Origin of the sequence: Pseudomonas sp. NPDC087626 (assembly GCF_044743405.1) — a bacterium.
In the GTDB taxonomy this organism is placed as follows: domain Bacteria; phylum Pseudomonadota; class Gammaproteobacteria; order Pseudomonadales; family Pseudomonadaceae; genus Aquipseudomonas.
The window spans coordinates 112010-165028 of record NZ_JBIUWJ010000010.1 but is presented as its reverse complement, the minus strand read 5'-3'; the positions used below and the strand labels follow the sequence as shown (position 1 = coordinate 165028).

General features: G+C 59.0%; 70 protein-coding genes and 2 tRNA genes (2 of these 72 only partly in view). 24 read left to right on the top strand and 48 right to left on the bottom strand.

The window, feature by feature from the left end; translation table 11 throughout:
• From ACIOVD_RS11225 to ACIOVD_RS11210, 4 genes are all read right to left on the bottom strand, one after another.
• Window positions 1-1114, bottom strand: partial view of an efflux transporter outer membrane subunit gene (locus ACIOVD_RS11225; RefSeq protein ID WP_401127691.1) — the 5' portion only. Its footprint begins 338 nt before the window's first position; only the first 1114 of its 1452 coding nucleotides appear in the window; its start codon is at window positions 1112-1114; the stop codon falls past the left edge of the window.
• Window positions 1111-4287 (bottom strand): efflux RND transporter permease subunit, encoded by a 3177-nt coding sequence (locus ACIOVD_RS11220; protein ID WP_401127689.1) that lies wholly within the window; start codon window positions 4285-4287, stop codon window positions 1111-1113. The genes ACIOVD_RS11225 and ACIOVD_RS11220 overlap by 4 nt, the downstream gene beginning before the upstream one ends.
• Complete coding sequence (locus ACIOVD_RS11215; protein ID WP_401127687.1) at window positions 4284-5450, bottom strand: efflux RND transporter periplasmic adaptor subunit; 1167 nt, start codon at window positions 5448-5450, stop codon at window positions 4284-4286. The genes ACIOVD_RS11220 and ACIOVD_RS11215 overlap by 4 nt, the downstream gene beginning before the upstream one ends.
• An 865-nt stretch (window positions 5451-6315) precedes the next feature.
• Entirely contained in the window at window positions 6316-6816 is a 501-nt protein-coding gene (locus ACIOVD_RS11210) for a hypothetical protein (RefSeq protein WP_401127685.1), read from the bottom strand.
• A 168-nt stretch (window positions 6817-6984) separates the two neighbouring features.
• On the opposite strand from ACIOVD_RS11210, the gene ACIOVD_RS11205 reads away from it, so the two are divergent.
• Together ACIOVD_RS11205 and ACIOVD_RS11200 are read left to right on the top strand one after the other, a co-directional pair.
• A complete protein-coding gene (locus ACIOVD_RS11205; RefSeq protein ID WP_027618194.1) occupies window positions 6985-7194 on the top strand; it encodes a hypothetical protein in 210 nt (69 codons plus the stop codon).
• Between the two features lie 85 nt (window positions 7195-7279).
• Window positions 7280-7645 carry a hypothetical protein gene (locus tag ACIOVD_RS11200; RefSeq protein ID WP_401127683.1) on the top strand — a complete coding sequence of 122 codons (366 nt, stop codon included), beginning with the start codon at window positions 7280-7282 and terminating at the stop codon, window positions 7643-7645.
• Here ACIOVD_RS11200 and ACIOVD_RS11195 read toward each other — a convergent pair.
• From ACIOVD_RS11195 to ACIOVD_RS11160, 8 genes are read right to left on the bottom strand one after another with little or no spacing between them, the layout of a single operon-like run.
• Entirely contained in the window at window positions 7614-8102 is a 489-nt protein-coding gene (locus ACIOVD_RS11195) for a DUF1353 domain-containing protein (protein ID WP_401127681.1), read from the bottom strand. The genes ACIOVD_RS11200 and ACIOVD_RS11195 overlap by 32 nt on opposite strands.
• A gap of 10 nt (window positions 8103-8112) precedes the next feature.
• Window positions 8113-8622, bottom strand: coding sequence for a glycoside hydrolase family 104 protein (locus ACIOVD_RS11190; RefSeq protein ID WP_401127679.1), 510 nt, complete (start codon window positions 8620-8622; stop codon window positions 8113-8115).
• A 60-nt stretch (window positions 8623-8682) separates the two neighbouring features.
• Window positions 8683-9426 carry a hypothetical protein gene (locus ACIOVD_RS11185; RefSeq protein ID WP_401127678.1) on the bottom strand — a complete coding sequence of 248 codons (744 nt, stop codon included), beginning with the start codon at window positions 9424-9426 and terminating at the stop codon, window positions 8683-8685.
• A 21-nt stretch (window positions 9427-9447) separates the two neighbouring features.
• On the bottom strand, window positions 9448-11220 hold the full coding sequence (locus ACIOVD_RS11180; RefSeq protein WP_401127676.1) for an SGNH/GDSL hydrolase family protein: 1773 nt from the start codon (window positions 11218-11220) through the stop codon (window positions 9448-9450).
• Between the two features lie 57 nt (window positions 11221-11277).
• Window positions 11278-14331 carry a host specificity factor TipJ family phage tail protein gene (locus tag ACIOVD_RS11175; RefSeq protein WP_401127674.1) on the bottom strand — a complete coding sequence of 1018 codons (3054 nt, stop codon included), beginning with the start codon at window positions 14329-14331 and terminating at the stop codon, window positions 11278-11280.
• Window positions 14300-14704: a hypothetical protein gene (locus ACIOVD_RS11170; protein ID WP_401127672.1), complete on the bottom strand. Its 405-nt coding sequence runs from the start codon at window positions 14702-14704 to the stop codon at window positions 14300-14302. Before ACIOVD_RS11170 ends, ACIOVD_RS11175 begins: the two co-directional genes overlap by 32 nt.
• A gap of 2 nt (window positions 14705-14706) precedes the next feature.
• On the bottom strand, window positions 14707-15186 hold the full coding sequence (locus ACIOVD_RS11165) for a DUF1833 family protein (protein ID WP_401127670.1): 480 nt from the start codon (window positions 15184-15186) through the stop codon (window positions 14707-14709).
• Window positions 15183-15653, bottom strand: a complete 471-nt coding sequence (locus ACIOVD_RS11160) for a transposase (protein ID WP_401127668.1) — start codon at window positions 15651-15653, stop codon at window positions 15183-15185. Before ACIOVD_RS11160 ends, ACIOVD_RS11165 begins: the two co-directional genes overlap by 4 nt.
• Before the next feature lie 148 nt (window positions 15654-15801).
• On the opposite strand from ACIOVD_RS11160, the gene ACIOVD_RS11155 reads away from it, so the two are divergent.
• The gene (locus ACIOVD_RS11155; protein ID WP_401127666.1) at window positions 15802-16008 is read left to right on the top strand and encodes a hypothetical protein; all 207 of its coding nucleotides are present in this window, start codon (window positions 15802-15804) and stop codon (window positions 16006-16008) included.
• Between the two features lie 15 nt (window positions 16009-16023).
• Here ACIOVD_RS11155 and ACIOVD_RS11150 read toward each other — a convergent pair whose 3' ends face one another.
• From ACIOVD_RS11150 to ACIOVD_RS11065, 18 genes are all read right to left on the bottom strand, one after another.
• Window positions 16024-16422: a hypothetical protein gene (locus ACIOVD_RS11150; RefSeq protein WP_401127664.1), complete on the bottom strand. Its 399-nt coding sequence runs from the start codon at window positions 16420-16422 to the stop codon at window positions 16024-16026.
• Window positions 16423-16443: 21 nt separating this feature from the next.
• Window positions 16444-19374, bottom strand: a complete 2931-nt coding sequence (locus ACIOVD_RS11145) for a phage tail length tape measure family protein (protein ID WP_401127662.1) — start codon at window positions 19372-19374, stop codon at window positions 16444-16446.
• Between the two features lie 42 nt (window positions 19375-19416).
• On the bottom strand, window positions 19417-19728 hold the full coding sequence (locus ACIOVD_RS11140; protein WP_401127660.1) for a hypothetical protein: 312 nt from the start codon (window positions 19726-19728) through the stop codon (window positions 19417-19419).
• 409 nt (window positions 19729-20137) lie between these two features.
• A complete protein-coding gene (locus ACIOVD_RS11135) occupies window positions 20138-20581 on the bottom strand; it encodes a hypothetical protein (protein ID WP_401127658.1) in 444 nt (147 codons plus the stop codon).
• Between the two features lie 57 nt (window positions 20582-20638).
• Window positions 20639-21808: a phage tail tube protein gene (locus ACIOVD_RS11130; protein ID WP_401127656.1), complete on the bottom strand. Its 1170-nt coding sequence runs from the start codon at window positions 21806-21808 to the stop codon at window positions 20639-20641.
• A 61-nt stretch (window positions 21809-21869) separates the two neighbouring features.
• Window positions 21870-22274 (bottom strand): phage tail terminator-like protein, encoded by a 405-nt coding sequence (locus tag ACIOVD_RS11125; RefSeq protein WP_401127654.1) that lies wholly within the window; start codon window positions 22272-22274, stop codon window positions 21870-21872.
• Complete coding sequence (locus ACIOVD_RS11120) at window positions 22271-22660, bottom strand: HK97 gp10 family phage protein (protein ID WP_401127652.1); 390 nt, start codon at window positions 22658-22660, stop codon at window positions 22271-22273. The genes ACIOVD_RS11125 and ACIOVD_RS11120 overlap by 4 nt, the downstream gene beginning before the upstream one ends.
• Window position 22661: 1 nt before the next feature.
• Window positions 22662-23042, bottom strand: coding sequence for a glutamate 5-kinase (locus ACIOVD_RS11115; RefSeq protein ID WP_401127651.1), 381 nt, complete (start codon window positions 23040-23042; stop codon window positions 22662-22664).
• A 3-nt stretch (window positions 23043-23045) separates the two neighbouring features.
• Window positions 23046-23435, bottom strand: a complete 390-nt coding sequence (locus ACIOVD_RS11110) for a protein singed (protein WP_401127649.1) — start codon at window positions 23433-23435, stop codon at window positions 23046-23048.
• A gap of 40 nt (window positions 23436-23475) precedes the next feature.
• A complete protein-coding gene (locus tag ACIOVD_RS11105; protein WP_401127647.1) occupies window positions 23476-23979 on the bottom strand; it encodes a hypothetical protein in 504 nt (167 codons plus the stop codon).
• 48 nt (window positions 23980-24027) lie between these two features.
• A complete protein-coding gene (locus ACIOVD_RS11100) occupies window positions 24028-24996 on the bottom strand; it encodes a major capsid protein (RefSeq protein WP_401127645.1) in 969 nt (322 codons plus the stop codon).
• An 11-nt stretch (window positions 24997-25007) separates the two neighbouring features.
• A complete protein-coding gene (locus ACIOVD_RS11095; RefSeq protein ID WP_401127643.1) occupies window positions 25008-25718 on the bottom strand; it encodes a hypothetical protein in 711 nt (236 codons plus the stop codon).
• Window positions 25719-25814: 96 nt separating this feature from the next.
• Complete coding sequence (locus ACIOVD_RS11090; RefSeq protein ID WP_401127642.1) at window positions 25815-26429, bottom strand: hypothetical protein; 615 nt, start codon at window positions 26427-26429, stop codon at window positions 25815-25817.
• 30 nt (window positions 26430-26459) lie between these two features.
• Window positions 26460-27509 (bottom strand): phage head morphogenesis protein, encoded by a 1050-nt coding sequence (locus ACIOVD_RS11085; protein ID WP_401127640.1) that lies wholly within the window; start codon window positions 27507-27509, stop codon window positions 26460-26462.
• A complete protein-coding gene (locus ACIOVD_RS11080) occupies window positions 27499-28917 on the bottom strand; it encodes a DUF4055 domain-containing protein (protein WP_401127638.1) in 1419 nt (472 codons plus the stop codon). The genes ACIOVD_RS11085 and ACIOVD_RS11080 overlap by 11 nt, the downstream gene beginning before the upstream one ends.
• Window positions 28918-28925: 8 nt before the next feature.
• Window positions 28926-30227: a terminase large subunit domain-containing protein gene (locus ACIOVD_RS11075; RefSeq protein ID WP_401127636.1), complete on the bottom strand. Its 1302-nt coding sequence runs from the start codon at window positions 30225-30227 to the stop codon at window positions 28926-28928.
• The gene (locus tag ACIOVD_RS11070) at window positions 30214-30675 is read right to left on the bottom strand and encodes a DUF2280 domain-containing protein (RefSeq protein ID WP_401127634.1); all 462 of its coding nucleotides are present in this window, start codon (window positions 30673-30675) and stop codon (window positions 30214-30216) included. Before ACIOVD_RS11070 ends, ACIOVD_RS11075 begins: the two co-directional genes overlap by 14 nt.
• A gap of 31 nt (window positions 30676-30706) precedes the next feature.
• A complete protein-coding gene (locus tag ACIOVD_RS11065) occupies window positions 30707-31315 on the bottom strand; it encodes a putative metallopeptidase (RefSeq protein WP_401127632.1) in 609 nt (202 codons plus the stop codon).
• A 30-nt stretch (window positions 31316-31345) separates the two neighbouring features.
• Here ACIOVD_RS11065 and ACIOVD_RS11060 point away from each other — a divergent pair, with 30 nt between their 5' ends.
• Window positions 31346-31801, top strand: coding sequence for a hypothetical protein (locus ACIOVD_RS11060; RefSeq protein WP_401127631.1), 456 nt, complete (start codon window positions 31346-31348; stop codon window positions 31799-31801).
• Here the strand turns inward: ACIOVD_RS11060 and ACIOVD_RS11055 are convergent.
• The 15 genes from ACIOVD_RS11055 to ACIOVD_RS10985 form a co-directional block, all read right to left on the bottom strand.
• Window positions 31791-32219: a proteasome subunit beta gene (locus tag ACIOVD_RS11055; RefSeq protein ID WP_401127629.1), complete on the bottom strand. Its 429-nt coding sequence runs from the start codon at window positions 32217-32219 to the stop codon at window positions 31791-31793. The two genes, ACIOVD_RS11060 and ACIOVD_RS11055, sit on opposite strands and share 11 nt — an antisense overlap.
• A 52-nt stretch (window positions 32220-32271) precedes the next feature.
• Window positions 32272-32544 carry a hypothetical protein gene (locus ACIOVD_RS11050; RefSeq protein ID WP_401127627.1) on the bottom strand — a complete coding sequence of 91 codons (273 nt, stop codon included), beginning with the start codon at window positions 32542-32544 and terminating at the stop codon, window positions 32272-32274.
• A gap of 1 nt (window position 32545) precedes the next feature.
• A complete protein-coding gene (locus ACIOVD_RS11045) occupies window positions 32546-32869 on the bottom strand; it encodes a peptidase M48, Ste24p (RefSeq protein ID WP_401127625.1) in 324 nt (107 codons plus the stop codon).
• A gap of 294 nt (window positions 32870-33163) precedes the next feature.
• Window positions 33164-33238 (bottom strand) — tRNA-Asn (locus ACIOVD_RS11040).
• A gap of 3 nt (window positions 33239-33241) precedes the next feature.
• Window positions 33242-33317 (bottom strand) — tRNA-Thr (locus ACIOVD_RS11035).
• A gap of 133 nt (window positions 33318-33450) precedes the next feature.
• Window positions 33451-34122 carry a hypothetical protein gene (locus ACIOVD_RS11030; protein ID WP_401127623.1) on the bottom strand — a complete coding sequence of 224 codons (672 nt, stop codon included), beginning with the start codon at window positions 34120-34122 and terminating at the stop codon, window positions 33451-33453.
• The gene (locus ACIOVD_RS11025) at window positions 34119-34715 is read right to left on the bottom strand and encodes a recombination protein NinG (RefSeq protein ID WP_401127621.1); all 597 of its coding nucleotides are present in this window, start codon (window positions 34713-34715) and stop codon (window positions 34119-34121) included. Before ACIOVD_RS11025 ends, ACIOVD_RS11030 begins: the two co-directional genes overlap by 4 nt.
• Window positions 34712-35182: a hypothetical protein gene (locus ACIOVD_RS11020; RefSeq protein ID WP_401127619.1), complete on the bottom strand. Its 471-nt coding sequence runs from the start codon at window positions 35180-35182 to the stop codon at window positions 34712-34714. The genes ACIOVD_RS11025 and ACIOVD_RS11020 overlap by 4 nt, the downstream gene beginning before the upstream one ends.
• Window positions 35179-35403 (bottom strand): hypothetical protein, encoded by a 225-nt coding sequence (locus tag ACIOVD_RS11015; RefSeq protein WP_401127617.1) that lies wholly within the window; start codon window positions 35401-35403, stop codon window positions 35179-35181. The genes ACIOVD_RS11020 and ACIOVD_RS11015 overlap by 4 nt, the downstream gene beginning before the upstream one ends.
• The gene (locus ACIOVD_RS11010; protein WP_401127615.1) at window positions 35400-36263 is read right to left on the bottom strand and encodes a hypothetical protein; all 864 of its coding nucleotides are present in this window, start codon (window positions 36261-36263) and stop codon (window positions 35400-35402) included. The genes ACIOVD_RS11015 and ACIOVD_RS11010 overlap by 4 nt, the downstream gene beginning before the upstream one ends.
• 1 nt (window position 36264) lies before the next feature.
• Entirely contained in the window at window positions 36265-37071 is an 807-nt protein-coding gene (locus tag ACIOVD_RS11005; RefSeq protein ID WP_401127613.1) for an ATP-binding protein, read from the bottom strand.
• A complete protein-coding gene (locus ACIOVD_RS11000; protein ID WP_401127611.1) occupies window positions 37061-37867 on the bottom strand; it encodes a phage replication protein in 807 nt (268 codons plus the stop codon). The genes ACIOVD_RS11005 and ACIOVD_RS11000 overlap by 11 nt, the downstream gene beginning before the upstream one ends.
• Window positions 37867-38640, bottom strand: a complete 774-nt coding sequence (locus ACIOVD_RS10995; protein ID WP_401127609.1) for a hypothetical protein — start codon at window positions 38638-38640, stop codon at window positions 37867-37869. The genes ACIOVD_RS11000 and ACIOVD_RS10995 overlap by 1 nt, the downstream gene beginning before the upstream one ends.
• 318 nt (window positions 38641-38958) lie before the next feature.
• The gene (locus ACIOVD_RS10990; protein ID WP_039012569.1) at window positions 38959-39159 is read right to left on the bottom strand and encodes a hypothetical protein; all 201 of its coding nucleotides are present in this window, start codon (window positions 39157-39159) and stop codon (window positions 38959-38961) included.
• A gap of 30 nt (window positions 39160-39189) precedes the next feature.
• Window positions 39190-39384, bottom strand: a complete 195-nt coding sequence (locus tag ACIOVD_RS10985) for a Cro/CI family transcriptional regulator (protein ID WP_028236757.1) — start codon at window positions 39382-39384, stop codon at window positions 39190-39192.
• A gap of 109 nt (window positions 39385-39493) precedes the next feature.
• Here ACIOVD_RS10985 and ACIOVD_RS10980 point away from each other — a divergent pair, with 109 nt between their 5' ends.
• The 17 genes from ACIOVD_RS10980 (at window position 39494) to ACIOVD_RS10900 (ending at window position 49837) form a co-directional block, all read left to right on the top strand.
• Complete coding sequence (locus tag ACIOVD_RS10980) at window positions 39494-40306, top strand: helix-turn-helix transcriptional regulator (RefSeq protein ID WP_401127606.1); 813 nt, start codon at window positions 39494-39496, stop codon at window positions 40304-40306.
• Between the two features lie 9 nt (window positions 40307-40315).
• Entirely contained in the window at window positions 40316-40543 is a 228-nt protein-coding gene (locus ACIOVD_RS10975; protein WP_401127605.1) for a hypothetical protein, read from the top strand.
• 496 nt (window positions 40544-41039) lie between these two features.
• Window positions 41040-41282 (top strand): hypothetical protein, encoded by a 243-nt coding sequence (locus ACIOVD_RS10970; RefSeq protein ID WP_401127722.1) that lies wholly within the window; start codon window positions 41040-41042, stop codon window positions 41280-41282.
• 229 nt (window positions 41283-41511) lie between these two features.
• A complete protein-coding gene (locus ACIOVD_RS10965; RefSeq protein WP_169901774.1) occupies window positions 41512-41850 on the top strand; it encodes a hypothetical protein in 339 nt (112 codons plus the stop codon).
• 1 nt (window position 41851) lies between these two features.
• Window positions 41852-42628: a hypothetical protein gene (locus tag ACIOVD_RS10960; protein ID WP_401127603.1), complete on the top strand. Its 777-nt coding sequence runs from the start codon at window positions 41852-41854 to the stop codon at window positions 42626-42628.
• Window positions 42629-42725: 97 nt separating this feature from the next.
• A complete protein-coding gene (locus ACIOVD_RS10955) occupies window positions 42726-42962 on the top strand; it encodes a hypothetical protein (RefSeq protein WP_401127601.1) in 237 nt (78 codons plus the stop codon).
• 267 nt (window positions 42963-43229) lie between these two features.
• Window positions 43230-43448 carry a hypothetical protein gene (locus ACIOVD_RS10950; RefSeq protein ID WP_302098355.1) on the top strand — a complete coding sequence of 73 codons (219 nt, stop codon included), beginning with the start codon at window positions 43230-43232 and terminating at the stop codon, window positions 43446-43448.
• A gap of 231 nt (window positions 43449-43679) precedes the next feature.
• Window positions 43680-43928, top strand: coding sequence for a DUF1654 domain-containing protein (locus ACIOVD_RS10945; protein ID WP_320334175.1), 249 nt, complete (start codon window positions 43680-43682; stop codon window positions 43926-43928).
• 445 nt (window positions 43929-44373) lie between these two features.
• Entirely contained in the window at window positions 44374-44628 is a 255-nt protein-coding gene (locus ACIOVD_RS10940) for a hypothetical protein (protein WP_401127598.1), read from the top strand.
• Window positions 44629-45232: 604 nt separating this feature from the next.
• Complete coding sequence (locus ACIOVD_RS10935) at window positions 45233-45481, top strand: hypothetical protein (protein ID WP_401127596.1); 249 nt, start codon at window positions 45233-45235, stop codon at window positions 45479-45481.
• Window positions 45478-45711 carry a hypothetical protein gene (locus tag ACIOVD_RS10930; protein ID WP_401127594.1) on the top strand — a complete coding sequence of 78 codons (234 nt, stop codon included), beginning with the start codon at window positions 45478-45480 and terminating at the stop codon, window positions 45709-45711. The genes ACIOVD_RS10935 and ACIOVD_RS10930 overlap by 4 nt, the downstream gene beginning before the upstream one ends.
• On the top strand, window positions 45708-45842 hold the full coding sequence (locus ACIOVD_RS10925; RefSeq protein WP_256669770.1) for a hypothetical protein: 135 nt from the start codon (window positions 45708-45710) through the stop codon (window positions 45840-45842). Before ACIOVD_RS10930 ends, ACIOVD_RS10925 begins: the two co-directional genes overlap by 4 nt.
• A 156-nt stretch (window positions 45843-45998) precedes the next feature.
• A complete protein-coding gene (locus ACIOVD_RS10920) occupies window positions 45999-47156 on the top strand; it encodes a hypothetical protein (protein WP_401127592.1) in 1158 nt (385 codons plus the stop codon).
• Window positions 47157-47208: 52 nt separating this feature from the next.
• Window positions 47209-48198 (top strand): RecT family recombinase, encoded by a 990-nt coding sequence (locus ACIOVD_RS10915; RefSeq protein ID WP_095169228.1) that lies wholly within the window; start codon window positions 47209-47211, stop codon window positions 48196-48198.
• Entirely contained in the window at window positions 48198-48860 is a 663-nt protein-coding gene (locus ACIOVD_RS10910; protein WP_401127590.1) for a lambda exonuclease family protein, read from the top strand. Before ACIOVD_RS10915 ends, ACIOVD_RS10910 begins: the two co-directional genes overlap by 1 nt.
• A 2-nt stretch (window positions 48861-48862) precedes the next feature.
• Complete coding sequence (locus tag ACIOVD_RS10905; RefSeq protein WP_401127588.1) at window positions 48863-49456, top strand: hypothetical protein; 594 nt, start codon at window positions 48863-48865, stop codon at window positions 49454-49456.
• A 69-nt stretch (window positions 49457-49525) separates the two neighbouring features.
• Entirely contained in the window at window positions 49526-49837 is a 312-nt protein-coding gene (locus ACIOVD_RS10900) for a hypothetical protein (RefSeq protein WP_401127586.1), read from the top strand.
• 9 nt (window positions 49838-49846) lie between these two features.
• On the opposite strand, the gene ACIOVD_RS10895 is transcribed toward ACIOVD_RS10900, so the two are convergent.
• A complete protein-coding gene (locus ACIOVD_RS10895; protein WP_401127584.1) occupies window positions 49847-50257 on the bottom strand; it encodes a hypothetical protein in 411 nt (136 codons plus the stop codon).
• Between the two features lie 106 nt (window positions 50258-50363).
• Between ACIOVD_RS10895 and yejK the strand changes: the two genes are divergently transcribed.
• Both yejK and ACIOVD_RS10885 read left to right on the top strand, forming a co-directional pair.
• Window positions 50364-51371, top strand: a complete 1008-nt coding sequence (gene yejK / locus ACIOVD_RS10890; RefSeq protein WP_401127582.1) for a nucleoid-associated protein YejK — start codon at window positions 50364-50366, stop codon at window positions 51369-51371.
• 56 nt (window positions 51372-51427) lie between these two features.
• On the top strand, window positions 51428-51796 hold the full coding sequence (locus ACIOVD_RS10885; protein ID WP_401127580.1) for a hypothetical protein: 369 nt from the start codon (window positions 51428-51430) through the stop codon (window positions 51794-51796).
• Between the two features lie 8 nt (window positions 51797-51804).
• Here ACIOVD_RS10885 and ACIOVD_RS10880 read toward each other — a convergent pair whose 3' ends face one another.
• Window positions 51805-52122, bottom strand: coding sequence for a hypothetical protein (locus ACIOVD_RS10880; RefSeq protein ID WP_401127578.1), 318 nt, complete (start codon window positions 52120-52122; stop codon window positions 51805-51807).
• A gap of 135 nt (window positions 52123-52257) precedes the next feature.
• Window positions 52258-52794: a hypothetical protein gene (locus ACIOVD_RS10875; protein WP_401127576.1), complete on the bottom strand. Its 537-nt coding sequence runs from the start codon at window positions 52792-52794 to the stop codon at window positions 52258-52260.
• Between the two features lie 101 nt (window positions 52795-52895).
• On the opposite strand from ACIOVD_RS10875, the gene ACIOVD_RS10870 reads away from it, so the two are divergent.
• Window positions 52896-53019 carry the 5' portion of a hypothetical protein gene (locus tag ACIOVD_RS10870; RefSeq protein ID WP_401127574.1) on the top strand. The gene runs 197 nt beyond the window's last position, so only the first 124 of its 321 coding nucleotides appear in the window; its start codon is at window positions 52896-52898; its stop codon lies off the right edge, out of view.

The window sequence follows — 53019 nt, the reverse complement described above, 5'->3', positions numbered from 1 at the left end:
TCAACGCCGCCTGGGTACGCGCCTCGCTGGCGGCGATCCGCGCGCGCACGCGACCGGTGTCCAGCAGCGACCAGCGAATGACCGGAGCGATAAAGCTCGACTGCATGCCTGCATCGCCCAAGGCGCCGAGGCTTCCGGCCAGCAGCCCGATGGAACCCTGCACTTGGATATCCGGATACAAGCCGGCCGTCTCCACGCCAATCTGTGCGGTCGCGGCCGCCAGCGTGCGTTCGGCTGCGGCGATATCGGCGCGCCGGGCCAGCAAGCCGGCCGGATCGCCCACCTGCAGGGTGCGCAGGTTCAAGGTCTCTCGACCGGGGCCGGCCAGCGGTGGCTTGAACCCTTGCGGCGCTTGGCCCAACAGCACGGCCAACGCGTTGGTGGTCGTTACGCGACGCTGCTCAAGGCCGGGTGCTACCGCCTCGACATTGCGCAGCAATGCCTCGGCACGCAGCCGATCAAATTCGGTGGCGGCCCCTACGCTGACCAAGTGCTCCACCAGACCCAGGCTGTCGCGCTGGCTTTGACTGATGTCCGCTACCACCGCCTGTTCGGCTTCGATCCCTTGCAGCTCGAACCAGGTCGCGGCGACGGTGGCGGCGACGCTCGCCTGCACGCTGCGCAGTAGCGCCTGACGCGATCCCGCCTGGGCCTGCGCGGCCTCCACCGAGCGCCGGACGCGGCCAAACAAGTCGATTTCCCAGGCGGCATCTACTGCCGCACGAGTGGTTTCCACTGAGCGCTGCTGGCCGAACGGGGTCTCGACTTCGCTGCGCTGTCGGTGCTCATAACCGAGGGCTGCACCGCCGCTGGGCAAGAATCCCTGGCGGCTCTCGCGCAACATTGCCTTGGCTTCGTCGAGCCGCGCGGCGGCGATGCCGATATCGTGGTTGGCCGCCAGCGCCTGCTGGATCAATTGGCTGAGTGCGGGCTCATCAAACACACGCCACCACTGCACCTCGACATCGCCCGTACCGAGGCCGGCGATGGGCGCACCGAAACTCGCCGGCCGTTGCGCGGCGGGCAGCACGGGCGCGGAATAATCAGGCCCCACCGCAGCGCAGCCGGACACCAGGAGCGACGACAACAGAAACGCTTGATAGGCCAGTTTCATGACACGCGCTCCTCCATCTGCACCTTCGGACTCGAACCCTTGCGCTCCAGGCGCAGCGCAAGGCTGCGCATCACCACGTAGAACACCGGCGTCAGGAACAGGCCGAACAGCGTCACCCCCAGCATGCCGGCGAACACTGCGACTCCCATGGCATGGCGCATCTCGGCCCCGGCGCCGCTGGCGAATACCAGGGGCACCACGCCAGCGATGAACGCCAGCGAGGTCATCAGGATCGGCCGCAGGCGCAACTGGCACGCATGGATAACCGCTTCCAGCGGGCTGGCACCTTCGGCTTCAAGGCTGCGCGCGAACTCGACAATCAATATGGCGTTTTTCGCAGCCAGGCCGACCAGCACCACCAGCCCGATCTGCACGAACACATTGTTGTCGCCGTCCACCAGCCAGACCCCGATGATCGCGCTGAGCAGGCACATGGGCACAATCAGCAAGACCGCCAGGGGCAGCAGCCAGCTGTTGTATTGCGCGGCCAGGATCAGGTAGGCCAGCAACACACACAACGGGAAAATGAACAGGGCCGATGACCCCGCGAGCTTCTGCTGGTAGGTCAAGTCCGTCCATTCATAGGTCACGCCTTCGGGCAGCACCTCTTGCGCCAGACGCTCCATGAGTGCCACGGCCTGCCCAGAGCTCACACCGGGCATCGCTCCGCCGGAGATGTCGGCCGAGGGATAGCCGTTGTAGTGAATCACCCGATCGGGGCCGGACCCCGGGGTGACGGTGACAAACGCCGACAACGCCAGCATGTCCCCGTCCGCATTGCGCACCTGCAGGCGGCCGATGGCTTCGGCTTGCATGCGGTGGTCCGCATCCGCCTGGGCGGTCACTTTGTAGGTGCGGCCGAAACGGTTGAAGTCGTTGACGTACAGCGAACCGAGGTAGACCTGCAACGACTCGAACACATCCGCCAGGCGCACACCCTGGCTCTTGACCTGGGTGCGGTCGATATCAACATTCAACTGGGGCGCGTTGACGTCCAGACTGGTCATCAACCCGACGACCTGACCCGACTCGGTGGCTTTCGTCATCAGCATCTGGGTCTGCTGCACCAGCGCCTGGAGCCCGACCCCGCCACGGTCCTCGACCTGCAGCTTGAAGCCTCCGGTAACCCCAAGGCCGGGCACTGGCGGCGGCGGGAACACGCCGAGGAAACCGTCGGGAATGCTTGCGAATTTCGCTTGCAGGCGCCCGGCGATGGCGACCGCCGTCATGTCGGGAGAGGTACGCTCCTTGAACGGATCGAGCATGACAAACATCACGGCGGCATTCGGGACATTGACGAAGCCGTTTACCGACAGCCCAGGGAACGCCACCACGCTTTCGACTCCCGATTCATCCAGGGCGATTTTCGACATCTGCCGCACCACCGCATCGGTACGATCCAGCGAAGCCGAATTGGGCAACTGGGCGATGCCGACCAGGTAGTACTTGTCTTGCATCGGCACGAAACCCGCCGGTACAGCGCTGAAGCCAAACCAGGTCAGCGCCAGCAACCCGGCATAGACCAACAGCGCCGCGCCGCGACGGCCCGCCACCTTGCGCACCGTGTTGCCATACGCCTGCGGCGCACGGTGAAACGGCCGGCCCAGCACCTGCACCAGGTGCGCGGCGCGACCGCGCAGGCTGCGCGGGTCATGCACCACCGCTGCGCCGCGCGGGCGCAACAACAGTCCGGCCAGCGCCGGGCTGAGGGTCAAGGAGTTGACCGCCGACAGGATCGTGGAAATCGCGATGGTCAGCGCGAACTGCCGGTAGAACTCGCCTTGCAGGCCACTGAGGAACGCCGTGGGGATGAATACGGCAGCGAGTACCGAAGTGATAGCGATGATCGGTCCGGTCACCTCGCCCATCGCTCGCCGCGCCGCCTGCGCAGGCTCCTCGCCGTTCTCGATATGCCGCTCGACGTTCTCGACCACCACGATTGCATCGTCGACCACGATCCCGATCGACAGCACCAGGCCGAACAACGACAGGGTATTGAGGGAAAAACCCATCAGGTGCATGACCGCGAAGGTGCCGATGATCGACACCGGCACGGCCATCAACGGGATCAGCGACGCGCGCCAGTTACGCAGGAACACCACCACTACGAGCACCACCAGTAGGATCGCTTCCATCAGGGTGATGGCCACTGACTCCAGCGATGCCCGCACAAACACGGTCGGGTCGTAGGCAATCCGTGACACCAGCCCCTCGGGGAAGTTGGCCTCCAGGCGCTGCATGGTATCGCGCACCGCCTGCGCCACATCGAGCGCGTTGGCGCCCGGGCTCTGGATGATCTGCAAGGCAACGGCCGGCTCGCCATCCAAAAGACTGCGCAGCGCGTAGGCATCGGCGCCCATTTCGATACGGGCCACATCACGCAGACGCGTCACCTGGCCGTTATCGCCGGTGCGGATGATGATGTCGCCGAATTCTTCCTCGTCCGTCAGGCGTCCGAGGGTATTGACCGTAACCTGGAATGCCGCGCTGGAATCAGGCGCCTGGCCGACCGAGCCGGCCGCCACTTGCACGTTCTGCTCACGCACCGCCGTAATCACATCGCCTGCGGTCAGGCCACGCGCGGCGATCAGGTCCGGGTCGAGCCACAGACGCATGCTGTACTCGCCCGCTCCCCACACCAGCACGTCGTTGATTCCCGGTATCCGCGACAGCTCGTCGCGCACCTGAAGGTAGGCATAGTTGGAAATGTAGAGCGGGTCATATCGTTGATCGGGCGACAGCAGATGGACCACCATCAGGATGTCTGGGGACGTCTTCTGCGTCACCACGCCCAGGCGCTGTACCTCTTCGGGCAAGCGCGGCAGGGCCCGCGAGACGCGGTTTTGCACCTGGATCTGCGCCATGTCCGCGTTCGTGCCCTGGGCAAATGTCGCGGTCAGGATCATGCGGCCATCGGTCGCCGATTGCGACGTCATGTACAGCATCCCTTCGACCCCGGTGATCACCTGTTCAAGTGGCGCCGCTACCGTCTCGGCGATCACCTGCGGGTTGGCGCCCGGATAAGAAGCGGTCACTTGCACGGTGGGCGGTGTCACGGCCGGGTATTCGCTGAGCGGCAAATGGAAGAAGGCGACGATGCCAGCGATCATCATCAACACCGACAGCACGATGGCGAAGATCGGCCGGTCAATGAAAAAGCGTGGGAAGTTCATTGCACGCCCCCCAGGACCAGCGGCGCCTCCAGCAGCGCCCCCTCAATGTTGGCGGCCAGCGGAGTCACTTGCATGCCCGGGCGCACCAGCCCCTTGACGACAATGCGGTCCCCCGGTTGCAGGCCCTGCTCAATCACCCGCAGGCCGTTGGCCATCGGCCCCAGCTCGACGGGACGGTACTCGGTCTTGTCACCTGCGCCGACCACCAGCACATAGCGGCGGCCCTGGTCAGTGCCAATGGATTGGTCGGCCACCAGCACCCGGGGTTGCGGCGCGCCAGTGTCCAGCTTGACCTTGGCGAACAGCCCCGGCGTCAGGCGCCCATCCGGGTTGTCGACCACGGCACGCGCGCGCACGGTGCCGGTCTTGCGATCGGCCGCGTTCGCCAGGAAGTCGACCCGCCCGGCCCGTGCATAACTTGCATCGTCGAGCATCGCCACCATGACCTTGGCGGCCTTCTCCCCTTTCGACGCGGCAACCTCCCGAGTCGCGGCAAGCGAGCGCAGGTAGGTGCGCTCGTCAACATCGAAATACACATGCAAGGGGTCGATGGAGACGATCGTCGTCAGCGGCGTCACCCCACGGGTGACGTAGTTGCCCTCGGTGACAAGGGCACGATCGACGCGGCCGCTGATGGGCGCGGTAACGCGGGTATAGCTCAAGTCCAGTTGCGCGGCGTCCAGCGCAGCTTTGGCGGCGTCGACCTGAGCCCTGCCCGCATTCAGCGAGGCAATGGCGGTGTCGAGGCGATCCCGCGCCACCACTTTCTTGGCGAACAGCTGCTCGGCCCGGCCATGCTCGGCCTGGGCCAGCAACGCGTTGGCCTCAGCCTCACGCAAACGCCCCTTGGCAGCGTTCAGCGCCGCCTGAAACTCCCGTGGGTCAATCACAAATAAAAGACTGCCCCTGGCTACCGATTGCCCCTCAGGCACGCTGACACTTTGCAGGTAACCACTGACCCGCGGACGCAGTTCAACCTGATCAATCGCGGTCAACGAACCGGTGTATTCGACAAACGGAGTCACCGCCTGCGCAACCACCTCGGCCACCGGCACGCCAGGCGGCCTGGCAGCCTCGGCCGCAGGCGCGCCCTCCTTGCAGCCACCCAGCGTGAACACGCCCGCTACCACCACAGCGACCAGGGTTAATCGCTTGCCATACATCGCGTACCTCCTTGTGATTTTCAGGACGAACCTAGATTTGAGGTTTTATCCGGCTTGTCATTAGGGAAAGGTCAAGCGGTATGCGGATGGGGGTGTTTGGCAGCAGCCAGGGGCGAAACGTGGCCGCAACTGCAGTTCTCTTTCTGGACAGGTCTACGACCTAGCGAACTGATCGCCCTGGAATGGGGGGATATCGATTGGATCGCGGGGGAGATAAGGATCGTCAGGGCCAAGACGCGGGCTGCAAATGAGCCAGAGTCGACCAAGACGTTAGCTGGGAGGCGCACAGTGAAGTTGCTGGCTCCGGCGCGAGAAGCGTTGCTCAAGCAGAAGGAGTTGACCTTCCTCGCTGGCGGCAGGGTGCGAGAATCCAATGTGGGTCGCCAAGCACCTCGGCCACCAAGACTGGACCATGATCGCCAAGGTGTATGGTCGCTGGATGCCCTCCGCTGATGTAGGAGCCGGAGGGCAGCCGAGGCACTTCTAACGGGTATTACCAGGGTTCTGCCAACCTCCCTTCTAGACGCCGCGATCTAACTCGAATCGATCCAGGTTCATCATCTTGAAGGACATCCCTGAGGGCCGCGCAGTCTGCGGCTTCCAGGCCCTCAGAAAGCCCTCTTTGGGGTTTGTATGGCTCAGTTTGGCTACGCAATGACAGCTTTATGTCAGCATTGCATTCCCCTCTCCGGCGTCCTGCCGACCGAACACCACCCCCAATCCCCCTGCTACGCTGGAAACTCCGCGAAGGATTCTCGAACTACTCCCTTCCCTACTGTACAAACCCAACGAAACCAGCTCGCCCTGAAAGCCGCCATCATGGCGCTGTTGAGAAGGTCTTTATATCAAGGCCTTGAGCAACAAATCAGCCAATGGAAATTGGCTTCATGGAACCGTCCTCCCAATGACGCTCCAAAAAGAGGCGGATGTCATCTGCAAGACGTCTTATTGCAATCGCTACGTCCGTCAAGTCCTTGGCCGTGTAGTCTTTGCGCTGAAACTTAAAACCCCCCGGTTCTCGAACAACGATTTTTCTTCGCGTTACAGTCTCACTATCTGGGCCCGACACCCAGACAGAATGCGTGATGCCATTTCTTTCATCCTCCAAGTCTTGTGATCTCTTAAGTAACCCTTTTAACTCGATAAAGCCTGCTGACTTTTCCCCAAGCCTGTGTATGTACATGCTTACAGCCAACGCCTTGATGTTTTTGTAAGAGAGCCCACCCGTAATTATTTGCGAGACGCGTTGCGTATCCTGCATTAGGGCCGCGATTAACGTTTTCACCTGGTCCTCAAGCAGCGCATATGAGACGGTGATATCGCCAATAGCGGTTAGGTGCGGATCGGGAACAGGGTGATACATCATTTTTAAGGGCCCGTATTAAGTGAGGAAAGCTGGAGACTATCGCATATATTTCTACTGGCAAAAATGCCAGCGCATTGCTTGCCCATATCCACCTCCCAGGCATCAGCCTACGCCCCCCCTGTACTACTTTCCCAGATGCTACGCTGAAATCTCCACGGAGGATTCGCGATGCCAAATTCAGACCTGCTCCCTTCCCTGCTGTTCAAGATCAATGAGAACCAGCTCGCCCTCGAGGCGGCAATCATGGAGCTTTCGAATTGGGTAGAGGCTCGAGGCTCGGCAGACGTCGCCGAAAACGTCCGCGGAGCCCTGGACACGATCGACCGCAACGAGGAGTTCATCAAGCTGACGCTTGCTGTGCTCATGACGCCGGAGTGAAGTAGCGACAGCTCGTCGCCATGGCCTAGCTGAAAGTTGGCGCCTCGATTACTGTATATGCAAACAGTATTAGCAAGGCATTCCCGTGGACCCTCTCGAAATCGAAGACACCTCTGACTGGCTTGGCTCGCCCACCGAGCTGGAAACCTGCCGGCAGTACATGCTCATGCTGGAGAACGAAGTCCAGGAGCTGACCCTGCAACTGCGCAAAGCCCGGGAAGATATCTTTGGCTTGGTGCAGATGAACGGCCAGCTATCCAATGAGAAGTCGAAGATCAAAAGCGAGCTCGGCGCCGCCAACACGCAGATCGAGCGCCTTCACACCCAAACTTCGGAGATGGACATTCGAGTCAGGAGCCTCCTGCTCATCAAAGACCAGCGCGACCACTTGCTCCGGCAGATGGGAATCCACAGCGACATCAAGGCAACCGAAGCGCTTCCCTCGAAGTAGCCAGCCAGGCCGCCTCGAGCGCTCGCTTCAACGGAATGGTGGAAGGCTTTTCGATGCGAGCCAGCTTTCGGTACATGCTCACCCCCTGATAGATCGACCAGCGCTTCCATCCAGGCACTCCAAGCACGCCCATGGACTCGCAGAAGATCTCATCGCAGCGCTCACGCGTGATGCTCACCAGCTCGCCGGCGACCACGATCGCCAGGTACTCGCACAGCAGGTCGTGCACAACGGCAGCCTGGCCGTAGCTGCCCCACGGTGGAATCAGGTTCCATAGCAACTGCGGCACGCTGGCCCCGTCGGTGAGATAGCCCGCCGGCACAGTGACCCACTGCTCGCTGTACTTGCTCCCCAGGTAGTAGCGGAACGACGTGATCACCCGCCAGTGATCGGAACCCAGGGCCTTGCTGGCTTGCGCGTCGTAGCGAATGTCCAGAGGGGCGGTGAATGACTCCATTGCCACCTCCCTACGAAAGCGTCCCGCCTGCCAGGCGGAACTGCTTGATCAAGTCCTCGAGGCGGTGCTCGCGCTGGCCATAGCCGGCCCCAGGCAGGCTGGCCCAGATTTTCCGGCACTTCTTGATGGCGGTTTCGATCCGACCGGCATGCACGTCCGGCAGCGCCCGACATTCGCGGACGTGCTGAAGGGCCAGCAGGTCCTGGCTGATCGGGCTGAAGTCCGGCAGCTTGAGCAGCGCCCGGTAATGCGGCCAGTCCTTGAGCATCTGCTGATAGCGGCCGGAGGCGTTCGAGGTCACCCCCTTGCTGTTGATGACCTTGGACTTGCGGCCCTTGGCGAAGGGGTGATCGCTGAAGTCCTTGAACACCTCGGGTTTTCCGTCGATGCCAGTGACGATCACGTCGTAGCCATCCATGGCCGTGGCCGGGGAAGTGCCGGTGCCCTCTGCCCAAGCCAGCATATCGAGGAAGGCGAGCGCGTTGCGGCTCCCCACCCTGCTCTCTGAAAGTCTTGGCATTGCTTTTCTCCAGGCGAAAAAAAGCCCGCAAGTAGCGGGCATTATTAGAAAGCAAAACCGTCAGGCGTTGATGCCGAGCCGAGTAAGGCGCAGCCGGATCATGTCCAGGTTGGCCTGAATCTCTTCCGGGCTATGGTAGGCGGAGAAGATAGCGCCCATGGAGATATCGCACTCGCCCGCGAAACTTGAAGTACCAGAACCGATCCGGTATTTGTTTCCGTTCAGGGCGCGCTGCAGAATGCTGGACCCAGTGAAAGACACACCCGCAGTGTGGTCGGTCAGCACAGTTGGGGATCCAGTTTTCGCGCGCACAGAGCGAATAGCCCAGCTCGTAGGAACAATTCCGTTGCCACTCACGCCAGCCGCGGTTGCAACTCCGGCACCATCATTGCGACTCGCAGAGCCAGTGGCTGAAGTCGGGTTGGCCAGGTAAATGTTAGCGCCCGCCGCCGCCCCGGTGATCCCTGGGGTTACAGAAGTCCCTGTATACCCACCAACCAGAATTGCGCCGTCGGCGTTACCCGTTGGAAGAAGTACGCTTCTGGCAACCACGATGATGGTGATTTCGTCACTGTCACCAACCATTGTTTGAATGAAGTTGCTCAAACCTTTGAAGCGTGCGTGGGATGGATAAGCGACGGGCGAACCGATGATCACCGAGTTAGGCTTACCTGGTGCCTTGTTCAGGTTGAAGTTCGAAACGCTGGTATCAAACTCATGCCAGAGTTCCAGCCCGCGATCAACATTCGGGATTACAAAGCGAGTCGGGGTGATTATTCCGTCAGTAGTGATTGCTGCGCCCATGTGCGGTATTCCTTTATTTGCTCAGATGATGTTTTGGGAGGCAGCTGCGGCGTATGCGCCGACAACCTCATACAGGCGCTGTCTCGTTGACTGGATCGGGTGTATGGCATCGGCCCAATCACTGGTGTAGAAGCCGTCGCCCCCAGGCGAAGCGCTCGAAAAGGTGTAGCCCGCCTCTGGATCTGTCAAAGCCCAAGTCGGAGCCACGATCAGCTTGGGATCGGCGAGGTTGACGGCGGCCTGCTGAATGGCACGGAGCATCGGCAGGTAATGCGAAGCCCACAACGCATCGCGCGTTGCATTGATCGCGGTACCGGGGAACATCCGGACAATCTTGGCGGCCGGCCAGGCCGCGCGGAGCTGCGAATGAATCAGGGTGTCATTGGCGAGGACCGCGTCATAGATCGTCTCGGCGCTGCGATCGCGCACATCGTTGGTACCCACCGAATGGATGACCACATCAGGGGTCTCTAGCCCGAATCGGCTCTGATAGAACGCCGGGTCGAAGACGTAGCCGTTACGCACCACCGAGCCAGAGTCGCCGCCCGTCGCCGCCCGCAGGAATGGGTTGCGCAGCATCTGCTCGGCCTTGGTCATCTCGTTGTAGGCTGCCTCACCGCCAGGAGCGATAACCAGTGCGCGATCCGTGATCGCGTAGGTGAAGTCTCCGGTTTCCCAACCCTCACGACCCTCGCCCAGCTCGCCTGTGGCGGCATTTGGATCGCTGTTACTTGCTGAGCCTTTCAGCGTGCCGATAAATACTGCCGTGATGTTGAGCGCCTGCAGAACCTGCTTGAGCAGGAAACCACCTTGGCGATTGACGATGCTGTCGCCGATCATCAACACCTTCACGGTCTTCGGGGTCGACTGAACCGGCACGTTTTTAACTGCCACGTTCATGAAGTATCGAACCGATGGCAGCGCCTTGTTGCGCAGGTTCAGCACTGCAGTCGCGCCATACTTCCCGGGCGTGAGCTTGATCTCTGTCCCGGTTTCACTGGCCGATGTGGACGTGCCGTTCAAAGTCGCGCTCACGCTGGATGCCAGCTGTCTACTGGGTAGCAGGTTTTTGACGTACAGGGTTTGCTCGAAACCTTCGGCGGTAACCAGTAGCGGGGCAAACATCAACCCGCCAGCAAACGGATCAGCCGCCGCATCGCCCGTTTCAATGGTTCCCGAAAGATCATAGAGCAGACCGCCTTCCGGATTGGTTACGTAGGTCCCCGGCCGAGTTGTATAGCGATGCTCTAACCATCCGAACATTGCTCGTCGAGCATCGGCATACAGAACCGCGCCACCCTCATTATTTCGAAGTACAGTTCGACCATCCATGCTCGATACCGTCATGGCCGGCAAAACAAGGCTCTTGTTAGTGACACGCGCCACAACACCTCTCTCCTTGTTGGCGATCACTAGCGCCGTGACCTCTGGCTCGGACGATGGCGTGTAGCCTTTGATTCGACCAGTCGCGTTCGCCAGAGCAGTAGCATTGGGATAGGTGTCTAGCTGAAATGGCACCCCGGCATCATTGCGATACAGGGTGATGTACTCTTCTGCCGCAGATGACTTGACGCTGAACATTCCACCCGCGACCGTACCGGCCATGCCAAGGGCAACTGAGGTATAGATCAGCGCCCCGTTCATCTGTGTTGCCAAATCGGCCAGCACCTTGGCATTCGTGGGGCGCATAACACCGCCCCCGACATCCACCATCTTTGGCTCCTCCGATAGGAACAGCTCATTGGTTGTGCCAACGAGTCGGTCCAGGTCCTGCAGGGTCTGTGCGCCGCTCATTAAATCGTCCTCAACAAAAAGCCCGCGCTTGGCGGGCTTGGAAACGGTGCCGACACATCAAGCCGGCGGAAATTGGTCGTCGTAGGTGTAAACACGAGCGTCATAGGGCATGCCCCGCATGGATGCGTTGCCGTTGGCAGGATCAGAACTGGTCACCAGGACCGGGTAGGCCCATCGCGCAGCAGGCCCGAACAGGATGTGTGGGGGCTCCAGTGGCGGAACGACTACTGGCGTGAAATCCAGCGCGTCTACTCTGGCCGTGTATGCATCAACTTGCGTGGCGATCCAAGGCCCTGACAACGTGCCGTCGAGGCGTCGCACGCCAATCCGATGCTCCCCCCCTGCACTCCAGTCGAGCGGCTCGGATGAGCTAAGAAGCGTTCCTGCTCCGGTAACAGTGAAGTCCAGCAGAATGGCGCTCTGGCATCGCTTCGGCGCGTCATCGGCCACCGCCGCGAAGCTGAGATAGCCGCTGTTACTGCCGTCCATCTCGGTTTCCCAGCTGTACACGTCAATGCGGAATTTCTGGTGTCCACGCCGACGCATACCGAGGCGCCAGGCCCTGAACTCTTCGCTCACACCTGGCAGCTTGAGTTTCTCGACCTTGGTGCCTAGATCCCCTGGCCACCGGCACTGAACCGTTTCCCATGCCCAGGTCTTGGTCGAGAAGTACTCAACGTCGACACCATCGAAGTCGTTGATCGACGGCATGGCGCCGCTGATCTTGAGCATCTTGGTCATGTTCTGCGGCGAGTAGGTCTGCGTCTTCGGCCCGTAACTCACATCGAAGGCCGCGCGCGCAGAGTCACGCACCGGCCGGAGCAGCCCGCGAAACGTCACCAGCTCGCCGAATCCGCAGGCCAGGGCGTTGTTGACCATGTCCCTGACCGTAATGGTCGCGTCGAGCGTATCGTCGTAGGTGTCGCCACGGGCAACGCAGGTGTTATGGAACGCCTGCCACTCGGGCAGATCCAGATCCTCATCCGTGTAGCCGCGCGCCTTCAACTGGTAGATGCACCAGGGCACGATGTCGCGGGTTGGCCCGGTACCGCCCTCCATGAGAGGGAGAATTCGTGTGGCCTCCCCGCTCACCTGGCTTTCCGATTGCGCGGAAAGCCGATCACCACCACGGATACTGCAGGTCATCACCGTAAGGCCTGGGTAGCTTGTGGGCGAGTTCTGCATGCGGCCACGCAAGTCGGTCCAGGTGGCGTCGTCGCGCGCCTCGTCATTAATCCGGCCTGCACGATCCTTGTACAGCTTGCGAACCCTTGCCTCAGCTCGCATCGGATAAGGAAGCGACACCCGTGTGGTGAAACCTTGCGCGTCAAGGGATCCGCCCCAGTTCATTTGCTCGAGCACGGTCCACGCCCCGGCCACGTCCATGTCGCGGTACTCGAAGGCGTAGTAGGTCGGGATCTCATAAATCTGCCCTTCGCGGCCAATGCCGCATAGGCCGTTGGCGTAGGTAACAGACCACTCCAGTTCGATCACCTTCTCGTTTTCTGGGCAGCAGGCCACTGGCCCGCGGTAGCCGCCTTGCAGGTTCGAGGCGTCCAGCGTAATCAGGCCGTTGACGGTCTGCATGGTGTTGAAGCCAGGCCAGCTTGAGTCGGTTGCTCCGGATGACGTCAGGCGCTCGACCTCCAGCAAGTTCGTGCTGTAGGCGGTGATCCTGTAGCGCAGACCTCGAGGGCCGATGGTGGCCAGACCCTGCCCCAGCGCAAGGCCAACGACCGGCGAGCCGCCGTCGTAGTTCAGGGTCATCTCGGTCGGCTGCTCTGGCGTACCGCTGGTTGTTGCGGTACCGGTCACGCCCACCGGGGAGGCCCCAAGGATCGTGGAAGCTCCCGTAGCCGTGATGGCCTGCCCGGCGAATGGGGTCAGCTCGACGAAGCGAACTCGCCCGCTGCTCTGCTGCGCCTGGATTGGCGACCCGCTGAGCTGGGCATTCAGCGCAGTGACCAGTCCGGCCAGGTCGGTGGTCGCCGTGTTCAGCGTTACCGGATAGGTCGAGCCGGCGCGCCCCAGGCTGAAGCTGAGCGGGGTGACGTTGAAGTCGTAACGGCTCGGCGCTGCTGAGCCGGTGAGGGTCGACGCCGTGCCTGGGTCAGCAGGTACGGCCGGGCTGTATGGCGTGTAGCTGTGGACGACGTACAGTCCGGCGTTTGAACCAGCAACCTCGATCAGCATGCCCGCCGTCGGGTTCAACATTTCCAGCGGGCCACGGATGATGTCGCGCCCGGCACCGCCGTCGATCACGGTGTAGGTGTACGGGGCAAGCACGCGGATGATGATGCCGTTCGACCAGTCAGCCGGGAACTGGCCTGAACCTGCTGGCACGCTGATCGTATCGTTTATGAACTGGTAGGCTGACGCAGTCGCCGACCTGGCCAAATCGGTGGCCATGGTCAACTCCAGGCCGGCCGACCCGCTGGAGCTTGCTCCAACTTCAGGTGCATTGAACCAGTTGATGTGCGCTGGATCTGCCGACAGGTCTGCACCTGGTGGGTAAATGGTGAAGACCGCGTCTGACCCCAATGAAATCAGCGGCGTCTCGCCAACCTTTACCTTCGAAAGCGGGATGTCGTACTCGCCTTCGCCGATGTAGAGCAGCATTTCCACGCGCTGGTCCCGCGGCGCGACATACGCACGGCGGGGTTGCGCAAGGTACGAGCCGTAGGTGCGCTGGTGGCCCGCGATCTGCCGCACCGGCTCGCCCAGTTTGACCTTGTTGCCCTTGGCACTGGCCTCGGCGATCGGGTCGCCCTGCTGGGTACCGGCATTGGACGGCATGCCCGGCATCTTCGGCATCAATGACTTCAGCGCCGCCTTGGCGCCCTTGAATAGTGCGAATGTGATGGAAAACGGGTCGGTGCCCTTCGGCTCCCGGTAAATCTGCAGCAGGTCTGATGGCTTGAATGGGACCTTGTGCCATAGCCGCTGCTCGATCACTTCGTCGTTGAGCACAATGCTGATTGGCGGGCTTTCCCGACGCTCATAAGACGACGACTGTTCCTTCAGCCACTGCTCGATGGCCATCCGGCGATCGGTCTTCCAGGTGCCCAAAGGCGCAGTTTCAGACAGCTTGTTGGGATAGAACTCGATCACGGTAGTACACCACCCTTGGGTAAGAGGCTTCGAATTCGCCGGTAGTCCGGAGGCAGGCGCCACCGGGGTTTGTGTCGATGACCTTGAGGCGCCCCTCGATATGGAGGACGGTCCCAACGTGAAGCAGGGCCTCGCCGCGCAAGACCGCAGCTATCGCCCCAGGCTCAGGCGGGCACTCCTCCATCGAGACTCGAAGCGAGCGATATGCCTTGGTGTTCTCGCGGATCTTGTCCTTGCCCACCGAGCCAAGGCTTGGCAGCCAGGGCAGCCCAAACAGGTCATGCCGAATGACTCGGCATAGCCCCCAGCAATCGAAGGCAATAGGACCCCTTGCACCCTCGCGATACGGGGCGCGCATGAATTTCTCGATCATGGTTAGGTGTACTTCAGGCCAGGGGCCAAGGTGGTGGTCAGAATGGTGCGAAGACCGTTTGTGTTGAGCAGGTCGTAGAAGCCGGCGGTGAGCTTGGCGATGTCATCCTCGTAATCGCGGCTGAGCAGTGTCATTCGGTAGCGCTCACTGGGGAACGACAGGTCTTCTGCCAGGTACCGGCGGAAGGTGATGATGAAGCGCCGCCCGGCAGCCTTCGCTGTCTCCACCACCTCCTGGACCTCTCCCGTCACGTTGTCCATGCCGAGAACCAGGTTCTGGAAGCCGCTGTTGTCGTTCTTGGGTAGCGCCAAGTCCATGGCCATCGCAATGAAGGTCAGGGTTCGGCCGTCCTCGGTGGTGCACACCCTGTCTTCAAAGCCGGAGCAGTAGAGATGGGAGACGGAGCCTCCCTCCTCCCGCCCCTCAATGGTGTCGACCAGCTCCCCAAGGCCCGATGCGTAGCACTGTTCAATTAGATTCATCCGAAGTACCTCGTGTACCACTTCTCCAGCGATCCCTGCAGGCCGGCATTGAACTGATCAAGCGGCATGCCCAGCGCTGCCCCGAGGTACTGATCCTCGGTGTAGACCGGACGCTCCTTGAGTTGAAGAACCGCCGAGTATCGCCAGCGGGTTATCTGGGTCAGGTCTGGCCCCTGGTAGATGCCCTTGAAGTGCGCCTGGTAGGTCTTGAGACCCAGCGGCGTCTGCAGCTGCATCTCGAACCACTCGAAGCCGTTCTTGATCGCCCACACGTACCAGCCTTCGAACAACGCCGCTTCTTCTTGGCCGAAGTTGAAGTTGACCTTCACCTCAGTTGGAACATACGTGTGCCGAATCCGGTAGCGGGGCCGCCCGGTGACCATCGTAGTGGCCCGCATCGGATCGACCGTATTCAGGCCGTATCCCTCCTGCAGAGGAAGCGGCAATTCTGCCGGGTACTGAATCATTGCCATTCCTCATCAGTGGCATGGTTTGGCTCCCATTGCCTAGATAGCAATGTGACACCCATCTGACCTATGCTCGAACGCCTCCGCTTCCCCGGCGTGAGGGCCGAGCAAGGGAGGCGGGGTATCAAAGGTAAATTAGGAGAAAAACATGATTGGACGACACAACATTGCCAGGGATGAACTGAAGAAATTCAAATCATTGCTGAACGAGTACGGGAACACCCCGGTAACTGATGAACGCAGCAAAATGCTTCTGCATGATGCGCTGATCCGCCTGGGCTCTGCTCTGGACATCATCCTTATGGATGTCCAAAACCTGAACGAGGAGAGCCCGGCAAACCACAAACCTGAGTGACAGGATGGCCTGGCGCTAACCTACTACCTGGCGCCGGGCCTTAAGGGACACATCGTCACGCACGTCATGGCCTGACTGCGCCGACTTCCTAGCGCGAATCAGAACCATGCCTTCGCTGGGAACCTTGATCTCGTCCTCGTACGTGTCGAGCGAGTCCAATGCCCAGGCGCCCTTGAATGCTGAGGACCATTCGCCGCCATCGCGCTTAACCTGAACCTCCACCTCTGATGTCGCGGAGAGAATCTCTCCGTCGCGAGTGATGGTCGCCAGTCCGCACTGGAAGCACACCCCCAGGTCGAACTCAGCCAAATCGACCAGCTCACCGCCGGTGATCTCGACCCAGTCATCGGACAAGAGGAATGACATCGCCCGGCCAGTCGGGAATTTGGTTGCTGCAACTGCTTGCTGTTCCATGTGTTTCTCCTCATTTGTCTATTAGCCGCCGGAGCGACGAGCCCCGTAGGCGCCTTCATAGGAGTCAACAACGTCGCCGTAGCCAGAGGCGAACTGCCCAGCAACCTCTTGTACGGCCCGGTCGGTTGCCTCCCGAATGACGAGCTCAAGGTCTCCGTTAGGCATACGACGCTTCTCCACCTGTGCACTGGAGTAGTTGTGGATGTTGATGTTCTGCTGAATGCCGGACGCCCCGGACGGTCCAGCTTGCGTAGAGACAACCGCACCAGCCCCGCCAGCCACCGACACCCGCTCGTTCGAGTTGATCGCTTCTAGCAGCGAACGGTTGCGCTTGGTGGCCTGGGCGTTAACCACGAACTCACCGTCGCTCAGCCGAGCCGTGATGCTGTCAGAGGTGCCAGTACCAGCGCCGGACACGTAACCCCCAGTGGCGAAACCAGGGACAACTGCGAGACCGGCAGCCAGCGCTGTGGTGGAAGTCAAAGCAGTAGCAGCGGGGACGGCGTTGGTGCCGAGCGTGGCAAGAGAAGCCATCGCGGCAGCAGGCGCCCAGGCGGAAGCGGTTGTCCCAGCCAGGGCAATGTTGGTCGCTGCTGCCGAAGCTCCGAGTGTCGCGTTCAGCGCGGCGTTCATCGCCATCTGCACGCCCATCCGGATAAATCCGGTGATCACCTGGTCGAGCACGTCAGCGCCGATATCCCCAAGCGTCTTGAGCGACAAGCTGCCGCTCTTGATCGCGCTGGTGATGTCATTCGCTATGGTGTTGAACGAACTGGAGAAGATCGACTGCGTCTGTCCGGCAATGTCGCGCGCCTCGTTGCCGAAGTTTTGGACTGCCGCTGTCCACCCGTTGATAGGGTTGAGCATGGCTTGGTCCATCTGCGCCCAGCCGGCCTGCATAGCAGCGAGCCTGGCCGGGTTGGTCTCTTCTAGGATCTTTATCTGCTCTTGGATGGCGGCACGTTGTGATGCGTTCTCGGCCAGCCTGAGATTGTCCTGCAGGGCGATGATCTCATCGTTCATCTGCCGCTCTAGGTCAACCCGCTGACGGTACCGGTCGGCCTGAAGATCACCCATGCCAATAGAATTGGCTTCGACCCGGTAGCCTTCCTCCTCAATAGCGAGGCGTCTGTTCACTTGGGCCCGGTACTGCTCGGCCTGGGTGAGGCCCTGTGCGCCCTTGATGGCGGCGGCGTAGTTCAGCGAGGCCTGGGCCATGGCCTTGCCGTATTCCTCCTGGCTGATTTTCCCCTTACTCAATGCCAGGTCGAGCTGGGTTTGCTCCTTGGTCAGCGCGCGGGCGGCCTGGGCCGCTGGGTCGTACTGGCCGTACAGTCGGGAGAAGGTATTTTGAGCCTCGGCGATGCCGCTGCTGTTCTCGCGGGCGGCCTTTGGTCTGTCTTTCTTCGCTTCCCGCTCCTTGATGTCGGCGATTTCTTTTTCGATGTTCTTGCGCGACTGGGCATACTTCGCTTCCTCGGCGGCAGTGAATACGCCGGCAGCCACGGCCTTTGCTCGAGCCTTGTCCAAGTCGGTGAGCTCATTGTTCAGGCGCTGCGTCTGTGTAAGGGCGCTCTTGTAGCTGGAATCCAGGTCTTGCAGGCCTTTCCGGCCCTCCTCCTGAATCCTCCGACGATTCTCCTCCTCCTCGATGGTCTTCTGGTTGACGCTGAGTATCTCTTTGCGCTTGCTCAGTTCCTGCTCAATCTCTGCGATGCGCGATTTGGTCGTGTCGTCTTCGTAGCCGGTATTGAGCAGACTGCTTCGATATGCAAGCTCTTGCTGCAGTCGGGTAATTGCAGACTGCTCACTTTCTGCACTCCGGCGACCTATGCTCGCAAATGCGTCAAAAACCTCGTTCGTGGCGTCCTTAATGTTGAGCCATCCGCGCTCGATAGTGCCGAGGTTCTCGCGAATCTTGGACGTTCTCTGCCCCATGGCTTCGGCGTAGGTGCGCTCGGCCAGATCGGCTGCAGCGACCGCGTTGCCTTGATCGGCGAGGGCCTTGATCTGGGCGTAAACCGATGCGGTCAGGAACCGATATTTTTCATCCAGATCAAGGATGCCCGCAACTGGATCCTTGCCCAGCCTGATGAACTCGGAAACGGTATCCTCAATGGCCTTTCCGGTGACCCTCTGCATCTCCACAGCAGTCGTGGTGATCAACTTCAGGTTGCCGCTGGTGTTCACCCCCGCAGAGGTGAGCTGCGCCAGGGCTCCGGCGGCCTGGCCAAATGTCCCGGTTACTTGGTCAGCGGATTCAGCCAGGGCGATGAGCTGCGCCTCTGATGCCTTTGAGAAATTTCCGGTGAGGATGAGGCTGTTGCGCAGCGCATCCGACTGCTCTGAGCCCTTGTAGTACGCCAAGGCCAGTGCGCCGGCGGCCGCCGCGGCAACAGTGAATGGGTTGACAAGGCCAAGGATGTATCCACCCAGCGCCTGCGCCGCCGGCCCGATCCCGCCGAACATGTCTTTCAGTTGGCCGCCCTGCTGGAGCGCAACCATGGTGATCGGCTGTCCAGCTGCGATGGACGTGAAGATATCAGTGACCTGAGCAGGAACTCCACGAAGCGCGGCCTGATAGGCTCTTGCCGACATGCCAGCCTTGTTCATGGCGGTGGAGGATTCACCGAGCGAATCGCGCATGGTATTGATGCGCTGGGTGTATTCGACGAAGGTGTCGCTCTCTACGATGCCGGCCTTTTTGAACTTGGCCAGTCGTTCCTGCATGTCGTCCAGACGCCCCAGGGCTGCTGTGGTCGGATTGATCTGACCTAACAGCTGGGTGAGGGCTTTACGCTGATCCTCAAGGCTTCCAGAGACGCCATCCGCCGAAGCTGATGCCGCTTCGCCAGTCCGTGTCATCCCCTCAAGCGAACCAGTCAGGTCATCTGCGTTGCGCTTGGCCCCGCGCGAGTCGATCGTTACCGCAAGGCGGGATTCCTGCGTCATACCTTTCTCCGGGCGTAAAAAAACCCGCCGGAGCGGGTTCTGTTATTTCATTGGCTCAATTAGGTTCCTGTAACACTCTGCGTAGGCTGCGTTTCGGAAGTCCAAAATGACCTTCTTCTTTCCTGCAGCGCTTACAGCTACAGGCGCTGTGTAGGCCTTCACGACCATCGCGTCCGAGAATTTACTTTGGTCCCCGACTGATGACATGGCGTCCTCGAGAAGATCACCATCCTGACGGGCCTCCATGGCCTTTCCAGCCATGGCAGAAATTTTCTTGCATGTGTCCTCGCCGCTTGCGGCGAAAACTTGCCCAGACATGCATGCAAGGGCGGCGATCATTAGCAGTCGATTCATGGCTTCCTCCGTAAAGATTGCCGGAATCTAACACAACGTTGCCAGCTTCAGCGCTTCCGCCTCGGGCTCTTGCGCTCGGCATCTTCCTGGGCTTTCTCGTTCTCCTCATCCCAGTTTTTTCGAAACTGGTCGTCCAGGGCGAAAACAGCGGTGTCAAACTCTTCGCGGCATATCGCCGAGGGGTATCGGTCGAGGTACTCAGTGATGGACGATGGCGCGATAGGCGCCGGCGCGCCGACCATGCCGACGTACTGCCGCGATCGGCTGATGTGGGCATATGCCTCAAGTATCTCAGCGACGACACCGTCTATTTCCGGTTGCTCCTGAGTCTTGAGCCCGAGGCGCTCATGCTTCCAGCGCTTCTTCTCGTTCTGCGGCCCGGCCCACTCCCTACCCCAGAGATATGCCGCTACTGCTTTTCCGCAGTGGCCGCGGCCTGCTCCTCGACTCGTCGAGCGATGTCGGTGCCGGTGCGCAGAGCCAGGAAATAGACGCTGCTCATCTGCTTGATCAGCTGCGCGCACAGCTCAGGGCTGTACGGGGCAGGCTCTCCAGGCCGCTCCTCGATATCCACGCCTTTCCAGTCCTTGATCAGGTGCTTGGCGGCGAGCTCGATGAAGAGGTCGTCGTCGGTCTCCAGCTCGACATCAGGGATGGTGCTCAGGCTGAACTCTGCAGTGCCGATGCCGGCCTGTTGATTGATCAGGGCCAGGTGGCGGTTGATCAGCGCCTGGTGAGACTTGTAAATCGGGTTGGCGATCGAGCCAACCAGGATCTCGGCGCCCGGAGCGAATTCAACCCAGCGCTGGCCGCTGATATCCAGCTCAGGCTTCTTTGCAATGGTGATGCCCATGGTATTCCTCTGCGGTAAAAGGCCCGACGCGCACCGCAGGGCGCGCCAGGCAAAGGGTTAAACGGTGACGGTGACAGTGCAGGTGTCGGTCTTGGTGCCGTCTGCGACGCTGGCGGCCGTGATAGTCGCGCTGCCGGCGGCTAGGCCGGTGACCATGCCGGTTTCGCTGACACTGGCAATGGCCGGGGACGAGCTGGCCCAGATGACGCCCTGACTTGCTCCGGCCGGGGTGACCAGCGCCTCGAGGTCGGCGGTGTCGCCAACATCCAGCGCCAGGGTGTCTGGCGTGACGGCCACGGCAGCAATAACCACTGGCGAAGGCAAGCGGGTGATAGTCGGGGCCACGCGGCGGGCGGTGTAGTTCAGTTCCACCTGGATGATGTCGGTGGAGCCGCCATCCGGCCAGTCAGCGGTAACTTCCATCTCAGGGATCAGGATGTTGTAACCGCCATCGGCGTTGCCCACGGTGAACTCCAGGCTGATCGCGTCGCTGGACTTCTGCCGCTTCCAAAGCTCGTATGCCATCTTCGACCAGCTGATGGTGATCGCACCCGACGGGGTGAACGTGGTGGCAATGATGTTGCCTGGGTACGGATTGCCGTTGCCAATGCAGCGCTGGGTCTGCACGGCGTTGTCGAACTGAAGGTTGAAGCTGTCGACGCAGGCGTTGTCTTCGCCCACCTGAACGCCATTGATCTTCAGTCCGCTGATGTCCTTGAAGCTGAAGCGGCGCTGGCTGGTTTCGGGCTGGGCGTTGACGATGAACGATGTGTTGTCGCCCTTGTCATCCCAGGCGCGCGCGGCCATGGTCGTGGTGACCGTGACCTCGTTGTCGCCTGGGAAGTCGAAGTTCATGGTCGCGACTTGCACGCCGCGGGCGATTGCAGACACGCCGATGTCGGTCGCGTAGGAGGCGATCGAGAAGGTGATACGGTCGTCACCCATGGTGAGGACGTTTGCCGCCCAGGCCTTGCCGAAGCACGAGGCTAGGAACTCGTCCAGCGCGCCATAGCGCCACTTGGTTTCGATGTCGCCACCAACGTCCACAGTGGTCTGGGCGGTGCCCTGCGACATTCGAGTGAAGCCGATTTCGTTGTTCTCTTCCGAGTTGAAGGTCGGCATCAGGCCGTTACTGATTCGCGTCAGCACGTTCCAATCACCGACCGGCGTAACACCTGGGGTCACCTCTTTGATCCAGGCAAGCTGGACCTTGGCACCACTGGACATGGGGTGTTTCTCCTATCGATAGGCGTAAAAAAACCGCAATGTGGCGGTGGATGTTCAGGGCTCAGTAGGCCCGGTATGGGATCGACACGTTGACCTGGTACCACCCGCGCCCGTCGTCACCCACCACGTTGGCCGAGACGGCGAAGCAGTCGAATGGCCCGGTCGGGTCGCTGTAGAACTGGAAGTGCTCGACGAGGGTGTCAGCGGCCTTGGTGATGACCAGCGTGCCTTTGTAGGTAGGGACGAACAGCTGAATGATGATCAGCCCGGTGCGACGAACGCATGCGCCGACTCCCACTTCTGGGGCGCTGGCCAGTCCCGGCACGTCAGCCAGCCTGGCCCAGATGGGCTTACCGGCTGGGTCGAACGGCTGAGGACTGTTTGGGTAATCCACACTGGTAGCCGGGATACCGGCCCACTGCGTCATTCGCCCGGTGACGATATTTCGGATCTGTTCGAAGGTCATGAGCTGTAGGCCTGTGAGACACCGGCAAAGGCGACACCGTAGATGCCCGCAGGCGCCTGGGCTGAGTGGCCGTTTTCGAGCGGGACGCTGTAAATCAGGTTGTTCTGCACGAACACCTGGGTGAATGGCTCCAGGCCGGTCATTGCAGAAAGCCCGCGACTGATGGTGTCCGATCCGCTCGGGTCAATGTTTGCCGTGCTGGTGTAGACCGGCGCGCCGACGCTGACGATGTTGTTTCCCCGGAAGCGCCCGGTATCAACAGGCGACCGCAAGACAATCTCGTTCAGCATGGCCATTGCGATGACGCGCACGCGCTTCGACAAATCCTGCTCGACCACTTCAGCGAACAAGCTCGGCGGCGTGCTCCACCCTCTGCTCTTGGCCATGTCACTTCCTCATCTGGATCTCGTAATGAGCAACCGCCGGATCCACGCCCGGGTTAACGATGGTGTAAACCGCAGGATCGCCCGTCAGTAGGTCGATGCTCGTGACCTTGTGGCCGATGGCAGGCCTGTCCGTGGTTTCGTTCGCGAGGCAGATCAGCAGCACGTCGCCGACCCTGATGTTCACGTTGTCGATGCGCCGGCTGTCGTAGTTGTCCAGCACTCCGCGACCGGTGTAGGTCACTGGCTGGGCGGTTGTCTCCTCGGTCACCGGGTCGTAAACGCCGGGGCCCAGGTACTCGCCAGTGAACGCCTGTACAGCGTCGGCCAGGTCAGTGTCGAAGGCCTCGGCCAGATCAGCCTGGATCTCATCGCGAATGCCCATGGGTCACCTGTACACGCTGAAAGCGAATGGGTTGCTGCGCCACGGCGACAGCAGGGCCAGCGCGAACTGCACGTCGCCGGGCTGAGCAATGATCTTGCTGCTGTCCAGGGAGGCGAAGGTCTTGCTGGTGGTGACTGACCCGGCTTTTACCGTCTTGGCTTCGAGCGAGCCTTCCGTCTTCTGCTGGTACAGCTTGCCCTCGGAGGCGACCTTGGCCAGCTCAGCGCCGGCCTGCTTCACCTCGTCCGGAACGGCGTCCATGTCGACGCCGACCAGGTTCAGCGAAGTCAGATAGGCGTTGGCCTGCATGACCGAGCGCGCCTTCTTGTCCTCGGTGGTCCAGTCTGAGCCGAGGATGGCGTCTACGTCCGCCACGGTGATGTAGGTAGCCATCAGGCCTCCGCTTGAATGAGTGGGGCCGGAGCCCCGGGTGTTACGGCTTGGCGTCAGGCTTGGATTTGGTGGCCTTCTCGACGCGCTCGGCTTCGGCCTTCTTCAACGCTTCGACCTCTACCTGCAGGGCGTTACGCTCCTGGGCGATCTGATCGCGACTGCCTGCCAGTTCAGTCATGCCGGCGTGGATCTTGGTCAGTGCGTCGAACAGGCGGATCGGTAGCTCGCCAGCGCCTGGATGCTCGAGCGGGCTCACGCCTTCGAGGGATTCGATCAGGCCGCGCAGGCCGTCACGCTCTGCATTCAGGTTGTCGATAGCCTCTTTCAGCTCGGCCTCGACTTGCGAGAGCGAAACATCAATCACCAGCTCAGCCGGTGCCGGCAGCTCCTTGAGAGTCACCTTTGGTGGCTTCTCGCACTCGTCGCCTCGACTCTCGGTCACATTGGCGTCGATGATGCGCAGACCGGCCTCTTTGGCCAGCTCCTTCACGTCCTCCAGGTACTGGTGGAACGGTCCGGGCAGATACCAGATTTTGTTGCTCATGATCAGTCCTCTCCGAGCCGGGCGCATGGCCCGGCCGGTAATCAGGGGTTACTTGGAGGCGTCACCGATCAGAGCTACGCCGGCGGTGTGCTTGATGCTGGTGGCGGTCTTGTCCCAGTTGGTACCGGTCGCCAGCTCGGCGTCGGTCGGAGACTTGCCGCCGGCGGTGGCGTCCCAGGTGTAGCCCTTCAGACCCAGACCGAAGGTGTAGTCGGTCTGGAGCGTGGTTTCGATACGCTCCTTACCGTTGGTGGTCTGGACGTTGCTGATGATGTCGCGGCCGTCGTGGACCAGGGCAGCGCCCTGCACCAGGGACAGGATGATTTCCTTGTTTGGGGTGCCGGCCTGCATCAGCGCCGGGGCATCCGTCACAACAGAGATCTTGCCGAGGATGTCCACCACGCGGACGTTGCCAGCCTGGAACAGTTGCTGCTGGTTCGCCAGATTCTGGCCGACCAACTTGTGGTAGCTGGTGCCCTGCATCACCTGAGTGACCAGGTTCTGGCTCGCATCGCCGAACTTCGCGTGAGCGTTGTTCAGGCCAGCGTAGGTGATGCCAGCGGTAGCCGACACATCGTTGACAGCGGCCGCCTGAGCGGTGATTGCAGCAACCAGGGCGGCGATGGCGGTGTTCAGCTGGTCCTTCAGCAGGATCTCGGCGAACGCACGGCTTGCCACCTCGATGCCTTGCGCGGTTGGGCGCTCCAGCCAGGTCATCTGCGACGGCTCGTAGCGGATCGGACCGAAACCGCCGGCGACTTTCACCGAGGTGTTTTTCAGTTCGGTCAGGTCGGTGGCTGCCACAGCGGCGTTTGCGCTGTAGCGGTCCACACGGCGCTGGGCAGCCGCCAAGGTCTGGAAGAACGACTCCTGGAGGAAGTCGCCGGTGAAGCCGTCCGGAGACAGCACAATTGCGCCGCGGCTGGCAGCGTTGAAAGCGGCCAGATACTGGTCCAGCGTCTCAAGAGTCGCCGGCATGATGTATTCGTTGAAAACCTGCATTTGCGACAGGGACATGAGTTAATTCCTTACGATTGAGGGAGATCTGGGAACCGGCTGGCAATTGCCGCCGTGCGTTCCGTCTTGGTGCCGCCAATGTTTCCTTTCGCGGCCCCGCCGCCCTTCCCAGCACCGCCGGCCCCGCCGCCAGATGCCTTGCTGCCTGCGATCAGTGGACCGAACGCAGGGTCGTTCATGAATTCAGCTTTCAACTCGTCCAGCGTGGTCGCGGAGAGCTTGCCGGCCTGATCCAGCACCACAACGGTGGGTTTACCGTCGCGTTGCTCGACGCTCAGGCGGCGTTCGATATGGGGAAGCAATGCCTTGGCGCTGCCGGGGATGGCCAGCGTGGTTGCGATGTCAGTGGCGGTACGGCCGACGGTCAGATCCCGGATCTGCCCACCCAGGCTGCCACGCTCCTGCTCCAGCAAACCGTTCAGCTCAGCTTCACGGCGGTTGTACTTCTCCGACCAGGACTTCTCGAGCTCTTCGACGTTGCCGGACTTCCGGGCCAGCTCTTCGCGCTCTAGACGCGCAGCCTCTTCGGCTTCACGCGCCTTCTTTTCCGCCAGCTTTTTCTCGCCGAGCAGCTCTTCAACCTTCGACTTCAGGCCGGAAACATCTTCAGGCTGTGGGAGGCCTTCGATACCTAGAACGAATTTTCCGTCCTTCTCGACGTACAGGGCCTGAATGGATTCGTCGACGCCATCGAGGCTGTCCAGTTGGAATTTCAAGGTCATTGCTGTCTCCCAGAGACTTGGTGCAGGCCCTGCCTGCGGGCATAAAAAAACCCCGCGAATGCGAGGCTTGAGTAAATGAACGATCTTGGCGACTAACTAGCTAGCGCTGAGCGCGAGCGATAACACTGCAATCGCTTCTGGACTGAATTTTTCTCTGTATGAAGTAAGGCCGGTTTTCACTAAAAACCTTAATCGCCGCGCCCTATTCCCCACCAAGGGCTTGAAGTCGGAAGCGATACTTATTAACGATTGAACGTCGAGAGTGGCTTCGAATATTTCACCGCGAGACAAGTGCTTTCTAGTGTCGTATGTAGTTGTGTAGCGGGCGACTGGATAAAAGGTAGCTTTGTCATTAGCCACACCTATTCCAATGGCCAAGATCGTTGTTGGCAGCCGCCCTGTACAAACAACCCTAAAAGTCACTTTTGCAGTCATCGTGGATGCGCCATCTGCAACCTGATGTACCTCAGAGATGAGCGTTAATTTTTCTTTATCATCGTGGCGCGAGTAGTAAAGAGACAGCCATACGGCGCCAGCAGTGAACACAGCACCTGCCCAGGTTCCCCACATCGCCCAGGCATTAGAATCTCCCCAGATGAATACGAAACGAACCGTTGAGTCCGGATTCAGCGTTATCCCTGCTGCAAGACCAGCCGAAGCTGCCGCACCCAGACATAACGCGATACCTAAAAGCCAATAAACATAACGCACTGCGACACCTCTTCCCTGAAAACGCGCACTCTATATGCTTAACCCCGCTCGCTCAAACGCCAGCGGGGTTAAGTCTCGCAGCTGCTGAAGGGTAAGTGTTTTGCCGTCGTCATCGATAAACTTGTCCAAGGTGAGCTCGCCTTTACTGAACAGCGCGTACCGATTCGGGCCAAGGATGTCGCGCTGGAAGGCTGCCGGCTGACGTGCCAGCCACTCCTGATAACTCGTCTTGCTCGACACCAGCGCCACACCATCTGGCCCGATTGAGGGCCGGGTAGAACCTGGAATCTCCCGCGCAAACTCGTCCTTCAGAACCGGTACGATTGTCGTGCGGCACCCCCAGTGATACGGCGGTCGCGGGCCATCCAGTGGGATGATCGTCTGATCGATGCTCATGCAGAACAGCGTGGTCTTGGAGTCGAGCGTGGCAATCCGGCGCATCCCTTTGAGAATGTCGTCGTTTGCCTTGAGCACCTCGACCCTGGCCGTGCTGGCGATGTGGTTGGTCATCGTGCGGACCAGCGAGGCGGCCTGGTCCTGCTGCAGTTGGTGAATGCCGGTCAGTCGCCGGCTGATCTGCTGGCTGGTTTCGCCCAGACTTGAACCAATCTGAATCTCTCCGATGATCTCGGCTGCTTTCTTGGTCCCGAACTGGTCCAGCGCACCACTGATGCTGATGCGCTGTATCCCCTTGCGCGCCTCCAACTGCAGCGGATCGATCAGGGCGGCAGCCGAAACCATCTCAGCCGACGGAACACTAAGCTGAACCACTGCCCTTACAACCTTGCCCAGCATGGTGGCGTTGAACTCAGCCTCGTAGGCCGCGAAATCCCCCAGATCGAGCTGAGCGCGCCCTTTGAGGTCGTCGTAGATGCCGCGCAAATCGCCCTGAAGCGTTTCTATCTGCGAGGTGTACCGTCGAGTCCCGTAGGCGCTAAGACCTGCGGATACGCGCTCCTTGGCTGTCCTAATCGCCTTGCTTAGGAACACCGCTACACGCTTGAGGTTTCCGCCGGCGTAGCGCTGGACGTAAATCTGGTGTCGGGTAGCCGCGTCTTCGAGGAAGCCTTCATTGCTCATCGCTTCCGCCTACTGGGGGCTGGTTGGCCAGCTCCTCGTCGATCTTGTCATCAGTCCGGTCGGCTTCAAGCACTCCACCCTGGCGCAAGTTGGTCCGCACATCGGACTTCGCAATGAAGCCCTGCTGCCAGAGCTGCACCTGGGCCATGATGTCCTGCGCGGTCATGGTCTCGTCGAAGAACGCTTGGTTGAGCCAGAACACCGTGCCTTTCTCATCCGGCTCGCCAATCATGAAGCGCTCGGCGTCCAGGATGGCCCGCTTGATTGCCTCGGAGACGTTGCCGGCGATGGTGCCCAACACGCTGTTGTCGGAGCTGTACCGGATGCGCACCGCCTCTGCTGTCTCGGCGCCACTGCCCTGCTGGACGATGCGGGCGCCGATCATCAGCATCTGCTCTTCCTTGTCCTTCATCAGCGCGCGGGAGAGTTGCGTCTCTTGGGCCTGGACCAGAGTTGCGGTACCGGATTTGCCGAGGTTGTAGCCCCGGGTAGAACCGATGTGCATGCCGTTTGGGTTCAGCTTGATGAAGCTATCCGAATCAATGTCAGTGGTGATGAAAAGCGTCGGCTGGCTACTGATAAAGCCGCTCTCCTCCACCGTGGCGCTGTTGCCGTAGTGAAGGATGTTCACGTCAGCCAGGTCTTCAAGCGGCGACTTGTCCACGCTGGCGTCGTTGTTCTGGGCGCCGAAGAAGCTGAACGGGATGTGGTCGAATGCCGATCCCGCCTGGTCAGTGGGTGTCGTTTCAGTTGGATCGGCCGCACCCTCCTTGTAGACCCGCTGTACGTACTTCCCTTCAATCAACAGCAATACGCGATTTTGCTTGAAAGTCTTTCGGGTCAACAGCGCTGGGTTGAACTCGGTAACGCTCTCCTGCAGGTTCACGTAGACCAGCTTCTTCACTCCGTCGATCACCTGCTCATCCCAATCGATGATTGCGAGGGCGTCATAGAAGTGAATCAGCGCGCGCTTGGTGGCCAGATCAGCCATCGAAGACACGCCGCTTTCGGTTTTGACCGTCGGAAAGTCCACGAGGAACCCGCCGCGCCCAGTGTCCAGGCACTCACCCACCGCCTCTTTCGACAGCTGCTCAAGACTGGCGCCGTCGCCGCTGGCGTTCTCCTTGAGGTAGTCGACACCGGTCGGCAGGGTCAGCTCAGCAGTCTTGCGGAACACAGCGCCCATCAAGCCGGTGCGAGTACGACCGGTGACGTTGAGAAACATCGCCCGCTTCTTGTACTGCTTGTACCGCGCCTGGTTCTCCGGCGATTTGTTCTCCGGGTCTGGCTGCGGCAGGTAGATATCGTGCTTGCGCACCTCTCGAGCACCAGCGACGCAACGCTTCACCAGCTGCCAGCCAGGCAGGGCTTCTGCGTACTCTGCCCGGATGTCGCTGTAATTCGCCATGGAACGCCTCAGAAGCTGAATGTGACGGGAAGATGGGTAACCGGTTTAACGATTGGGTAGTCGTGGTGGATGAAGTAACCGCCAGCATCGTTCGCGTGGTCGTTGCCTGACTTCTTGTCCGGCTCCCCATTGGCTGACCACACCTGCTGCTCCAAGCCGTCGGCATAGGTTGGGCAGGTGAACGGGTTCACCTGGTAGCGCCGCTCACCCTGCGCATTGCAGAACATGGCGTTCATGGCGTTGATCCGATCCTTCACTGGCGGGTTTGCATCGGGCGCAATTACCGAAAAGCCCGCCTGCCTGAGGATTGCGATGTCGGTTTCACTAGCGTTTACCGACTTCCGCGAACCGCCCGAAGCATCCGGGTAAATTCGGATCTCGCAGGTCTTCTCGAAAATGTTGCCGTTGTGGCGCCAGTAGCGTTCCTTGATGCGGCGAATCATGTCCGGCGTGTCGTAGCCATCGACCAGCTCATCAACCGCCCGGGGCAGCCCCTGGTCGCGCTTGACGTGGGTGATGGCGGCCATCTTGCCGACGTTGAAGTCCATCCCGATGAATAGGGGCTCGCCTGGCTGCACCGTGTCGAAGCACTGGTTTAGCTTGCGGTCGTAGGCCGTGTAGATGGTGCCGGACGTCAGGTTGACGAACTGCCCCTTGAGGTATGCCAGGATCAACTGCGGCGGATACGACTCCATCAACGATTCGATGTAGTCGTCCGGCAGGTTTAGCTCGTTGTCGAACGTGCTGGCCTGCACCAAGCCGTACATCTCGTTCAGCTTTGGCTTATCGCGAAGCTGTTTCACGAACTGCTGGAAGACGAACTTGAAGCCTTCCGGCGTGGTGGTGACGTCGACGCCGTTCTTCAGCCCCGGCATGTTGTAACGCATCCGGGCAATGATTTTCCGCCAGGCCTGCTGCGCCTTGATAGCGGTCAGCACGTCCAGCTCATCCACCAAGGCGTGGCCGATCTTGAAGCCGACAATGGTCTGCGGCTTCTCCATCGACCGGCAGATCACAGTGCCGCGGTACTGCCGGCCGCTGTAGATGTGAACCTCATGGTTCGCCTGGTTGATCTTTGTCTTGAGACCCCAGTCATAGGCCACCTCATCCATAGTTGGATAGAAGATGTCACGGATCTGCGGGTAAGTCGGTGCGAAGTAGCCAGCGTTGACGCCGGGCCACTCCATGAAGTGCTTGCTCAGTGCCGAGCATCCAACCCAGGTCTTGCCAGAGCCAAACCCAGCAACAAAAGCGCGAAACTTGTGAGGCAACAAGAGGAATTGCGATTGCGGAACGTTAAGGCTCGGCATTCGGCTTCCTCGCATCCACTACGTCGACCTGAATGCGGGTCGGGATCACCGGCTCATCACCTGCCTCTTCCTTGCGGTGGCGATTCACGTACACGTCGCCTACCTCTTTGGCTGCCTGTTCCAGGAGCTGGGCAGTCAACGCCATGTTCTTCATGTTCTCGGCCTTCTCGGCCATCCGACCCAAGGCGCGCAGTCGGTACGCTCTGTTAGCGATCGGGATCTCTGCTGTCTCTTCGCGGAACCGCTTCCTGGTATCGTGGAACAGAGTCACCCACTTCACCGCCAGTCCCTTCCCCGCGGACTTGGTTGGGTCGTGCGTCTCCACCTGCTGGCGGCTCACCACAACTCCGTACTCGTTCTTGACGGCTTCCACCACCTGGGATGGAGTGTCAAAGCACGCAAGCGCCTGAACGATGAAGCTCTTCACCTCATTTTTCAGGGCTGCCATAAATTCTCATCCGTCTAGAGCCTGTCAAGAATCAGGCCGATCTCAGCAGACAGGTTCCGCAGGCCCTCGCAATGTTCAATTTCCCCACCTCGGCAGGATTGTTTGCAGCATCCACCAACGCTTGAACGTCAGGGCTCGCACCATAGCGGCGAACCACACCGACGAACTCTTCGACGTCGTGACCTTGCAGCTTGATCTTCGGGACACCGTCCTGGGTGAATGCTGGCTGACCGTACTTATCGGTCGCATGAGCCAGGTGATACAGCTCGTGCTCGATCAGGGCGCAGAACTCAAGGTCACTGCACTGGGCGCAGTAGTCGGCAGCCAGGGTGATAATGAAAGCCGGCACTTCGCCGAACCAATCAAGCATCTGCTGCTCCATCCGGGCTTTCTGCCAACCACCCGCACGGAATGCCACCTGTTCGGCCTGGCCCAAGACTGTGCGGCCCTGCTTTTCGAAGCTCGACGACGCCCACATGATCCGGATGTCTGCATCCAATAAGTGAGCATGGTCTTCGTTGTGAATGCTGCCGGCGTCGGATAGGATTTCTTCAGTGATCCACGCCCACACATCGTCTGCGGGAAACACACTCAAGCGCGTGAGCATTGCCATTTCACCCGGCGGCATAGGCCTAGCCATTCAAGTTCCTCATTACCCAGGAGAAAGCGCATGGAAAGCATTGATCGATTCAACGCAGTCGTAGGCAAAATCTTTGCGGAGCTCTACGAAAACTTTCCCGTTCCAACGGACCTCAGCGTTGAAATGCTTCTGGATGAGCTTTTGCCTGCTGAGCCTGGCAGCGAAATCCACCGCGACCTCGCCGATTCACGATGTGAATTTTTTTCCTCAACGGTGAGTTGGCTTGTCCATGCTGGTTACCTGTACACAACAGTCCGCAATCAGTCGCTTGACGATGACGTATTCATGCAGGCATGCCTTACAGCTAAAGCGATTGAATGCCTGAAAGGCCTTCCGCCGAGTCTAGGAGGGAAAACTCTTGGTAAAGGCCTTTCCGAGGCGGTCAAGAGTTCAGCAAGCGACTCACTCCGAAATCTTGCCTCTGAAGCCCTAACAAAGGGGACTTCCTTCGCATTTAACGCTGCGGCCTCGATGTTTACTCCTTAATCAAGACCGTGCGAATCGTGCCGCCGGTGCTGGTATCGCGCTTTGCGGCAATCTCGACTGCTTTGGAAGCGCTAGCGCCCATATCCATCGCTGCGAACGCAAACGCCGTACCGCTGCCGATGGCATACGGGCGATCAAGCGCAACAGGCGACATCCAAATTCCTGTGTTGTCATCCACCGCTACAAGTGACAGTGTGCCGTTATTCAGAACCAGGGCAACCACATCAATGTTGCCTTCAGGCTTGGCTCCAAAGTAAACGTCGATAAGCTTTTGGTGGTCCGATACCGTGCCAGAGCAGAAGAATTTGACGCCCTTGTATTCCGTGCATTTCTCGTAGTCGTCGTAGGTGATGACGTCACCACGAGTTACTTGAGAGTCATAGGCGATCACGCCGTCTTTGTAGGCAATGGTGGTCATGCTCTCTCCAATGTCGAGACACAATTTGCTGATTCGCGAAACGTGTCGCGAGCTATGACTTCGATTCGAACACATGGCCACGCCGGGCCCAGGCATACGCCGCCACCCCTGCATGTAGCAGTGCGCCAAAGGGGTTTACCCATTGCCCCTGCATGGCCGTCACGAAGGCGCCAAACGCCCCGATGGCTACCAGGTAGAAGGCAATACTCAGCAGCGGCTGATCGATGGGACGAATCCGGCGTAGGTAGTCGCATGCAGCCAAGGCCACAAGGACGCACAGAAGCGCGTCGAGCACTCCCAGCGTCGATACAAGGATGCTGCTCATGTCAGACACCTCGCGCTGTTACGAACGCCCCCAGCGCAGCCTTGATGCCGGGGATGATGTTCATTGCAGTCAGGCCCAGCACGAAGGCCACGCCACACAGCAGGTCATCACTCACCGCAAGGTCAAGCTTGGGAGCCAGCCATACCGTCACGGGCTGCGTGAGGTACACCGAAAAGAGAAAGCCTGTGGCTACGGCGGTCGCCGCCTGACCACGGGTCAAGTCCTTCAGGAAGCCCAGCGAAAGAATCGAGCCGACGAAAGCAGCCATGACCACACCGTACTTCACCAGAACTACGCTGGCGGCAGTGCTCGCTGGTTCTGCCATTGGAGTCTCCGCAAATAAAAATGGCCTGCGTAGGCCTGGGCATTGCCCGAAAACAGAAAGGCCCCTGCGTATGCAGAGGCCCTGAATAGGTGCGCTCGTCTTTCCGAGCTGTCCGCCAAAGACATTCACAACGCCGACGCCCCATTGCATCGGTCTCGCTGATCCAGTCTCGCGCCACCCTGACAGCATGGTGAGGTAAGGGTGCACGGGCTGCCGGTGTTGTTTCCGTACGTCGCACTATCCGGCTATCGACGTCCAGGCCTTCCCGAAGGCTGCCCTGGCAACAGGTGAAACTGGCTGGCGAGATTGGGATCGAACCAATGACCGATCGGTTAACAGCCGATTGCACTACCGCTGTGCTACTCGCCAATGTGGTGCCGCCACGAGGATTCGAACCCCGGGCCATTCGCTTACAAGGCGACTGCTCTACCACTGGAGCTATGACGGCAAATTTCAGGCAATAAAAAACCCGACGCAGTGGCCGGGTTTCTTTTGGTCAGTCCTACACACGCAGGAATGACAGGATGGGGAAATAATCGGACATGCGGACATCAATTGCAAGCCCTTTTGAGGGACTCTTTCTAAGCAGCCTCCTCGGTCAGCACCCCTGAATGCTCAAGTAAGTGCTGAGCCTCAATCAGCGCCTCATTCACCAGCCTCTCCAGAGCAGCCTTGATCGATTGATTCCAGCGGCGATAGGTACGCTCTGTGAGCCCCTGGTTGTCCCAGGTGTTCATGTCGTAGTTGGAGTCAGCGAGGACAATCATGTCGCTTGAACGGATCTCAGCCCTTTGCTGTGATGCTTGGTTCGCCCGCTCTACCGACATCTGTGCCGCGTCGTTGCGCCAACCCCACTTTTCCTCGTCCTCCCGACGATCTGGTGCATCGAGCCTTACTGCCTCACGCCGAACACCTTTGATCTGCGGAACCGCCCACACGGTCACCGCCTTCTGTGTGAACAGTTGCGGCGCCGGGCTGCGCAATACCGCGATCAATCGGCCAATCGATTCGACCTTGCGCCCCTTGTGAGTGCTGTACTTCGCTGTCAGTGCGTTCCAGTGCCGCGGTGATAGCTGGGCATGCAGCACCTTGTGCACCATGCAGTCGATCAGCAGAGCCGCCTCCTTGCCGACGATCTCCCCTTTCTGCTTGGCGCACTGTACCTTCGGCTCAAAGTCGCACCCGCCAGCGGAGTTGATGGTCTCGGATGCCAGAGCGCGGACCACTGCTGAAATTACGTTTCGGTAGATCATGCTGCAGCCCTCTTCAGTTCTCTGGTCATTGCCCGGTATTTGGCCTTGATGGTCTTCAACTCTTCGACGGTGTAGCGCTGGGCCTCATGAGGGCCCTCCAACCAATCCAGCCTTTCGGCGCCGATGCGCTGCACCAGGCGAATTCGGTACTCCACGGCGTTACCGGACAGGTTGCGGTTACATCGAACGCACTGGCGGTGCACATTGAGCGGCTCGAAGCGCAGCTCCGGGCACGAACCCACAGATCGGTAGTGGCCGGCGTCCCAGCGGCTGCCGGTGATCAAGCCGTCATCAGTGGAAACCGAGTCACAGCTGATGCATGGGTGAACGGCATCGCGCAGGCGGATGAACTCGTTGAACACCACCTGCGTCTCGCGCATGTGATCCGCCCTGCTCTTCAGCTTCTCCTTGCGGACCTTGATCTCTTTGCGCTCGATCTGGGCCAGCGACTTGCGCGCCTTCTCCTGGTTCACGTCCTTGATGGCAAGACCGCAGGTGTAGTTGCAGACCGCCTGCCCCAGCCGCTGCGGGACAAATGAGGCCCGGCACGCTGGGTTCTTGCATGTCTTCGAGCGCGGTTGCTTGGCGATCATGCCGCCACCTCGCTCAAAAGATCGGCAAAGTGCACGCCCTTCGGTCCGAACTCGTCGACGATCCGGTCGGTGTACATGCAGCCCTGGGCACGATTGAACAAGCGGGTCACGGGGAAGCCGTCCGGCCCGAACATCGCGCATGGCCCCATCAGGCGCAGCTTTACCTCGTAGTCCAGGTGCACGAATGATTCCGCCCAGCCCTGACGGAACTCAGGATCTTCGCCGCGCATGAGCGGCACGCCGATGTGGAGCTTGCAGTACCGGCGCACGTCTTCCACGTCGCCCATCTCAGTGGATTTTGCAATGCGGTCGTACATCGCAAACCACAGAGCGTTCTGGTCGAGCGTGCGGTCCTTGCCTGGACGCAGGGAGACCACGACGAACTTCTTGTCGCGGAACATGGAGGTCAGGCAGGTGATGGCTTCGGATAGCTTGGCCTGGCAGTTAACCGATATCTTGTCGGTCATGGCGTCACCTCTCCCAGCGCAGCCACGGCAGCATCAAGGCTCGGCTGATCTACGCCGTCCAACCGCCAGGTAGCCGTGACGGTCTTCAACTTTCGGTCAAACCGCTTGAACAGGGTTAGGCGTGGGTGCTGGACGCATTCGTACCCATAGGCGAAAAACGCTTTGCCGCCGTTGTAGTGCGCCACCTCACGGATAGTCAGTGCGCCGATGTCGATGGTCATGACTGCTCTCCCTTACCCATGGCGGCGTCGATCGTGCTGTCCACGTTCTCCTTGCTGAACTTCACACCGGTAAACCAAATCGGCGTGCTCAGGTAAAACTGATGTATGGACTCGCTGCTATCGCGAAGCCACTGGTACCGCTCGGCACCCTTGCGATACGCTTCAATGGTCGTGTATTGCCTGTCGGCTTCGCGAGTCAGCGAATCAACTTCTGCTTTCAGGCGATCGCTCTCGGCCTTGAGCTGGTCGCGCTCGTCCATATGCTTCATCAGTTGACCGGCGCTTATCGTGACTTCGTTATTCGCGTCACCCTGCCAAGAAACAAGCTTATGAAGCCGCTCGTTCTCGGTTTTGAGCTGGTCGCGCTCGGATTGGATGTCAACGCAATGCGCCTTCCAGTAGCCGCCCGCATCATTCCAGCCGTTGCAATACTGGGTCGCGCTAGCGCCAGGATTTCCGGAAAAATCGTAAGGTAGATGCTGCGGAACTACTCGTCCCCAAGCATCCAGTGCGTTCGGAATGACTGCATCCTTGGAGTAATCGAGCGAGACGCTTCTAGACCTTACTTGCTCAATCTTTGCTGCCAGCCGCTCGTTCTCGGCGATCAGGGCCAGGACGCCTTCACGCGCCGCAACCATGAATTTCGCAAAGTCGGCATGGCACGCCTCGACGTAGGTCGGCCCGTCGTAGTTCTCCCCTTCAAGACGAAAGGGCTTGCCGTAGACGGAGTAAAAACCAGTCGATCCGCCACCCAGCGATTCGCCTGATGGGCCATTGAAGAACGGCTCGGTGTTGCTGTCCCAATCAAGATCGGCCGGGAATGCCTCAGCCAGCCGCTTCAGTTCGGTGTTGTCGGTCATGTCAGAACCCCTCCTTGCCGCGCTGCGATTCCCACTCAAACGGAATGACGATTACCCCGCCCTCCCGAAGCCTGTCTGCGCAACGCTCACCGATAGCGCTGGCCAAAGCCTTTGCGTCGAGGTTGGAAACGATGACGGTGGGTCGGAGCTCTTCGTAGCGACCGTTGATGATGGCGAACAAGGTGGTCAGCTCAAAGTCGCTGGGCTTCTCCTTGCTCACACCGATCTCGTCGAGGATCAGCAGCGAGGGGCTGATAAGGCTCGCTAGGATCTGGCTTTCGCTCTTGTCGCCGGAGTGGTCGTAGGTCGCACGGATGGCCTGCAGGACAGAGCCGATCGTGCGGTACACAGCGGTGTCGCTCGACTTGGCCATGATCTCGTTGGCAATCGCCACGGACAGATGCGTCTTGCCGGTACCCGGCTTGCCCAGCAGTAACAGGCAACGGCCAGCAGCAGCGATTTGCTTGAACTCGGCGGCGTATCGAACGCAGGTCTTGAGCGCCTTCTGCTGCTCGGCGGTGTCAGCGATGTATCCGGCGAAGGTCTTCCCCGCGAAACGCTTGGGGATAAGCGCGGCGCCAAGCTTCTCAGCCATCCGCATGCGCAGGGCCAGGGCTTCCTGGGCTTCGGCGCGGGCGGCTTCTTCCTCGCGGCGGATTCGGCTGCACTCTGGGCACCCGGTCTTGAACTCACGACCGAAGATCAGGTTCACCTGCTGCGGGAACTGACCGTGGTCATCGCACACACCTGTGGTCTGCTGCGGCGCCGGGGTCGCGGCGGGCATCGTAACGATCTTGTCAGAACGCATAGGTGCCATCCTCCCGCTGGGTCAGGCCCGCGGTGTAGTCGCGATCAGCGAAACCGTTGTGACGGGATTGCGGGAACTGGTGCACGTTGCTGGCAGACTTCACCTCGTCCTCCCAGCGCTGGCCGTTCAGCCAGGTTGCTGGGTGCGGGATGAACTGGCCGCCGTCCTTGGTCCACTCGGTGCACACCACCTGCCTGGCCAAGCCTTCAGCGATCACTGCGAACAAGCCGTCAGTGGCCTTGAGTTTCTTCCAAGCTTTCTCCGCTGCCGCCTTGCCCTTCTTGTTCGGGTACAGCTTCCAGAACTTCGGGAACAGGTCATCGCTCGGCGAAGTCGGCAATGCCGGAGGCGTTGACGGGTTGAGGGGATCAGCAGTCAGGGATCCGGAATCAGGAATCAGAGAATCAGCCGGAGCGCTTCCGAGAATGGCAGAAGTAGTTCCGCCAAAATCGGTAGTGATACAACCCTCTGATGCAGAAGGGATAACCGACTCCGGTTCATTACGATGCGGGTTCTGATGTTTGTCGAAGTTCTCGACCTGGATGAAGCGCTTCCCGCTGACGGTATAGCGAGTGATGAATCCTTCAGATGCGAGCCAGGTCAGCAACCCTTCGGTATCGATGCCATCACGATAGGGAAACAGTTCACCCTTGATACGCAGAGGGCGATCCTCAAGGCGCCCTGCTTTGTCAGCGAGCAGCCAGAGCCCTTCGAACAACAGCGTCAGCATTGGATCGGCTACGCCCAGGACTTCGTTCTTGAAGAGGGCCGGTTTTATGTTTCTTGCGCGGGCCATTACGCGGCCTCCTCATGAGAATCCTGCTTCAGAGAGACAGAAAGGCGGACAAGGTCATCAACCGTGTAGGCACCGCCAGTCATCGCGGAAAGCTTTGCAGCTCGACCATCCGCGACCCAGCAATTGGGCATGCTGCCGTTGTTGGCGAGTTGAGAGATGTATTGGCGCGGTAATCCAAGCTCTTCAGAAACGGCCTTGCGGCCTCCTGCGCTGTGAATCACGTAATACAGGGCTGTTCTTCTTTCGGTTCGCTCGAAAGCCAGAGTTCGGCCAAGGGTTGAGTTGTGAAGAATTGTGCTGATATAGACGTTGCCTACCTCGTAAGCGCCTTCATCGCCGACGCGACACATGCAATAGGCTTCTGCCCCGCGTCCGCGCTCGCCCCACTTCCCCGACTCGACCCATACCTGCCACCACTCCCAAAATTTCAGTTTCCATTCAACCTTCCGAATCAAGGCGTTCTGGTATTGGTTGTGGAAGGCCTGGTATGGAGATTTTGAACCCTGGCTACGGTTGCCCCTCACAGAAAGGAATTGCTCGCGCGTGCATCCGTAGCGATCCATATGATCTTTCTCTCTGGCGGCCTTCCGTTCAGCCGACCTTTGAGCAGCATTCAAGTGATGGCCGCCCTCGTATTTGCTTACCCCGCGCGCCGCAAGAATTTGGCTGATACGCTGTCTTGTCAGCGAGTATTGCGCTGCAATTTCAGCCAGTGTTTTGCCTTGTTTGAAAAGTGAAACGATGGTGGTATGCTTTTCTCTGTCGTAAGACATAGATTTACTCCGCATGCGTTTTAAGAGAGCCGGGTCACTACCCCGGCTTTTTTTCGTCTCGGGTTTGGCAGAGGCCCTCTCACCTACCCTGAAGAGTCCCTGCAAGAGGCCCTTTTTGGGGTCACCACTAGCTGGAGGACTTTTGCCTTCCTCCGCCCTACTGCCGAAGTTGCTCCATCGGATACCGCCTCTTCCACGATCTGGTTAAGGCTTTCTCCAAGGGTCAGTCCGTTGGCCTCCATAAGCGCCAACACCTGCCGTCGGGCTTCCGGCGACAGCCTGTCGATGTCGAAATGCATTTAGGCCTCCATAGGCCCTTCAGCCCGCGATATCTTCTTGTTTGTCCTGCATGAGCTCTTCGATCACGCCGTTCGCAACGGCCCACTCGATGATTTCGTATAGGTAGGTCGCGTGCTGCATGCGGGTTTTTGTGGCGGCCTTGCGCAGGATCCGATCCAGCACAGGTTCGAAACGAACCTTCACCGGAATGGCGCGCTTTTGATTGGGGTCCATGTACATACGGGTCGTGCTCCTGGCTGTTGAAGTTGGTTATGCGGCAGATTTTTGGGAGGGGAACGGACGCTGCTCTTGGGCCGACAGGCTGCCGTCATCCTCGAGGGTCACGTACACATCGCGGCCTACTCGGATCGCCTTACTCAAGGCGCCTTGCGTACAGCCGAGCAACTGCGCGGCTTTCGTATGGCCGTGCTCTTTTGCAAATTCGGTAAGCGGGATACGGCGCATGGCGTCGTCCTCTACATAGATTTTCACGCCAAGTATGACCGCCGGTATTGTTGATAGTCAATACCGGCGATATTGGTTAAGCAAATACCGCAGGTAATATGATCCGCTGATGAAAAAAGACTCCCGAAGGCTTCCTCTCTCTGATTGGCAGCTGCAAGACAGCGAGCGGCTCAAGGCGATCTTTCAAGAGAAGCGCGGCGCGCTCAAGCTCACCCAGGAAAAGATTGCCGCCGAACTTGGTGACGGCGTCACCCAGGGGGCTGTCAGCCACTTCATGAACGGGCGAACCGCTCTGAGCATCAAGGCAGCAACAGTCTTCGCCAGAATGCTTCAGGTTCCGGTATCAGAGATCAGCCCTACCCTGGCTACTCAAGTGCAGAAGATGGCGTCCTCGCTGGATGGAGGTCGAGATGTACCTCCATCGACTCTCACGTCAAAAGAGGCCGCAAATACGCCCCTCCCTGCCGGCGAAGATATTCACGAGCCAACCGATGAGCGTTATGCGTTTATCCCTCAGTACACGGCTCGCGCGGCTGCGGGGGGCGGGCACGATAATCCGCACGTCGAGATTCGAAGCACCCTGGCTTTCAAAAAAGAATGGCTACGCGTTAAAGGGCTGAATCCCAAGAGCCTGAAGGTTATCTATGCCGACGGCGACAGCATGTGGCCGACGGTCAGCGACCATGACGTGCTGCTGGTAGACGAATCGCGGATCGAGCCAACAAGCGGCCATATCTATGTGCTGGCGAGCGCCGACAAGGGCGTCATCGTGAAGCGCTTGATTCAGGCAGCGCTGGGCAACTGGATCATCCGTAGCGACAACGAGGACAAGGGCGAATTTCCTGACCAGGTATTGTCTCGCATTGAGATCAATGAACACCGAATTATTGGCCGGGTAGTTTGGCGTGGCGGGGATTTGTAGGAGCTGATTATGGGACTCACCAAGCCCAACCAGCAGTTGCGCAGCGAACTCAAGGATCTAGGGCTTGACCTTGAGCAGGCTGCAGTCGAAGTGCTCAACATCACCAAGGACTGCCGAGATGTGGATGCAATTGCGGTCCTGAAGGTGATTGCGAAGCTCTACGAGAATGCGGATCGGGTGGCAGCCCTGGCGGATGAGGTCCGGGATGGTGTGATAACACGGGCGAAGGTTGAGTAGCCGCGGTGGAGATTTGTAAACCACGGAGCTCCATTGATTCCAAGGATAGGTATGACAAAGACAATAGCTTTGCCGATATTGGCGCTGCTTTTAGGTTGTAGCGCCAGAAGCCCGCTTCCGCTCCCAGAGGGCAACATGCCGATGACTGAACGCGAGTACCTAGAAGCTCAGCTTTTGCTCCTCAAAAAGCAAGAGCTTGCGACTGTACAGGCGAAGCCGGAGTGATTTAGCACGATGGGGATTTGTAACCGATCTGGAGGACTGACGACATGGCGCACTCACTTCGGTACCAGATTGGCGAATCCGTCCACACCATTGAGACTGAGGCAGGAAAGTTGCTCGAATTGGTAGCAACCCTTAGAGATGCAGGGGATGAAGAGCTGGCAGCAGCAGTTTCGGCCCAGGTGAACAAGCTACTGCAGGCTTCGGTAGCGCTAAGAATAGCTCTGGCGGACTGATTACCGGATTCACGCAATAGGGATTCGGAGGGGTGATGATGGGACTCAACAAACTAGAGCAAGACCTTAAACGCGACCTCCAGGGCGTAGCCTCCGACCTGAAATGGTCCGCCGTCGAGCTGCTGCGAATCGCTGAGCGCCTGAGCCTGGCCGGCAATGAGGCAGACGCCCAGGCTGTGCTGAAGATGTGCGCCGTGTTTCATGATGGCGAGGATCGGCTGGTGGGGTATGCGGATGAGGTCAGGGATCAGCGCATCACCAGGGCGAAGACAGATAGCTGATGTGGCTTTCCAAGGCCGAGATTGAGGCTGATGCGTGGGAGCTGCTCACGATCATCGAGGGCTTTCCGGATGCTAAGGGGCAAGCTGTCCGGGTATGCAGCAGAGGTGAGTGAAGCGCGAGTGATCAGAATGAAAACCAATTGATCGAGCTACTGCGAGCGTCAGAACTGAAGAAAGCCTTGAGTTCCGGTTTCGCCTCGATGATTAAACAAAATCAAGGAAGCATTGAATGCGCAACCAGAGTGATTTAGCGAAATTGAAAACCATCTTGTCCAGCAGAGTCTCTGACGATTATATCGATGAGCGATGTGACTCCGCTCTAGTCGTGACAATGGTCTCTCAGCTAAATGAAGGAAAGCTCGTATCTATGCTTTTTTCTCGAGAGACAGTGGCCATAAATAAAGATCCTGCAGCCTCCCCCCAGTTCGAGGCGGCTATGCGGTACGTAGCCAACATATCCATGAGCGAGGATAACGCTCGACGATTGGCGGTGAATATTCTTAAGGGCCTAGGGGATAGCATTGAGGAAATCCAGCACCCTGACGACAGCAGTGATGCAGGTGAATGAGGTGGGTAAGCCAATTATACTCTCCCATTCTGAAGCCCCTAACGGACAATTATTCCTGACCATCATTGGCGGCGATACCGAGCTTTTAGAGGCAGCTACGCGTGATGGGTTTGTAAACGCCAATAGCGAAATGTCCTCGAATCGGGAGCCATCCCCTGAGCTACCCTCTAGTCACCACCCGCATGCGTTCTCGCACTCCGTCAGCCCTGAGGCGACCAGTGACAATTCGATCATCGAAGAATATGCTTCTACCATGAACGCCACCCCTCTCGACGAACTCGCTTCTACCATATCCGCAATCGAAGAGCGGATGGACAAACGCATCGAGCGAATGGAAAGAGATTCGGAGCGCCGCGCGGACGATCTTCGCCGGGAAATGCGATTGCGTGAGAGGTCCGCACGACGAGAGTCAATTGCGATGAAGGGCGCACTGCAAGCCCACATCGAATCCAACGATAAAGCTGTTACCTCGACGCTTTCAGCTCTCGAGCGGACCGAAGCAGAATTCGGCAAGGTCAAGCAGGCGAATAAAGAGCAGCGCTACTGGATGGCTGGTATTGGCGTCGCAATAGTGCTGGGCATCATGGGTGCAAACGCCACGATATTTGGAGGCGGGAAGACCTTCTTCGATGGGGGAGCGAATTCCGTAATTAACCAGCAGCAAGTCGAAAAACTGATCCAGGAATCCCGGGCTCAATCAGAGGCTAACAACGCCCTGCTCAAAGAAATACAGGCTCGACAAGAGTCGATGGCAGTACCAAACCCATCGAAGCCATAGTTTGCACTCTTAGGGGTGAAGCCCGGCCCAGCGCCGGGCTTCTTGTATCTGCCCTTACCAGTTAGGATCGTTCCTCGCATCCATATGGAGAGGACGCATGAAACCCACCACAAATAAGCTCCTCAAGATCACTGCTTTCTTGGGTGCCTGCGCGTGCGTGACCTATGCGGCCATTGTAGTGAACCGGGAGGTAACCTACGTCCATGCGAAGGTCACCGGATCGCCAAGCTCCGACTCCAGGCGACAGGAGCTTCGATGGCCCGAAGAGGTCGAGCTGCCACGGCTTAGGGATTCATTCCTGAAAACGATGGAGCAGCCCCGCGCTGAAAACTGATAACGCTGGCAAAATATGCTGACCGAAATTTCACATATCTTTCACAACTTAAAGTCTATGGTTATCTCCGCTCCTTATGAACATCCCTTTAAGCCCGCTCCCCCCCATCGCGGGCTTTTCTTTGCCTGTAATTTGATCGTGTGAAGCCGACCCAGCGCCGGGTTTTTTCGTATCTAGCACCATTTCGTTCCTCTAACCTGGCGATCAGCGGCAATTACTCCACACTCCCATGGACTAAAATCGGGTTGAGCTATGGAGGCATTACGCATGGACAAGCCGAAAACCGTAGAAGAGATGCGAGCGCTGCTACTCAGCCAACGCCCCGACCTGAAAGATGATCTTGCTGAAATGTCAGATTTTGAGCTGCTGCGACTCATGGTCTGCATATATAAAAGCTCGATTCTCGTCAAAGAGGCTGAGCTGATTGAGATCGAGAAGCGGCTGGACGAGACTGCCAGGGTTCTCTTTTCTCCTGTGCTTCACTGAACTCATCGGGTCTATACGTCTGGACGGGCTTTTCGTGTCTGCCCTTCCCTATCCAGAATCCATGGCTACACTGAGATCAGCTGACAGATCAGCGCCCCTTCGACAGATTGCCCGCCCTTGAGCGGGCTTTTTGTTGCCTGCCGATCGCTAGAGCACAAATGTACTCTGCGACCTGTTGCCAATTCCGACCCGCTAAAATACTGTATGCACATACAGCAAAGGAGCACTGTGATGGCAAAGGCAAAGCAAGCACCAAAACCCCCGACCTCTTATGAGCTTCTCGGCATGCGGATCCATAAGATCATCAATACCCCTCGATCGCAGGCATCAAAGTCTGCCCTTTTAGAACGAGCTGCGAACGACTCGCCAGAGGACTGGGATCGCATCCTGGAAGAGATCGCTGAGAACGATAACGTGACCATTGCCCACCGCGATGATGGTGCAGTGCATATTTTCTGGACGGTACCCAAGGAAGACTGAATTCACCCATCCCTCTTTGCCCGCCGCTGTGCGGGCTTTTTTTTGGAACGTCGAAAATAATATGACCGGAGGTATTGACCAATATACAATACCGGCGGTATTGTTCTCCCATCGCAGCGCTACAGGGACTGCGAAGGGCCTCAACAGGCCCGCCGCTCTTTAACAGTCTGACGTGACCACCGCGACGTACCCAGGCCACTACCTGGGTCGGAAGAAGCTAAACCGCCGCCCATGCAGCCTCTGGATAGCTGCCGTACTCCCACATGTGAGTACGCGAAACCACGCAAGCCAGCCAGGAAGAGCACTGGACACGAAATGTGTGACCTGGCCAGAGATATGAATCGGGCGATGCGCGTGGTGGAGATGAAACACCCACAGATTTACTGATGCCGCTTCGATGAGGCGGCATTGGAAATCAACGGAGGGCAAGACGATGCGACCAGTAATGACGATGAAGGCGCTCCATGACAATTGCGGGCGCCGGACAGGAATCGAAGACGCGGCCGAGGGTAAGTTTCACGGCTGGGGAGTTGAATACGAAGAGTTCGAGAGCGGGCCCGGCAACTTCAGCGTGGCAATCGTCGAAATGGCTGATGGCACGATCCAGACCTTGATGCCTTGGGCGATTCGTTTTCTCGACAGTGACAAAGCGAAATCCGACGCCCTTGACCATTCGCTGAGGCACCCAATCAGCGCCTGAACAACCAGCGCCACGTCAGCCTGACGTTAACTGCCCGAGCACCTGGTACTCCCCAGCACCATGCCGCATCGGAGTGTGATCTGAATCCTGCCGCCAAGCAGCGAGCTTCCACGCAGCGAAGCCCGAGCAATGAACAGGGCTGATGCAGAGATTGGCACCTGCCAGATCACACCCCGATGCGGACGATTCTGCACCGCGCAACGCGGCCCCCTGCAATCACAGCTTGATAGGTGGCCACTGCCTTCCCAGTGAGCGAACCATAGGAGAATGATCATCATGTAATAGCTGACTGATCCACCTGCGTGGCGCAGCAAGCCTGAAGGCTGCGCCCAATACCCTGACAGGCAGCGGACAGTAGGCCGTCGATGTCACCGCGCATCAGCTGGGAAACCGGTAGGCCAACCGAAAAGACGACGAAGTACCGCAGGCGAGTCCGAGGGCATAGCTGGCCAGACTCGACGCACGGGAGGAAGCGCTCCCCGCCTGCATCCCCCTTCCCCGACACCACCCGCATGCACTCCCCTCCGCGCCCAACGGCAACCAGCGGAATGGATGAGTGCAGCCGAGTTTTGTTGGTTTAACACACGCCGATCTGGAGGCGCCCATGTCCACCAGCTATGCAGACAGTGCCCAGGCTCGAGAGTGGGACAAGCGCTTCGACGATTGGGGGCGCCCCAAAGCTCCGAAGGAAGACGACTTCCACGATTACGAGGCTGCCGCACTGGCGCTGAGTGAAGCTCAGGCGTTCCGCGCCGCGCTGCAATTGCAGGAGCGCAAGGCCACCGCCAAGCGCATCAACGCGGCAGTTGAACAAATCGGGGATTTCTTCGGCATGAATGGAGAAAAGACATGAGCCAGCAGCAACGCGATCACAGCAACGCGGTTTCTTGGATTGATGGCCAGATAGAGGAGCTCATCCAGAACCCAGGGAAGCCGAATGCAAGCGCAGGCGCTCATTCAGCGATCTACCTGGCCTTCATCCTCCGCGCCATAAGCGAAGATGAGCACCGGCACTACCGGGCACGCATCGACCAGATCTACGACACCTACAACGATTCGATCACGCAGGGAGCTGCAGCATGACCATCATCGCTCGTAACGCCAAAGCAATGACCGAAGCCCTGCAGCGCCAGGGCTTTTTTCTGGTCGCTGATCTACCGCGGCGCATCAAGATCAGCACGCGCCGCGGCATGTTGATTGCGAGGGTGTCGTGACGGCTCACCAGCGGGCGCGCCGCCTGCTGATTTGGCGCGGCTCCTTCCCCGCCCTAACCCTCTTTGCCTTCCTGATGCTGCTCAGCGCTCTAGCCGATCGCATCACTCAATAACTCACACATTCAAACGCTGCGCACCGCGCGGTAAGGAATAGTCATGTCCGCAAATAAACAAGCACTCGCGCAAGACTCGCTCGAAATGGGCGAAGCTGAAGACGCACAAAACTCTGTTGTCCCTTCGGTTGCCGTCACCGACATCGCCGAATACCGGCCGCACGAAGAACAGATCGTTCGCCTGGAAACGACTTACGCGAATCTGGTTGTCGACTGCTCGACCAGTGAGGGCTTGGCCAATGCGAAGGAAGTTCGCGTTGATATTCGTGATGTTCGCTATGCCCTGGCCAACACCACCAAAACAGCGCTGGTTCCCTATCAGCAGGCGGTTAAAGACGCCCAGGCTCGCGTCAACCAAGTGAAGGAGTTTGGCGAAACGCTGAAGGATCGAGTCTTGGCAATCGAAGCGCCCGTTGATGAAGCAATCAAGGCCGAAGAAAAGCGCGTCGCTGATGCGAAAGCCGAGCGCGAGCGTATCGAGGCTGAACGTGTCGAAGCCATCCGGGCAAAGATTACACGCTTCAGTTCTGTTGCCGCTGCTTATGCAAGCCGCAGTGCTGCTGATGTCGCAGCAGTTCTCCAAAGCGTCAAGGATTCGGTGATCCTGCCCGAAGAATATGCCGAGTTTGAAGCTGAAGGCACCATCGCCCGAGACAACGCTATTGAACAGCTGGAAGCGCTGCACAAGTCGGCTGTCGAACGTGAAGAAGCTGCCGCTAAGCTGCTGGCCCAGCAGAAAGAACTCGACGATCTGCGCGAAAAGCAGCGGATTGCCGACGCTGAAGCTGAGGAGCTGCGCAAGCAACGCGCCGAGGAAGACCGCCAGCGTTTGAAGAAACAGCAGGACGATCTGGACCAGCAGCGTCGCAACATGGAAGTGCAGCAACGCCAACAGCGCGAGCAGCAGGAAGAGCAACAGCGCCAGCAGCGCGAACGCGAAGTTCAGTACCAACGTGATCAGGAAGAATTGGCCCGTCTGCGTGCCCAGGCTGCCGCACCGGCCCCGGTCATTGTCTCCGCCGCGCCACTGATCGAAGAGCAGGTCGAAGTCGACCCCGTCAGCACCAAGGCGATCGCCGCTGAGGTCGACGACGTGACCACGACCGCACCTTCGGTTGAAGACATCGTCGAGGTTGTAGCTCTTGGCTTCGACGTGGACCTCGACACTGCTCGCGCCTGGCTTCGCGCCATCCGCTTCTAACCACCTTTCCATCTAAAGGCCGACACATTCATTGTCGACCACGGAGAGCGCAATGACCGACTCAGACACTCAAGCACCAACGGGCCTCGCCACTTACCACGATCCTTCGCACAACGCGGCAGCGCTCATCCTCGATCCAGGCACCATGAAGTCGATGAGCGACCTCGCGATGATGATGTCGAAGGGCGTGACAACAGTCCCCAAGCATCTGAAGGGCAATCAGGCTGACTGCATGGCGGTAGTGCTGCAAGCGATGCAGTGGCAGATGAACCCTTTCGCTGTTGCGCAGAAGACGTTCATCGTCAACGGCGGCGCGCTGAGCTACGAAGCGCAGCTCGTCAACGCCGTGATCACCTCCAAGGCACCAGTGAAAGGTCGTTTGAACTTCGAATGGTTCGGCGCCTGGGAAAACGTCATCGGGAAGATGCGCGAAGTCACCAGCAAAACCAAGAAGGACGAGGACACCGGCGAGTTCAAGAAATACCGCGTTCCTGCCTGGAGCTTTGACGACGAGAAAGGGCTCGGAATCAGGGTCTGGGCAACCTTCAAAGGCGAAGACGAACCCCGCATTCTGGAGCTTCTGCTCACTCAGGTCCGCACCCGGAACTCCACGCTTTGGGCGGAAGATCCGAAGCAGCAGATTGCCTACTTAGTGACTAAAAAGTGGGCTCGACTCTTCTGCCCTGACGTCATCCTCGGCGTCTATACGCCCGATGAGTTCGAAGACTCATACGGCGGCGAAATAGATATCACCCCCGCGAAGCAGGCTTCAAACACCGCTGCCGCTGCCGGTGTTTCGTTCGGTCCGAAATCCCCCTCGCCGGAAATAGACGGAGTATTCGCAGACCTTTTGGTTGTCGCGAAGCGGCAGGACATCGACGCCTATGCGACAGCCTGGGCAGGTCTCAAGCCTAAGCAACGTGCCGCGATCGGACTGGAATGCCACGAAGCGCTGAAGAACATGGCGGCAACCGTTGATGGCGACTTTACCGACATGACTGGCACCAATGATGGCCTGGCCCAGGCCGAGGAAGCGGCGTAGTGAGAGCGGACCTTCAAGGCACTGAAAAGTGGCATGCAGACCGATCTGGCCGAGTAACAGCCAGCCGGTTTAAAGACGTGATGGCCTGGGGGAAACCTGACAAAAATGGGAAGCGCGAGCCTATGGGCGCGCGCACCTCATACATGCGCGAACTGTGCTTCGAGCGTCTAGCAAAGAAGTCCAAGCAAAACGTCAGCAGCGCTTCCATGAAGTGGGGTCACACCGAAGAACAGAAGGCTCAGGATGCCTACGAGATGCTGACCGGCAACATCGTCGTGCCGTCAGAGTTCATCGTTCATCCGAAGTACGACTGGCTCGGCTGTTCACCAGACGGCCTGATCAACGATGACGGTGGCACTGAATCGAAATGCCCTTTCAACGAGGCAATACATGTCAGGACTTGGCTCGAAGGCATGCCCGAAGAACACATGCCGCAGGTCCAGGGCTGCATGTTCGTCACAGGTCGAAAATGGTGGGACTTTCTGTCCTTTGATTCACGCCAAGATGAAGAGTGTCAGCTCTACATCGAGACGATTTACCGCGACGAAGACTACATTGCCAACCTGCACAAAGAGCTCGTCCAGTTCAACCTGGAACTGAATCGCATGGTTGATGAGGTCGCGGACAAAGCGCGGGCGCAAGCCCATAGATTAGGAGCTTGAGCATGATCAGCAATCACCTCAGTCTGGTCGAGCAGCTTCGGCCCAAGTCGAACGAACTGGCGGCCCAGGTCGCCCAGTTCCTGGCCAGCGGCGGCCAGATCAAAGTTGCCGAGCCAATCGGCTACAAACCAAAGCCAATCAGCTACAGCAATCAGATGCCGCCGGCACCCAAGCCGTTTGTTCGGCGCCGGGTTGAAGCTCCTCCCCCGCCACCAACTGCATTCGATGCCCGCCAGCAGGCGCGTGAAAAGCTGGTCGATCAAGTTCGCGGGTTGAGCACTACGCACACCCAAGTGGAAGTTGCGGCAGCCGTTGGCATCAGCAGGAAGGCTATCTACAACATCGCCAAAGAGCATGACATCACATTCCAGCGCCCAACCCGGGGCGGCGCCAATGACTCGGCGCGACTCAAGCAGGTTGCGGCCCGGGACGCGAGACTCGCCGAACGGATCAGGGCGTTCCTTGAGCTGGGCATCACCCGCCGCCAGTGCTGCGGCAGGCTGGCCATCGGCAACAAAGCCTTCGAGCGGATCATCAAGGCCCACGGCATCGACTACCCCAAGGCTCATCAAGGCAGCACTTCATGCGCCGCATAGCTCGTATCCAGCAACGCAAACGACAAACCTGGCTGGATCTGCCGGCCAGCGATTTACAGGAGGCCGGCCATGGCTGCCGCACAGAAAGACCGATCAGCCAAGACTGCGGCGAAGCGAAAGAGCCGCGGCGAGGAAGAGTTGCGACTCCATACCCTGGCCGGCACCCGGCAAGCGCTGGCTGAGTTGATGGCCTGGAGCGGCATCGAGGAACAGGGCGAGGCCATCACGCTGATGATTCATCACCTGCACGGACTCGGCCCAGGCGGCGCCCTTCCACTGCTCACACCTCCGCGCCACGAAGTCACGGTATCACCGGCTGTGGCGCGGAAGCTTGAACACTATCGGATATCAGAAGAAAGACGATTGGGGCAATTAGTATAAGGCACCGGTTCAAAACCAAGGGGCTTTATACTTTCGGATTTCATCTGAGATAGCCTGGACTCCTTCTTCACCTATAGACGGTCGATCATGAGGCTGATGCAGCAGCTCATTCGCAGATGCTGTAATAAATGATGAATTTGGCCCCGAAAAATGCTTGCGCGCATCCTGAAGATACTGATTATCGTGCATCCATGTATCGGAGCCCGGCACCTTCCAGGCATTCAAGCAAAGGCGAGGCTTGCTCCACTGAGTGGTGATTTTTAGCCAGATAGAATCCTCACCTTCAACTCTCACGCAAACGAACGGTCGCATACCAGACTGCGGACCCTCGGTTGTCGTTATCTCCGGATCGCTGAAAAGAGCGGCACTATCCAAGATAGCTACTGCTCCAGGCTTTATTTCATCTAGTCCGAGGGTCAAACGCGCTCTCCTTGTCCGGCTCCATGCCGGTCACCCGTAATACCTCACCACAAACCAAATTGCCACCACCGGTCACGGAGGGCGGCGCCTGCCCGAGGTAAACGAAATGCCTGTACGCCATAGTGCAATCCACAAGATCGACAAGAAGCCAGACGGCAGCCCAGCAGTGTTGCACCTGGCTTCCGCTGAGCAGGTTGAAAGCCAGGCCCGCGACGATCTGATGCAGCAGTTCAACGAAAGCTACAACGCCACCACCGGCAAGGCCTGGGGCTTCTTTCATCATGAGTCAGGCGCTCACCCGCTCAGCGGCTGGCTCGGCAAGTACCTGGCCGGCGTAACCGACTTCCTGGCCTTCAGCACCACCGCCGTCGAACACCTGACCAAGCTGATGGAAGAGTCGAACCTCACCACCGGTGGGCACGCCCTCTTCTGCCACTACCAGCAAGGCATGACAGACTATTTGATCATCGCCCTGGTGCAGGAGGCCGAAGCGGTAACCATGACCGAAGAGCTCAGTCTTTTGACGGTCAAGCGTCTGGACCTCGATCACATCCGCTTGGCGGCGCGCATCAACATCAGCGAGTGGCAGAACAACCGGCAGTCGAAGCAGTACATCTCGTACTTGAAGGGAAAGCAGGGTCGAAAGCTCAACGACTACTTCCGCGACTTCATCGGCTGCCAGGAAGGGATCGACGGCCCCGGCGAAACCCGAACCTTGCTCAAGGCGTTCAGTGACTTTGTTGAAAGCGAGGATCTGCCAGAAGAATCGGCACGCGAAAAGACCCAGACCCTGGTCAGCTACTCCATGTCCCAGGCCAAGCTTGGCGAGCCGATCACTCTTGACGAGTTGTCAGGCCTGATCGACGAAGACCGCCCGAAGAACTTCTACGACTTCATCAAGGCGAAGGACTACGGGCTTTCCGACACCCTGCCGCCGGACAAGAAGACCCTCAACAAATTCCGGCGCTTCACTGGCCGGGCCGAAGGTATGTCGATCAGCTTCGAGGCTCACCTGCTTGGCTCGAAGATCGAGTTCGACGAAGCCGGCGGCACGCTGACATTGCGCGGTCTGCCTACTCAGCTCACCGAGCAGCTCAAGCGCGCAGCCGCCTGACACCCGCCGCGACGCCGCAGCCCGGAGCGGGCGCGGCGCCCTTCTGGAGAGAACCCATGCAATCAGTCATTTATGCGGGCCTGCGTAACGGCTCCCGTGATCAGCAGATCCACGATGCACTTGTTTATAAACACGTTGCCGAGGTCGCCCAAGACTTCAAGCTGTCTCCGAACACCGTCAGAGCAGCCGCCAAGCGCATTGAAAAAGCTGTTGTGTTCGAACTCAGCCTGCTTGGGGGGGGGCAGCCAATGCCCATCGGCAAGGTCGCGGCTGACTGCTTTCGCAACGCAGCTCTCGGTGCCTACCGAAACTATCACGGCACCTTCCGCAACCTTGAGCTGCCCTGCTGGGTGATAACCGATGGCACCCAGAAGATCGAGGTGATGGAGCTTCGCAAGATCGATACCGGCGAAGTTTCCCTGTGACCTGAAGGTCAATCGTCCCCGTCGTCGTCCTCTTCATTTAGGATTTTTTCTGCCTTCCTTGCGGTAGTCGTCGCAAACCCGTAGCAGACCCAAAAGTCTTGCTCGGTAACGGTGGTTGAGCCTTCAAGATTCTCCAGGCAGCGCTTCAGCGCGTGGATGATCAGACCATCATCGAGGACATTTCGGGCGGCGTCCGCTCCATCTTTCGAGCGTATCGATTCTTCCAACTGCTCAACTTCTGTGATCTTCCCGCGCAGCGCTGCTTTCGAAAAAGCATCGCGCTCGATGATCTTGGTCCACGAATGATCAACCAACTTCACTGACATAAACCTCTCCTTGATCCGGCGTAATGCCGGGCCGAACACAAATACCCCACTTCACCCAATCACGCCACCCTGGCGAGGGCGGCTCTTGCACGCAAGGACTGAAAATGACCTTTATAACATCCGTCACCCTGCCATTCAGTTAGCGTTAAGCAACCCCTCAATTTCAATGCGCTGCCTGTACTCCAAGACGCGACCAAAATCAATTTTTCGGAAACACTTAAGATTTTTATTGTTGGTCATCAGGGCTTCGATGGCACGGTACGCGGTGAGATGAATTTCACGCTTGGCTTCTAGATGATTCTCATCAAGAGCAGCATTAACAGGATTGCAGAGATTTACTTCCCCTTTCGTTCGCCAACGCTCTAGTCCTTTAATGAATAGCGCGGCTTCGCTGGGATTATGTGATAGGTAATTGACAAAATGACTACCACACTCACGCAACTCTTCTTCCGTAAGGTGATAGCCATTAACAAGCGGGACATCAAGGGCACTGAAGAAAAAACCTAAATCTTCAGGAAATAGAGGCATTAATAAATTTCTAGCCTGTTCCCTGCGCCGAATAGCAAATCTTTTGAAAGCCCCTCGAGCAACTGCCAGGCCAAACCATAAAAGAATGGAAAGCCCGTAGGTCGGCCACGCCAGAAGAACCGCGAAAATAAACAGCAGACCCATACTCCCTCCCTAGTGCAGTGTGCATTCCACCGTAGGCCGTGCGCGCATAGCGCTATCAGCGACATCAATGCTAACAAATTGCCATTATCAGGTGTATCCCCATGCTCACGGAAAACAAACCGGCTGATACCTTCGGCCCGAACGGCCGCACCTTTCACATCCATCTGAGCGTGCGCGGCGCGCTGCGTGACTTCAGCAAACGCCAGCTCAAAGGCATGTTCCGCA

Coding starts and splice junctions, on each gene's coding strand:
- ACIOVD_RS11135 (WP_401127658.1), bottom strand. CDS start 20,581: ATGGGCATCACCATTGCAAAGAAGCCTGAGCTGGATATCAGCGGCCAG.
- ACIOVD_RS11070 (WP_401127634.1), bottom strand. CDS start 30,675: ATGGCAGCCCTGAAAAATGAGGTGAAGAGCTTCATCGTTCAGGCGCTT.
- ACIOVD_RS11100 (WP_401127645.1), bottom strand. CDS start 24,996: ATGTCCCTGTCGCAAATGCAGGTTTTCAACGAATACATCATGCCGGCG.
- ACIOVD_RS11080 (WP_401127638.1), bottom strand. CDS start 28,917: ATGGCGAATTACAGCGACATCCGGGCAGAGTACGCAGAAGCCCTGCCT.
- ACIOVD_RS11085 (WP_401127640.1), bottom strand. CDS start 27,509: ATGAGCAATGAAGGCTTCCTCGAAGACGCGGCTACCCGACACCAGATT.
- ACIOVD_RS11025 (WP_401127621.1), bottom strand. CDS start 34,715: ATGATCGCCAAGCAACCGCGCTCGAAGACATGCAAGAACCCAGCGTGC.
- ACIOVD_RS11150 (WP_401127664.1), bottom strand. CDS start 16,422: ATGGAACAGCAAGCAGTTGCAGCAACCAAATTCCCGACTGGCCGGGCG.
- ACIOVD_RS10915 (WP_095169228.1), top strand. CDS start 47,209: ATGACCGACTCAGACACTCAAGCACCAACGGGCCTCGCCACTTACCAC.
- ACIOVD_RS11180 (WP_401127676.1), bottom strand. CDS start 11,220: ATGAGCGGCGCACAGACCCTGCAGGACCTGGACCGACTCGTTGGCACA.
- ACIOVD_RS10885 (WP_401127580.1), top strand. CDS start 51,428: ATGCAATCAGTCATTTATGCGGGCCTGCGTAACGGCTCCCGTGATCAG.
- ACIOVD_RS11105 (WP_401127647.1), bottom strand. CDS start 23,979: ATGAGCAACAAAATCTGGTATCTGCCCGGACCGTTCCACCAGTACCTG.
- ACIOVD_RS11005 (WP_401127613.1), bottom strand. CDS start 37,071: ATGCGTTCTGACAAGATCGTTACGATGCCCGCCGCGACCCCGGCGCCG.
- ACIOVD_RS10900 (WP_401127586.1), top strand. CDS start 49,526: ATGGCTGCCGCACAGAAAGACCGATCAGCCAAGACTGCGGCGAAGCGA.
- ACIOVD_RS10990 (WP_039012569.1), bottom strand. CDS start 39,159: ATGTACATGGACCCCAATCAAAAGCGCGCCATTCCGGTGAAGGTTCGT.
- ACIOVD_RS10880 (WP_401127578.1), bottom strand. CDS start 52,122: ATGTCAGTGAAGTTGGTTGATCATTCGTGGACCAAGATCATCGAGCGC.
- ACIOVD_RS11190 (WP_401127679.1), bottom strand. CDS start 8,622: ATGCCAAGACTTTCAGAGAGCAGGGTGGGGAGCCGCAACGCGCTCGCC.
- ACIOVD_RS11110 (WP_401127649.1), bottom strand. CDS start 23,435: ATGGCTACCTACATCACCGTGGCGGACGTAGACGCCATCCTCGGCTCA.
- ACIOVD_RS10945 (WP_320334175.1), top strand. CDS start 43,680: ATGGCAAAGGCAAAGCAAGCACCAAAACCCCCGACCTCTTATGAGCTT.
- ACIOVD_RS11220 (WP_401127689.1), bottom strand. CDS start 4,287: ATGAACTTCCCACGCTTTTTCATTGACCGGCCGATCTTCGCCATCGTG.
- ACIOVD_RS10925 (WP_256669770.1), top strand. CDS start 45,708: ATGACCATCATCGCTCGTAACGCCAAAGCAATGACCGAAGCCCTGCAG.
- ACIOVD_RS11060 (WP_401127631.1), top strand. CDS start 31,346: ATGGAAAGCATTGATCGATTCAACGCAGTCGTAGGCAAAATCTTTGCG.
- ACIOVD_RS11210 (WP_401127685.1), bottom strand. CDS start 6,816: ATGATGTATCACCCTGTTCCCGATCCGCACCTAACCGCTATTGGCGAT.
- ACIOVD_RS11160 (WP_401127668.1), bottom strand. CDS start 15,653: ATGATTCAGTACCCGGCAGAATTGCCGCTTCCTCTGCAGGAGGGATAC.
- ACIOVD_RS11115 (WP_401127651.1), bottom strand. CDS start 23,042: ATGGGCATTCGCGATGAGATCCAGGCTGATCTGGCCGAGGCCTTCGAC.
- ACIOVD_RS11015 (WP_401127617.1), bottom strand. CDS start 35,403: ATGACCATCGACATCGGCGCACTGACTATCCGTGAGGTGGCGCACTAC.
- ACIOVD_RS11095 (WP_401127643.1), bottom strand. CDS start 25,718: ATGACCTTGAAATTCCAACTGGACAGCCTCGATGGCGTCGACGAATCC.
- ACIOVD_RS11185 (WP_401127678.1), bottom strand. CDS start 9,426: ATGGGCGCAGCAATCACTACTGACGGAATAATCACCCCGACTCGCTTT.
- ACIOVD_RS10930 (WP_401127594.1), top strand. CDS start 45,478: ATGAGCCAGCAGCAACGCGATCACAGCAACGCGGTTTCTTGGATTGAT.
- ACIOVD_RS11130 (WP_401127656.1), bottom strand. CDS start 21,808: ATGTCCAGTGGTGCCAAGGTCCAGCTTGCCTGGATCAAAGAGGTGACC.
- ACIOVD_RS11075 (WP_401127636.1), bottom strand. CDS start 30,227: ATGCCGAGCCTTAACGTTCCGCAATCGCAATTCCTCTTGTTGCCTCAC.
- ACIOVD_RS10920 (WP_401127592.1), top strand. CDS start 45,999: ATGTCCGCAAATAAACAAGCACTCGCGCAAGACTCGCTCGAAATGGGC.
- ACIOVD_RS11140 (WP_401127660.1), bottom strand. CDS start 19,728: ATGAATCGACTGCTAATGATCGCCGCCCTTGCATGCATGTCTGGGCAA.
- ACIOVD_RS11215 (WP_401127687.1), bottom strand. CDS start 5,450: ATGTATGGCAAGCGATTAACCCTGGTCGCTGTGGTGGTAGCGGGCGTG.
- ACIOVD_RS10995 (WP_401127609.1), bottom strand. CDS start 38,640: ATGTCTTACGACAGAGAAAAGCATACCACCATCGTTTCACTTTTCAAA.
- ACIOVD_RS11125 (WP_401127654.1), bottom strand. CDS start 22,274: ATGACCTTCGAACAGATCCGAAATATCGTCACCGGGCGAATGACGCAG.
- ACIOVD_RS10985 (WP_028236757.1), bottom strand. CDS start 39,384: ATGCGCCGTATCCCGCTTACCGAATTTGCAAAAGAGCACGGCCATACG.
- ACIOVD_RS11155 (WP_401127666.1), top strand. CDS start 15,802: ATGATTGGACGACACAACATTGCCAGGGATGAACTGAAGAAATTCAAA.
- ACIOVD_RS11145 (WP_401127662.1), bottom strand. CDS start 19,374: ATGACGCAGGAATCCCGCCTTGCGGTAACGATCGACTCGCGCGGGGCC.
- ACIOVD_RS10980 (WP_401127606.1), top strand. CDS start 39,494: ATGAAAAAAGACTCCCGAAGGCTTCCTCTCTCTGATTGGCAGCTGCAA.
- ACIOVD_RS11120 (WP_401127652.1), bottom strand. CDS start 22,660: ATGGCCAAGAGCAGAGGGTGGAGCACGCCGCCGAGCTTGTTCGCTGAA.
- ACIOVD_RS10970 (WP_401127722.1), top strand. CDS start 41,040: ATGGGACTCAACAAACTAGAGCAAGACCTTAAACGCGACCTCCAGGGC.
- ACIOVD_RS10975 (WP_401127605.1), top strand. CDS start 40,316: ATGGGACTCACCAAGCCCAACCAGCAGTTGCGCAGCGAACTCAAGGAT.
- ACIOVD_RS10875 (WP_401127576.1), bottom strand. CDS start 52,794: ATGGGTCTGCTGTTTATTTTCGCGGTTCTTCTGGCGTGGCCGACCTAC.
- ACIOVD_RS10965 (WP_169901774.1), top strand. CDS start 41,512: ATGCGCAACCAGAGTGATTTAGCGAAATTGAAAACCATCTTGTCCAGC.
- ACIOVD_RS11010 (WP_401127615.1), bottom strand. CDS start 36,263: ATGACCGACAACACCGAACTGAAGCGGCTGGCTGAGGCATTCCCGGCC.
- ACIOVD_RS11065 (WP_401127632.1), bottom strand. CDS start 31,315: ATGGCTAGGCCTATGCCGCCGGGTGAAATGGCAATGCTCACGCGCTTG.
- ACIOVD_RS11205 (WP_027618194.1), top strand. CDS start 6,985: ATGCCAAATTCAGACCTGCTCCCTTCCCTGCTGTTCAAGATCAATGAG.
- ACIOVD_RS11045 (WP_401127625.1), bottom strand. CDS start 32,869: ATGGCAGAACCAGCGAGCACTGCCGCCAGCGTAGTTCTGGTGAAGTAC.
- ACIOVD_RS11030 (WP_401127623.1), bottom strand. CDS start 34,122: ATGATCTACCGAAACGTAATTTCAGCAGTGGTCCGCGCTCTGGCATCC.
- ACIOVD_RS11050 (WP_401127627.1), bottom strand. CDS start 32,544: ATGAGCAGCATCCTTGTATCGACGCTGGGAGTGCTCGACGCGCTTCTG.
- ACIOVD_RS10935 (WP_401127596.1), top strand. CDS start 45,233: ATGTCCACCAGCTATGCAGACAGTGCCCAGGCTCGAGAGTGGGACAAG.
- ACIOVD_RS11055 (WP_401127629.1), bottom strand. CDS start 32,219: ATGACCACCATTGCCTACAAAGACGGCGTGATCGCCTATGACTCTCAA.
- ACIOVD_RS10905 (WP_401127588.1), top strand. CDS start 48,863: ATGATCAGCAATCACCTCAGTCTGGTCGAGCAGCTTCGGCCCAAGTCG.
- ACIOVD_RS10950 (WP_302098355.1), top strand. CDS start 43,230: ATGGACAAGCCGAAAACCGTAGAAGAGATGCGAGCGCTGCTACTCAGC.
- ACIOVD_RS10955 (WP_401127601.1), top strand. CDS start 42,726: ATGAAACCCACCACAAATAAGCTCCTCAAGATCACTGCTTTCTTGGGT.
- ACIOVD_RS11000 (WP_401127611.1), bottom strand. CDS start 37,867: ATGGCCCGCGCAAGAAACATAAAACCGGCCCTCTTCAAGAACGAAGTC.
- ACIOVD_RS11170 (WP_401127672.1), bottom strand. CDS start 14,704: ATGATCGAGAAATTCATGCGCGCCCCGTATCGCGAGGGTGCAAGGGGT.
- yejK (WP_401127582.1), top strand. CDS start 50,364: ATGCCTGTACGCCATAGTGCAATCCACAAGATCGACAAGAAGCCAGAC.
- ACIOVD_RS11165 (WP_401127670.1), bottom strand. CDS start 15,186: ATGAATCTAATTGAACAGTGCTACGCATCGGGCCTTGGGGAGCTGGTC.
- ACIOVD_RS11195 (WP_401127681.1), bottom strand. CDS start 8,102: ATGGAGTCATTCACCGCCCCTCTGGACATTCGCTACGACGCGCAAGCC.
- ACIOVD_RS10940 (WP_401127598.1), top strand. CDS start 44,374: ATGACGATGAAGGCGCTCCATGACAATTGCGGGCGCCGGACAGGAATC.
- ACIOVD_RS11020 (WP_401127619.1), bottom strand. CDS start 35,182: ATGACCGACAAGATATCGGTTAACTGCCAGGCCAAGCTATCCGAAGCC.